The sequence below is a fragment of the Brucella sp. GW823-FHT04E01 genome (assembly GCF_058796175.1).
Genome location: NZ_JBXAIK010000007.1, coordinates 57,242 through 114,912 on the forward strand (window position 1 = coordinate 57,242; position 57,671 = coordinate 114,912).

Here is a 57,671-nt window from a genome sequence, read left to right on the forward strand (position 1 = left end):
AACTCGTCTGCGGGCCGCTCTATCTTGATACGAAAACGTCGAAGGCAAGTGTCAACGGCGTTGCGCTCAAGCTTACCTCGCACGAATATCGGCTTCTGTCCTATCTGATGCACCATATGGATGAGGTGGTCTCGCGTACTGAACTGGTCGAACATCTCTACGATCAGGATTTTGACCGCGATTCCAATACGATTGAAGTCTTTGTCGGTCGCTTGCGCAAGAAAATGGGTGTCGACCTGATCGAGACCGTGCGCGGCATGGGCTATCGCATCCGCTCTGAAGAGGGCGGGGACGAAACGAAAGGCGATGACAGCTGAAGCTTCTTAGCGTCTTTCCTCCGCTACGTTCGCTCGCAGTCCGCGTCGTTACTCTTTCGACGATCTGGGTCATCGTGGCACTTGTGGTGGTGGCGACTTTCATCGGCTCACTTTATGGCGAAGCTGCGCGCAGCAATTTTGAACGCCTGTTGACCGCCCACCTGTTCAGTCTGGTCGGTGCCGTCAGCACGTCGGGCGAGGGCTCCTTGCAGGGGCGCCCGGAACTGGGCGAATTACGCTATTCCAGCCCGCTCTCCGGTTGGTACTGGTCCGTCGATCCCGTCACGCCGAACCTGACCGGAAAATTGCAATCGCCATCGCTGATAGGGCGCATCGTACCGGAAATGCCGGTCTCGCAGGCACCCTTCGACAGTTCCTTCATGCGTAGCTACACCTTGCCCGGCCTCAACGGCGAGGAGCTCTTCATCGTTGAAACCGAAGTGGTTCTGGATACTGCCAATCGCGTTGCGCGTTTTCGTGTCATGGGCAATCTCAGCGAGGTTCTGAAGGAGATATCCGATTTCAGAACCAGCCTCGCGACCTATCTGGCGATTTTCGGCATCGGCAGTATCCTCATCAATGCCGCTGTGATCCTGTTCGGCCTGCGTCCGCTCGACAAGGTGCGTCAAGCGCTGGCCGATATTCGCGAGGGACGTTCGTCCAAGCTCGATGCGTCGCTGCCTGTCGAAATTGCGCCGCTCGCCAGTGAAATGAATGCGCTGATCGAAAACAATCGCCGTATTGTAGAACGGTCGCGAACGCAGGTCGGCAATCTCGCCCATTCTCTCAAAACCCCGCTTTCCGTGCTGGTCAATGAAGCACGGAGCATGGGTGGTGAACATGGACGCATTGTTCAGGAACAGAGCGAGGCGATGCAGGTGCAGATACAGCACTATCTGCAGCGCGCGCGCATTGCCGCGCAGCGTGACAGTGTGGTGTTCCGTACACCTGTGACGCCGGTTCTCGCACGCATGCAGCGCGTCACGGCGAAACTCAATCCGGCTTTCAGCGTTAACTTCAGGAATGACCTGCCCAATGCGGTCTTTGCTGGCGAAAGGGAAGATCTGGAAGAGATCGTCGGGAATCTGCTGGAGAATGCGGGCAAATGGGGCCGCAAACGTATCAATATCGGGCTTGCCCCTATTTCTGGGGAGCAACGGCAGTTTGAAGTCCTGATAGAAGATGACGGTCCAGGTCTGGCATCAGACAATATCGAGGCAGCGCTGAAGCGCGGCAGCCGCGTCGATGAAACAAAACCGGGAACGGGGCTTGGGCTGGCAATCGTGCAGGATACCGTTCGCGAATATGGCGGCAGCCTGCATCTGGGCAAGAGTGCGTTTGGTGGATTGGGTGTTCGGGTCGTGTTGCCGCTGACGGAAGATTGAAGGTTGTTTTTGGTCGAAAGCCAACTAGAAGATAAACTGAAAAAGTCACATGCCGATATAGTGTGCATGCTAATTGTTCATGAAGGCCGGTTGTTATGATGATGGTATCCAGGTTTTCTCACCCAGTTTCAGTCGCTTCGATGATGCTTGCCGTGGCGCTCGCATTGTCAGCCTGTGGCACGACCGGCAAGGGCACTGGTCTTGCTTCGCTGGGCGGTGGTTCTACGGCACAGAAGCCCGAAACCAGCCTGTTGACGTCTCTTGGAAACGGTCTCCTTGGCAGCGCCGCAAATCAGCTGAACGCAGCCGACCGCAAGAAGGCCCTTGAGGCTGAATATCGTGCGCTTGAATATTCACCGGCAGGCAAGGCCGTATCCTGGAGCGGGAGCGGGTCGAATTCCGGCGACGTGACGGCGGCGCAGCCTTATCAGGTCGGCTCTCAGAATTGCCGCCAGTATTCGCACAGCTTCAACATCGGCGGGTCGCAGCAGACTTCCCGTGGAACAGCATGTCGCAATCCAGACGGCAGCTGGACTCCTCTGACCTAACTCTTGCGTCCTACCTTTGCGGCGAATTGCCCTAGGTAGCAACTTACTGCAGGTAGTAGTTGGTTTTTCCCTTGGCTGCGCTTAAGTCGTAGCCATGGGATTCTGGCTTATTGCAGCATTACTGACATTGGCAGCCACTCTGGCTGTTTTGTTGCCTCTCACGCGGCGCAAGCAGGCATTCTTGGCCGCTGAAAAGAACGATCTTGAGGTCTATCGGGATCAGTTGCGCGAGGTCGAAGCCGACGCTGCACGCGGCATGATCGACCCGCAGAGCGCCGAACAGGCGCGCATCGAAATCTCGCGTCGCATTTTGAATGCTGAAAAGTCCGGCAAGGAAGCTGCGGAAGCCGCGGGCAAGGCAGTGCCGGGCCGGATGCTGGCTTTCATCGCCGTGCTTGCAGTGCCGCTGATCGCCTGGGGCATCTATCCGCTTTTCGGCAAACCGGACATGCCTTCCATGCCGCTCGCCGAACGGCTTTCGGCCAGTGCGGATCGCGGCTCTGTCGATGAACTGGTAGCGCGTGCCGAAGCGCATCTGGCGCAAAATCCGGGCGATGTGCGTGGATGGGACGTGCTGGCGCCGATCTATCTGCGGCTTGGTCGCGCCGCTGATGCCGTCAATGCCTATCGCAGCTCCATTCGCATCGCCGGTGAGAATTTCCCACGCGTTTTGGGATTGGGTGAAGCACTGGCAACCGCTTCGGGCGGCACCGTGACCGCCGAGGCTGAAGGCTTTTTCAAGAAAGCTGCCGATCTCGAACCGAATGATGTTCGCCCGCAGTTCTACCTCGCACAGGGCGAGATGCAGGACGGTCGTATGGATATAGCCGCCAATCGCCTGCAGGCGTTCCTCGACAAGGCGCCGGCCGATGCGCCGTGGCGCGGTCAGATCGAACAGGCTATCGCCCGGCTTCGTAACCCTTCTTCCAGCGGTGAACAGCAGCCGAAAGGGCCGACAGCGGATGATGTCGATGCCGCTTCGTCGCTCAGCCCGGAGGACCGGCAGGCGATGATCGAAGGCATGGTTCAACGTCTTGATGAAAGTCTTCGCCAGAATAGTGGGGATGTCGAAGGCTGGAAGCGTCTCGTGCGCTCCTATATGATCCTCAACCGTCGCGATGCAGCGCTGGACGCTCTCAATCGCGGCATGACAGCCCTTCAGGGCGAAAGCCGGACGAACTTGCAGAGTTTCGCAGCCGGTCTTGGACTGGAGACAGGGAACGCACAAAAATGAGCGCGACCGCAGAAGACAACGCACGTGGTGCCAAACCGGCGGGTAATTTTGCCCGAACCGTCAGCCAAAGAAAGCGCAAGCGCCTGTTCCTGATCGGCGGCGCACTGGCGGTTCTGGCCGTAGCGGTTGGATTGATGCTGATGGCCTTTAGTCAGGACATTCGCTTCTTCCGTACACCTGCCGACCTGACGGAACAGGATATGGCCTCCGGCTCGCGGTTCCGTCTCGGTGGCCTCGTCGAGGAAGGGTCCGTCAGCCGCGAGGGCAGCGAGCTGCGCTTTACAGTGACCGATACGATCAAGACCGTGAAGGTCGTGTTCGAGGGTATTCCGCCCGATCTCTTCCGCGAAGGGCAGGGCGTTGTCGCCGAAGGGCGCTTCGGAGACGATGGCGTGTTCCGCGCCGATAATGTGCTGGCGAAGCACGATGAGAATTACGTTCCCAAGGACCTTGCCGACAGCCTGAAGGAAAAGGGCGTCTGGGAAGGCAAATAAAAACTAGGGCATTTCGTATCGGACCGGTGGTCCGGCAGATGCTTGATGGAGACTGCAGATGAGTGTCGAGATCGGCCATTTCGCTCTGGTTCTGGCACTGGCCCTGTCGATTGTCCAATCGATCGTGCCGGTGGTTGGTGCGCATCGCCGGGATACGCAGCTCATGTCAGTCGCGGTGCCGACGGCAATTGCAGTCTTCGCGTTGATCTGCCTTGCATCGGCGGTGCTTGTCCATGCCTATGTCGTGTCGGATTTCTCGGTCCTGAACGTGGTTGAGAACTCGCATTCGCAAAAGCCGCTCCTCTACAAAATCACGGGCGTCTGGGGCAATCACGAAGGCTCAATGCTGCTGTGGGTGTTCATTCTCACCTTTTTCAGTGCGCTGGTCGCTGCATTTTCTGGCAATCTGCCTGAAACATTGCGCGCCAATGTCCTTGCCGTGCAGGGCTGGATCGGTGTCGCATTTCTGGCATTCATTGTGTTCACCTCGAACCCGTTCACCCGCATTTTTCCGGCTCCGATGGAGGGCGGCGATCTCAATCCGATCCTTCAGGATATCGGCCTCGCGATCCATCCGCCGCTGCTCTATCTCGGCTATGTCGGTTTTTCGGTATGCTTTTCCTTTGCCGTAGCGGCACTGCTCGAGGGGCGTCTCGATGCTGCATGGGCGCGCTGGGTACGTCCGTGGGCCCTCGTGGCCTGGATGTTCCTGACTGGTGGCATCGCCATGGGTTCTTACTGGGCCTATTACGAGCTTGGCTGGGGCGGCTGGTGGTTCTGGGACCCGGTCGAAAACGCTTCGTTCATGCCGTGGCTGGTCGGCACCGCATTGCTTCATTCGGCTCTCGTGATGGAAAAACGCTCGGCGCTGAAAATCTGGACCGTGCTGCTTGCGATCCTCACTTTCTCGCTGTCGCTGCTTGGTACATTCCTTGTCCGCTCCGGTGTTCTGACCTCGGTTCACAGCTTCGCCACCGATCCGGGGCGCGGTCTTTTCATTCTGGCGATCCTTGCAATTTTCATTGGCGGATCGCTGTCGCTTTTCGCATTTCGCGTGCAGAGCCTGACGGCAGGCGGCATCTTCCACCCGATTTCGCGCGAAGGCGCGCTCGTCTTCAACAATCTGTTTCTGACGACCGCTGCCGCAACTGTGCTGATCGGTACGCTCTACCCGCTGCTGCTGGAAGTGATGACCGGCGACAAGATTTCCGTCGGCGCACCGTTCTTCAACATGACGTTCGGTCCGCTGATGATCCCGCTTCTTTTTGCGGTTCCCTTCGGCCCGCTGCTCGCCTGGAAACGCGGTGATCTTTACGGCGTGTCGCAGCGGCTGATGACAGCTTTCGCGCTCTCGCTTCTGGCTGCGGCGATCGTTCTGTGGAGCACATCGGCGAAATCGGTTCTCGCTGCCTGCGGTATCGGGCTTGCCGTATGGCTGATTTTCGGCAGCCTGACGGATATTGTTCTCAAGTCTGGCATCGGCAAGGTATCCGCTGGCAAGGCAGTTGCGCGCTTCAAGGGTTTGCCACGTTCGGTCTTTGGCACGGCGCTCGCCCATATCGGGCTTGGCGTAACGCTGCTCGGCATTGTGAGCGTGACCACGTTTGGCACTGAGAATGTGTTGATCATGCGTCCGGGCGACACGGCCAAGGTGCAGAATTACACACTTCGCTTCGACGGCCTGCGCCCGCTGACCGGTTCGAATTTCACCGAAAATCGGGGCACTTTCACGCTGCTCGATTCCAGCTCGCGCAGTCTCGGGCAGATTGAGCCGTCCAAGCGCTTTTTCCCAGCACGCCAGATGCCAACAACTGAATCGGGCATCAAAACCCTGTGGTTCAGTCAGGTCTATGTCGCGCTTGGCGATGAACCGGGCGATGGATCAGCCGTCGTTCGCATCTGGTGGAAGCCTGACGTGACACTCATCTGGTATGGCGCTCTCGTAATGATGGTGGGTGCGCTGTTTTCCCTTGCAGATCGTCGCCTGCGGGTTGGCGCACCTTCGCGCAGTCGCAAGTCCGCGTCGAAAGAAGCGGAGGCCACAGCATGAGAAAGCGCTCGGCATTTGCGGCGCTCCTGCTCGGTGCTGCTCTGGCTATTCAAGGGACGGCGGCGTTCGCAGTCAATCCGGATGAAGTCCTGTCCGATCCGGCGCTTGAAAAGCGCGCCCGAACCATTTCCGGCGAACTGCGCTGCATGGTCTGCCAGAACGAATCCATCGACGATTCCAATGCCGAGCTTGCCCGCGATCTTCGCGTTCTCGTCCGTGACCGGCTGAAAGAAGGCGATAGCGACGAACAGGTCATGGATTTCATCGTCGACCGTTACGGCGAATTCGTGCTTCTGAAGCCGCGTCTCAATGCGCGCACAGTGCTTCTGTGGGGCTTTCCTGTCGCCGTGCTTCTGATCGGTGCGGTCGCGCTGGTTGTTGCCTTTCGCGGACGCATACAGGCAGGCGAAGCGCCTAAACCGCTCACCGAAAGCGAAAAGGTGGAACTCGCGCGTCTGCTGGACGGAAAATAAGCGCTGGTCGCCTGCGGTTGTTATTCGTAACCTTACGAAACTTTCATGTTGTGGAAACGGAGCGGTAAGGTAGCCCTGACTATCTTACGCTCTATAAAGGTTTCACAGGTCCACGTTTCCTGAAGGATCAGGGACGGCCGGATTGCTGCTCGTAAGGAGAAATAAATGTCCAGAGCCAGGATTTCCAACTATCGCAAAGGCGTTGCCGCGATTGCACTATCGGCTGTTCTCGCCGGTGGTTTTGTCGCGACCGGCCCGCTCGGTGCGCTCAATGACGCCCGCGCGGAAGCCGTGCAGGTAACGCCACCACCGCAGGCTGCGGGTTTTGCCGATCTTGTTGAGAAGGTTCGTCCGGCTGTCGTCAGCGTTCGTGTAAAGAAGGACGTGCAGCAAACTGCTGATCGCGGTGGCAGTGGCCAGTTCTCGGGCCCTCCAGGATTTGATCAGCTTCCGGACGATCATCCGCTTAAGCGCTTCTTCCGTGATTTCGGCATGGACCCGCGTGGCGATGCACGTCCCGACGCTCGCCCGGATCGCCGCGGCCCCGGCAAGCGTGGCCCGCGCCCCGGTCATGAACGTCCGGTCGCTCAGGGTTCCGGCTTCTTCATTTCCGAAGACGGCTATGTCGTAACCAACAATCACGTCGTTTCCGATGGCGATGCATATAGCGTTGTCATGGATGACGGCACGGAACTTGACGCGAAGCTGATCGGCACCGATCCGCGCACAGATCTGGCCGTGCTGAAGGTCAACGATCCGAAGCAGAAGTTCACCTATGTTGCATTTGGCGATGACAACAAGATTCGCGTCGGCGACTGGGTCGTGGCTGTCGGCAACCCGTTCGGCCTTGGCGGCACGGTGACGTCGGGTATTGTATCGGCTCGTGGCCGTGATATCGGCGCCGGTCCTTACGATGACTTCATCCAGATCGACGCGGCTGTGAACAAGGGTAATTCCGGTGGTCCGGCCTTCAACCTGTCTGGTCAGGTGATCGGCATCAACACCGCCATCTTCTCGCCTTCGGGCGGCAGCGTGGGCATTGCCTTCGCAATCCCAGCCTCGACCGCTAAGCAGGTTGTTGACCAGCTCATCAAGAAGGGCTCGGTGGAACGTGGCTGGATCGGTGTTCAGATTCAGCCGGTGACGAAGGATATTGCTGCTTCGCTCGGCCTTGCCGAAGAGAAGGGTGCAATCGTTGCGTCGCCGCAGAAGGACGGTCCTGCTGCCAAGGCGGGCATCCAGTCCGGTGATGTGATCACGGCTGTCAATGGCGAAACCGTGCAGGATCCGCGCGATCTGGCACGCAAGGTTGCTGGCATTGTTCCTGGCGAAAAGGCGGCACTCACCGTCTGGCGCAAGAACAAGGCCGAGGAAGTCGATATCACCATTGAAGCGATGCCGGGCGATCTCGGCAAGGCGGCCAGCGCCTTGGGCGACAATGGCGGTGGTCAGAACGAGACCCTCGACTCCTATGGCCTGACCGTGACCCCGTCCGAAGACGGTAACGGCGTAGTGGTAACCGATGTCGATCCCGACAGCGATGCCTCCGATCGCGGTATCCGTTCCGGCGATATCATCATGAGCGTCAATAACCAGACGGTGAAGAGCGCCAAGGATATCAACAACGCCATCAGCGAAGCCGCCAAGTCGGGTCGCAAGGCAGTGCTGCTGCAATTGCAGAGCAACGATCAGAGCCGCTTTGTGGCCCTGCCGATCGATCAGGGATGATGACCGGCAGCCCCTTAAGGCTCTGAGCAATTCGATGCCAGGCGGTTCTCCGCCTGGCATCGCCTTATCATCAAACGGTATTATAAGTAGCGCCATGAAGATTCTCGTTATTGAAGATGACCGCGAAGCGGCCCGCTATCTGGAGAAGGCCTTCACCGAGGCCGGACATTCCGCCGATATCGCCGGAGACGGCGAAACCGGCTATACGCTGGCCGAGAATGGAAGCTACGATGTCCTCGTAGTCGACCGTATGCTGCCAAAGCGCGATGGCTTGTCCGTCGTGGCTGGTCTGCGCGCCAGGGGTATGGAAACCCCGGTCCTGATCCTTTCCGCGCTCGGCGAAGTGGATGACCGCGTCACGGGCTTGCGCGCCGGTGGTGACGACTACCTGACCAAACCCTATGCATTTTCCGAACTGTTGGCTCGCGTCGAGGTCCTGCAGCGTCGTTCCAGCCCGCGTGAGGCGGACACGATCTACCGCGTCGGTGATCTGGAGCTTGACCGGCTTGCGCATACTGCGCGCCGTCAGGATGTAGATATCACGCTTCAGCCCCGCGAGTTTCGTCTTCTCGAATATCTGATGCGCCATGCCGGACAGGTCGTCACGCGCACGATGTTGCTTGAAAACGTCTGGGATTATCACTTCGATCCGCAGACCAATGTGATCGACGTGCATATCTCGCGGCTGCGTTCGAAAATCGAGAAGGGCTTTGACGGTCCGCTGCTTCATACTGTGCGTGGCGCCGGTTACATGTTGAAGGCAGGGCGAGCGAAACAATCTGCAGCTGCCAAGGTGGATTGATGAGCCGCTTCTCAGCGCTCATGCGCACAACCGCTGTTCGACTATCAACGCTCTATCTGCTGCTCTTCATCGTGGGTGCGATAGCGTTGGTTTTCTACATGACCAATTTATCGGCCTCCATGCTGGCAGCGCAGACCCAGCAGTCGCTGGGCGAAGAAGTCGGCAGCATCGGCAAAAGCTATGCGCGAGGCGGCATCCCGCAGCTCGTGCGCACAATCGACTATCGTTCACGCCAGCCAGGTGCTTACCTCTATCTGGTGGCCGACCCGACAGGCCGCATCCTTGCAGGCAATGTTGAAAGCGTAGAACCCGGTGTTCTGGACACCGATGGCGTTATCGAGCGCGGGTTCAAATATCGGCGCTATGGCGAGCAGGGCACGGAAACGGAACATCGCGCCATTGCAGTCGTGATTGCCTTGCCGAACGGCATGCGGCTTCTGGTCGGTCGCGATCTGGGTGAACCAGAACGGTTCCGCGATGTTATTCGCCAGTCGCTGATGCTGGCGCTGGGCATCATGGGTGTTGGCGCGCTCTTGATCTGGCTGGTAGTCGGGCGCCGTGCATTGAAGCGCATTGATGAGGTTTCGCGGGCGTCGCAGCGCATTATGGATGGCGATTTGACAGGGAGGCTTCCGGTCAATGGTTCTGGTGACGAGTTCGATCGTCTGTCAAGCAATCTCAATGTCATGCTCGGCAAAATTCTGGAACTGAACGAGGGGCTGAAACAGGTCTCCGATAATATCGCACATGATCTTAAAACGCCGCTGACGCGTCTGCGTAACCGCGCGGAAGAAGCTCTTTCCGGCAAGAAGGCGGGGCCTGAATATCGTGAAGCGCTTGAAGATATCATTGGCGAGTCGGATCAACTGATCCGGACCTTCAACGCGATCCTGATGATTTCGCGTCTTGAAGCAGGTTATTCGTCCGAAAGTCTGGAGAATATGCCGGTAGCGCCGATCCTTCGCGACGTGGCCGAAATGTATGAGCCCGTTGCCGAGGACGTGGGCGTGAACCTGACACTTGGCGATCTCGATGAAGTTGCGCTTCATATCAATCGCGAACTGGTCGGGCAGACGATTTCCAATCTCGTGGACAATGCAATTAAATATGCCGGTGGCGATGAGCGGACCGCGACCGTGAATCTTTCGATGGAACGTGATCCGAACTGGGTCCGCATCATCGTTGCCGATAACGGTCCCGGTATTCCTGAAGAAAAACGCGAACAGGCAACGGAACGTTTTGTCCGTCTTGAGGAAAGCCGCACACAGCCCGGCTCGGGACTCGGTTTAAGTCTTGCCAAGGCTGTGATGAAATTGCACGGTGGCGCACTTCGTCTTGACGGCAATGATCCGGGCCTGCGCGCCGTGCTGGAGTTCCCGTTGCCATCGGACAAGGTCGAATAATGGCGTGACTTAAGAGGGGATCATGGCGGCAGAAAACGCAACGGCACTATTCTTCGAGAGAGAGATTCGTGCTTTGACGCCGCTTGATCCCCCAAGGGCGGAAACCTTTCTGGCCGACCTTGCGGTGCGCGCCGGAGAAGAGGGACTTACAGGTGTCGTAGCCTTGTTAAAAAAGGCAGAAGCTGAAAGTTTTTTCTCCGCCGTTCTCGATCTTTCTCCATTCATTCGCGAAGCGCTGACCCGTCATCCGCGTATTCTTGATCGCATCGTCGCCAAAGCGCCGGAGGCTGCACTACAAGATATTCTGGCGGAAATCTCCGCCAGTGCTGCAAGCGCGGACGTGACGGAAGCCTCCCTCATGACCAGCCTGCGCGTTTTGAAACGCGAGGCGCATGTCCTGATCGCACTTTGTGATCTCGCTGACATTTTCAATACGGAAGCAACGACAGGCTGGCTCACCGATCTGGCCGAGGCCTGCACTGGCGCTGCCATCCGGTTTCTGCTGCTTGACGCTGATAGTGCGGGCAAGATCAAACTTCCTGACCGAAACCAGCCCGACAAGGACAGTGGCTGGATTGTTCTCGGCATGGGCAAGTTCGGCGCGCGGGAACTCAATTACTCGTCCGATATTGATCTGATCGTCTTCATCGATGAAACCAGACCGGCTATCGGTGATCCGTATGAATGCGTCGAAACTTTTTCACGGCTGACGCGCCGCCTTGTCCGCATCCTGCAGGACCGTACCGGCGATGGCTATGTCTTCCGGGTCGATCTTCGCCTGCGTCCCGACCCCGGTTCCACGCCGCTGGCCATTCCTGTCGGTGCAGCACTTCATTATTACGAAGGGCGCGGCCAGAACTGGGAACGCGCAGCCATGATCAAGGCCCGGCCCGTTGCGGGGGACCGCGAATCCGGAAAGCAGGTGCTGGCGGAGCTCTCCCCCTATGTCTGGCGCAAGTATCTCGACTATGCAGCCATTGCAGACGTGCACTCGATCAAGCGCCAGATTCACGCCCACAAGGGCCACGGCGATATTGCCGTGCGCGGGCATAATGTGAAGCTCGGACGCGGCGGCATCCGCGAAATCGAATTCTTCGTTCAGACGCAGCAGCTCATCGCTGGCGGACGATTTCCCGAATTGCGCGGCAACCAGACGGTGCCGATGCTCGCACGACTGGCGGAGCGGGGCTGGATCACCGAGAAGGCGCGCGATGCCTTGGCAAAGGAATATTATTTTCTTCGTGACGTCGAGCATCGCATCCAGATGATTGCCGATGAGCAGACGCATATTCTGCCGGAAGACGATGAAGGCTTTGCGCGTGTCGCCCATATGATGGGTTATGCTGATCCGGCGGCCTTTTCCGATGTTTTTCTCGATGCGCTCAAGGTCGTTGAAAAGCACTATGCGGCCCTGTTCGAGCAGGCTCCCGAACTTGGAAGCTCATCCGGCAATCTGGTCTTTACCGGCGATGTGGATGATCCGGGCACGCTGGAGACGCTCGCATCCATGGGCTATGAACGCCCGAGCGATATATGTCGCGTGATCCGCACGTGGCACTTCGGGCGTTATCGTGCCACACAATCGGCAGAAGCGCGCGAGCGTCTGACCGAGCTTACGCCCGCTCTACTCAAAGCCTTTGCCGAAACCAAGCGTGCGGATGAAGCACTCTTGCGTTTCGATGGTTTTCTAAAGGGCTTGCCCGCGGGCATCCAGCTGTTCAGCCTGTTGCAATCCAATCCCCGTCTCCTGAACCTCCTCGTGATGATCATGAGCGCTGCCCCTCGGCTTGCCGAAATCATCACCCGTAACCCGCATGTTTTTGACGGTTTGCTTGATCCGGCGATTTTCTCGGAAATGCCGACACGCGCCTATCTGGAAGAACGCCTTCGCGTGTTTCTGGGACCTGCGACCGATTATGAGGAAGTGCTGGACCGGCTGCGCATCTTCGCTGCCGAGCATCGCTTCCTGATCGGTATCCGCTTGCTGACGAGCGCCATTGATGGCGTGCGCGCTGGTCGCGCATTTTCCGATCTGGCTGAACTGATGATCGGTAGGGCATTCGAGGTTGTCGAAGCCGAACTGGAGCGACGCCACGGCAAGGTGAAGGGCGCCAAGGTGGCTCTCCTGGCTATGGGCAAGCTCGGCAGTCGTGAACTCACAGCTGGCTCCGATGTGGATCTGATCCTGCTTTACGATCACGACAAGGAGACGGACGAATCCGATGGCGAGAAGCCACTGGCTCCCTCGCAATATTATATCCGCCTGACCCAGCGGCTCATTGCGGCACTTTCCGCGCCAACGGCGGAAGGCGTGCTCTACGAAGTCGATATGCGGCTGCGCCCTTCCGGCAACAAGGGGCCGGTTGCGACCCATATCGAATCCTTTGGCAAATATCAGCGCAGCGAAGCATGGACATGGGAACATATGGCCCTGACACGCGCGCGCCCGATCCATGGCGACGAGGCCTTTATGGATCACATCAGAAGCGAGATTGACGAGGCTCTTGTCGCCCCTCGCGATGTGAAGAAGATTGCCAAGGATGTGCGCGAGATGCGCGACCTCATCTATCAGGAAAAGCCACCTGCCGATGATTGGGATTTCAAGTTGAAGCCCGGCGGCATTGTCGATCTGGAATTCATCGCTCAGTTTGCCGTGCTGGCCAACAAGCTCGACCGGAAGCCACGTCCCTTGGGTACTGAGGAAATCCTGTCAGCCCTCGACCCGTCCTTTGCTGATCCGGCGCTTGCCGATAATCTTGTCGGCGCCCATCGCCTTTATACCAATCTGAGCCAGACGATCCGTCTGTGTCTTGGAGGCGATGCCAAGCGTGAAGAATTCATACCTGGCATGATCGACCTGCTATGCCGTGCGGCTGACATGCCCGATATAAAACGTGTCGAGCATCACCTGGCGGAAGTCGCCGTTGAAGTGCGGACAAGTTTCGAGAAGCTTTTGAATATTTAGAGCAGTTCCAGCAAAAGTGCGAAGCGTCTGCGCGAGAAAATCAGTTCACTGGACTGATTTCTGTTCCCGCTTCAGTGCGTGGGATAATGCGACGAAGCAAAAACTTAGAGCAGTTCCGGCTACTCCGTTTTAACTGGAACCGCTCTAATCAGGCCGCGTGGATTTCCGCACCATGTCCAACGTGACCGCGCTTGCGATCAGGGATGCAGACCGAAACCACGGTGCCAACGCCTTCGGTCGAGCGAATGCGAAGCCAGCCGCCGTGAAGCTCAGCCAGTGAACGGGTGATGGCAAGTCCGAGACCGGAACCGGTATGGGTCTTGGTGAACTGGTTTTCCACCTGCTCGAAGGGCTGGCCGATCTTCTTGATTGCCGATTTCGGGATGCCGACGCCGGTATCCTGAATCGTCATGAAAAGAGCCGAGCCGGTCTTGCGTGCCCGCACCGTGATCTGTCCGCCATAGGATGTGAACTTCACCGCATTGGAGAGAAGGTTGATCAGCACCTGCTTGATCGCGCGCCGGTCGGCATAGAGCTGCATTGCTTCTTCAATGCGCGTATTGACCGCAATATTCTTCTCATCCGCCTGCAGCGAAATCATACGTACTGTTTCATTGATGAGCGGGCAGAGATCGATCTGCTCACGGTCCAGCGAGAAATGGCCGGCCTCGATCTTCGACATGTCGAGAATATCATTGATGACGTTGAGCAGGAAGTTGCCGCTCGTATGGATGTCGTTGATATACTCCTCATAGCGGTCGGAACCGAGCGGACCGAATGTGCCTGCCTGAATCATTTCCGAGAAACCGATGATCGCGTTGAGCGGCGTACGCAGCTCATGGGACATATTGGCGAGGAATTCTGACTTGGCACGGTTCGCAGCCTCGGCGCGTTCCTTTTCCTGACCGTATTTGCGGGCAAGTTCGGACAGCTCACGCACGCGGTCCCGTTCGCCTTTGCGCGCAATCGACAGGTCGTGAATAGTCGCCATCAGGCGGCGTTCGCTGTCGACCAGACGTTCCTGATGCAGCTTGAGCTGGGTAATGTCGGTGCCGATGGAAACAAGCCCGCCATCTTGCGTGCGGCGTTCATTGACCTGAAGCCAGCGTCCGTCGCTGAGCTGACGTTCGAAGGTCTGGCCACCGGCGCGATTGTGTTCATTGGCCATGCGGCGCTCGAAGGTGAACGGGCGCGTATGGGCATCGACCTCGTTGCGCGGCACGCCGGGTTTCAGCGTCCAGACGGGAAGGCCAGCATATTCACTGAACTTGGAATTCGCCATGACGAGGCGATTGTTGGAATCCCACAGGATGAAGGCCTCAGAAATGTTCTCGATGGCTTCGCGGATGCGCATGTCGGCTTCGGCCGTCTGCTGCGCAAAGCGGTGCTGTTCGCTGACATCGAAAGCAATGCCGACCAGATGAAGATCGCCTTCGCTGGCGATTTCGGCGCGAACGCGCATCCACACCCATGAACCATCGGCATGGCGCATGCGGAAGACGCGGTCAACGTGCGAGATATCGCCCGCGGCGGCCTGTTCGGCGATGGAATAGAGGTCGCCATCTTCCGTGTTGATGATTGCAGCCACATCGCCGAAAGGCAGCACTGCATCCTGCGCTTCGTAGCCCAGCATCTCATACATGGAGCGCGACCAGTAAATGCGACCGCGTGCCATGTCCCAATCCCACAGGCCGCAGCGACCGCGCCCCAGTGCCAGATCGATACGGCGCTGGATCTGGCCGGAAAGATCGTCGGCCTCGCGAGCTCGCGCCGCTTGGCTGAAATAGGCGTAAAGGATGGCGAACATCACGCCGGTCGTGCCTGCGAAGAGTGTCACATTGAGCGACACTGCCCGGCGCCATTCCGCAAAGATCGTGCTTTCCGGTTCGACGGCGATAACGGAATAGGGCAGGGTCATCGGCTTGGACAAGGCGCCGAAAGCCGGTTCACCTTGCAGCATGACTTTCAGCACGCCTGCACGTTCTGCAAACAGGAATAACGGCTGCGCTTCGGTAAGGATCGTATCGACCGGCTTGCCGGACAGATCGGATATCGGGCCGGATATTGCGACCACGGAGGATTGCGGGTCGATGACGGCAAGCGTCATGCCGGACGAGGACAGCCCACGCGAGCGAAACTCCGCCATTGTGTCCTGAATATCCTTCGCGGCGATCTGTGCGCCCGCGTCGGTGCCGTTGGCAACACGTTCGATCATCTGTGCAAGATTGGCGGTTGCAGCCGACAGAAATGCCTTATGCTGCTGCTCGATATCTTCCCGCCACGCCAGCATCGAAAAGACGCGCGCTACGCCGAGAATAATCAGAAAGATAATGATGAGCGCCGGAACGAGGCGTCGCAGGATAGGCTCGATTGAGATGAACTTGCCATAGGCCGGACCAGCAAGAAGACTGACATGGCCCGAGAGCTTGCCTTTCCTTCTTTTCCGACCGGATTCGCAATGCGTCCCCGCCGGCGCGCCATACGCGTCGGTGCTCGCCATATAATGGTCCCTCGTGAATTCCCTGCGAGTGAAGTGATTCGGAATACGCCACCTCCGAATGTCATCAATGAATCAAAAGTGATTCGCGCTGTCCAGCGAATTCGTTAACGAGGCGTAAAAATCGGGGTTTTATCAGCCGATTTATTCATGAATCTCAAGCTCTTAAGTGCAATCGATATTGCATCTGATTCGCCTAAAGGCATGAAAAGACTCATGAAAGCTGACCGTCCACTGCCTCTGCGTTCATCAGCATGAAAAGGCTCGTTCCGATTGCCGGTAAAGCATCCAGAACGAGCAAATCATCACAACGATCAGGATAGGTCGCGAATCAGGCGAGAGTGCGGTCCACGATATCGCGCAGGTCGGTAGACAGTTTGCCCGCGCCCGAAATACGCGCCAGCGCTGCCCTTGCATGTTCGCGGCGGGTATCTTCAAGCGAACGCCAGGAGCGAAGCGCCGTCAGAAGCCGTGCGGCAAGCTGTGGATTTTCCGGATCGATGGACAGGATCGTATCTGCAAAGAACTCGTAGGCCGCACCATCCTTGCGGTTGAAGCCGGTTGGATTGGATGCCGAGAACGAACCAATCACCGAGCGGACGCGGTTTGGATTGTCGAGCGAGAAGAGGGCGTGTTTCGTAAGATCGCGCACGGCCTGCAAGGCTTCGTCGCCGGGACGGCTCGCCTGCACGCTGAACCACTTGTCCATCACAAGACCATCCTTGCCGAACTGGCGTTCGAAACTTGCCAGTGCGTCCTTTGCCTCGTTCGTATCACCAAAGCGGTGTACCAGCACGGCCAGGGCCGCGAAGCGGTCGGTCATATTATCCGCATTGGCGAACTGGCTGGTGGCCCGTTTCTGGCTTTTCTCGTGACGGCTCAGATAATCGAGCAGCACGTTCCGCAAGGCACGTTTGCCTGCCGCGCCTGCATCTGGCGAGAAGGCGCCGTCCTGTTTCAGGGCATCGTAGAGCTTGGTGAAATCGCCAGCATAACGGGCGGCAATGGCGTCCACGAAGTGGTTTCGGCTGGCGAGAATCGCATCGGGATCGACATTGCTGCCCATTTCGCGCGCGATGTCGCTTTCGCTCGGCAGCGTGAGGCAGAGCGCGCGGAAGGCTGGATCAAGCGTTTCGTCGGAAGCAACGTTTCCGGCAAGTTCGATGATTTTATCGTCAACTGCCGGTGCATGACCGCCGCGGATACGCTTGGCGCCTTCAAGCAGAGCCTGGTTGAAAATTCCGGTCAATGCCTGCCAGCGGGCGACCGGATCGCTGTCGTTCAGGGCCAGGAATGCACGATCATCGTCCGATAGGGGCGCCGACAGGTTTACGGGAGCCGAGAACCCGCGCAACAGCGACGGAACAGGGCGTTCCTTGATGCCATGAAAGACGATCGTTTCGGACGGACGATGCAGATGAATAACGTCGCCGCGCACGTCCCCACCTTCGACGGATGTTGGAACCATATCCTCGCCGTCAGTTCCGATAAGGCCGAAAGCTATCGGGATATGCATCGGCTTCTTGACTGTTTGTCCGGGCGTTGCCCCCAGCGACTGTGCCAGTTCAATCGAGAAGGTTTCCTTCGCAGCATCGTAGGAGAAAGCAGCTTCCACCTTCGGCGTTCCGGCCTGATCGTACCAGAGCGCAAACTGTGAAAAGTCCTGACCGGAAACATCGGCGAAGACCTTGATGAAATCCTCGATAGTTGCGGCTTCCCCGTCATGGCGCTCGAAATAGAGGTCCATACCCTTGCGGAACAGCTCAGGCCCAATGATCGTGCGGATCATGCGCACGACTTCCGAACCTTTTTCATAGACGGTCGCCGTATAGAAATTGTTGATCTCGCGATATTCGCGCGGGCGCACGGGATGAGCGAGTGGTCCGGCATCTTCCGGGAATTGCTGCGCCTTGAGAATTTTCACTTCGGCGATGCGCTTAACCGGGCGCGAGCGCTCATCGGCGGAGAATTCGTGATCGCGATAGACTGTCAGGCCTTCCTTGAGGCAGAGCTGGAACCAGTCGCGGCAGGTGATGCGGTTGCCGGTCCAGTTGTGGAAGTATTCATGTGCAATCACCGCCTCGATGCCCGCATAGTCAACGTCGGTAGCGGTTTCAGGGTCGGCCAGCACATATTTGTCGTTGAAGACGTTAAGCCCCTTGTTCTCCATGGCGCCCATGTTGAAATCGGAAACGGCAACGATGTTGAAGACGTCGAGATCATATTCGCGACCAAACTTCTCCTCATCCCAGCGCATGGAGCGTTTCAATGCATCCATCGCGTAGAGTGCGCGGCCTTCCTTGCCATGCTCGACATAGATCGCCAGATCGACCGGTTGTCCTGACTTCGTGGTGAAGTGATCCTTCACGACGCCGAGCGATCCGGCAACGAGCGCGAAGAGATAGGATGGTTTTGGGTGCGGATCATGCCAGATGGCGAAATGCCGGTCCGGCTTGCCTTCGACCGACCCGCTCTCGACCGGATTGCCGTTGGACAGAAGAATAGGAGCGGCTTGTTCGTTGGCGTCAACCCGCACGGTATAGACTGACAGAACATCCGGGCGATCATAATAATAGGTAATGCGGCGGAAGCCTTCTGCCTCGCACTGCGTGCAATAGACTCCGCTTGAACGATAGAGGCCGGATAGCTGGCGGTTGGTGGTTGGATTGATTTCCGTCACGACTTCAAGCGTGAAGCGCTTGCCTTCCGGCAGGTCGCTGATTTCGAGCTGATCGGGCGTTGCGATATAGCTGTTGTCGGCGAGTTGCTTGCCGTCGATGGCGATGCTGACGAGTTTCAGTTCGTCACCATCGAGAATCAATGGCGTACCAGCTGCAGTGCCATCGCGACGCTCAATCGTGAGGGTCGCACGGACGATGGTTTTTTCCGGTTCCAGGGAGAAGTCCAGTTTCGTCTCGGGTATGGCGTAAGGGGTCGGACGGTAATCTTCGAGACGAAATGTCTGGCCGGTTTCAGTACGCATAGCGAAACTCTCTCCCTGAACTCTCATTGAACTCACGATGCTAGATTCGTACCTAAAATTGCCGCCAAGGGAAACTCAATTCCAGTACAACCAACTGGCCTTTTGTGGCCGGAGCATTTCCAGCAAAACTGCGAAGCGTCTGCGCGGGGAAATCAGTTTACTGGATTGATTTCCATTCCCGCTTCGATGCTTCGGATAATGCGACAAAACAAACAACACGCGCTTTGCCAAATAATTTTCAGCTTGAACCTTGTGCTACTGGTGCTGTGTCACAAACAGGAATAAGAAAACAGGCGCTCGAATACTTTGGGCGAACCTGCGTTTCATGTTTTAAGGAATTGCGTTGTGAACGCTCATGCGAGCGCGCCTGTCGAGGCTGCCCATATTGAAACGAACCCGATGCTCGGCATCGGTCTCAAAATCGCTTCCGTTGCTGTTTTTGTCGCCATGTCCACCTTGCTGAAAGCAGCTGAAGGCGTGCCTGTCGGACAGTTGATCTTCTTCCGGTCGTTCTTCGCAATCTTCGCTATATTGCTCTATCTGGGGTGGCGCGGGCAGCTTTCTGGCGTGTTCCGCACCCAGAACGGTTTCAGCCATTTCTGGCGCGGACTGGTGGGTGTCTGTTCCATGTCGATGAGCTTTTTCGCTCTCACCAAGCTGCCGCTGCCCGAAGCAATCGCGATCAACTACGCTTCACCACTGATTACCGTCATTCTTGGCGCGGTCATCCTGCATGAAGTCGTGCGGCTTTATCGCTGGAGCGCAGTGCTCATCGGGCTTGGTGGGGTGATGGTCATCATCTGGCCGCGGCTGACGGTTTTTTCCGGCGGTAGCATGGGGCATGACGAGGCCATGGGTGCGTTCGCCGCTCTTGGTGCGGCTATCTTGTCTGCGGTGGCGATGATGCTTGTACGTCGCCTCGTGCAGACGGAACGCACCTCGACCATCGTGATCTACTTTTCCATATCCGCGAGCGTCATCTCCTTGGTGAGCTTTCCTTTTGGCTGGATCGTGCCGAACTGGTCGCAGCTTGCCATGCTGGTCGGTGCTGGTTTTGCCGGGGGCGTCGGCCAGATTCTTCTGACCGAGTGCTATCGCCATGCGCCGATGTCGACGATTGCTCCATTCGAATACACGTCGATGCTGCTGGGACTAGCCATCGGCTTTCTGCTGTTCGGCGATATTCCGACCTTCGAAATGCTGGCCGGTAGCGCCATCGTCATGGCGGCAGGCGGTTTCATCATTTACCGCGAGCACAAGCTTTCGATTGCGCCCCACAAGGTTAACGCACCGCAGACGCAATGAATTCAGCTTTGACCGGGTGTGCCTTCTGCACGGGGATCGAGCTGCATGGTCTCCGGCGTGGACTGGCCGTCCGGCGTATGGAATTTGTACTCGGTCTTCTGGTCGCTGATCGCCGGGCGCTCGAAGCGACGGATGCGCCAAAAGGCATGCAGGCCGTATAAGCCGTAGGCGATGGCCATGGTTACGAAGAAGCCCGATGCGCCAATCAGATCCATCAACGGGCCGGAAAGGGCAGGCCCGATGACACTGCCCACGCCGTAAATAATCAGCAACCCGCCGGAGACCTTCACGAATTCGCTGGCATCTGCGTAGTCATTGGCGTGAGCGACGTTGAGGCTGTAGATCGGATAAATCACCGAACCGAACAGAAACATCATCGCGTAAAGCGCATAGGGCGAGGTAGGATGGAACAGCACCATCACCATCGACAAAGCAAAGCCGATGATACCGGCGATCACCATGACATAGCGACGATCGACAAAGTCCGATCCTCGTCCGAGCGGGTACTGGAAGATAGCGCCACCGATCATGGCGCAGGCAAGCATTGTGGCGATGCCGAAGGTGGAGAGGCCATTCATCTCACCGTAAATCGCGGCGAGGAAGTTCCAGGTACCTGCAACAATACCTGCAATTAGCGAGCCAACAGCCGCAGCAGGTGACCGTCGATAAAGTCCCTTCAAATCGAGCGAAACCTGCGTCAGCGGATTGGGTGACTGCGCGCTTGAAAGGGCGGTTGGAAGCAGTGCGCTTGCATAGATGATGGCACAAATGATGAAGAGCGTCTGCGTTCCCGCATCGCCGAACGGCAGGATGTACTGCCCGCAGAGCAGGCCGAGCATGGTGATGATCATATAGATCGAAAAGATGCGACCGCGCGATTCATTGGTTACGCGCTCGTTCAGCCAGCTTTCAATAATCATGTAGCTGCCTGCGAGCGAAAAGCCCGCAACGCCACGGAAGATCATCCATGCGACAGGATTGACGACCAGTGCGTGGAAAAGCAGCGCCATCGAAAGCAACGTCGCAAGCGAAGAGAAGACGCGCACATGCCCAACGCGCCGCACCAGATGCGGCACCACAATGCAGCCGATCGTGAAGGCGAGGGAATAGCTCGTACCCATCCAGCCGATGGTCGTGGTCGACCAGCCTTCCATGCCGCCCCGCAGGGGCAGAAGAATACCCGCAAGGCCACCGGCGAGCAGCATCAGAAAGGTGCTTGCAAGCAAAGCGGCTATGGGCAGGAGCTGGCCAGCCATGAAAAACTCCACAGTGAAATCCCATGGGGAAACTGAATTTAGGGCTACTTGTCGCCGAAAGGCGGTTTGGCAAGCGGCGAAATAGAACAAGTTTGCGGCATGTTGGTGACAGTGCCGCCTGCGTCGCCTGCCGATGCCACTGAACTAAAAAGATTTCAACTCATCAATTCGGCCAATTTCAGCTTCACAGCCAGAAAATCGCGCCATGCAAAACGCTTTTGTGCCGGTGTCCTGAGAAGATATGCGGGATGCAGGGTCGGCATGACGGGAATTTCGAGGCCGTTGGGCGTACGATGAATTTTCCAGTTGCCGCGCAGGCGCAGGATGCCTTCCGTCGCGCCGGTTAGGGCCTTGCCCGCAGGACCGCCCAGAGCAACCAGAACTTTTGGTGAGGCAAGCTCGATCTGTCGTTCGATGAATGGCCGACAAAGTTCCGTCTCAAGCGGTGTCGGCGTACGGTTGCCGGGCGGACGCCACGGGATAGTGTTGGCGATGTAGACGCTTTCTCGCTTCAGGCCGATGGATTCGATCATGCGATTGAGAAGCTGTCCGGATTTTCCGACAAACGGCAATCCTTCCATATCCTCATCTCGTCCGGGCGCTTCACCGATGAACATGATGTCGGATGACGGATCACCATCGGCGAAACAAAGGTTCTTCGCCGTGAATTTCAGGTTGCAGCCGTCGAATGCCGCAAGCTTCTCCCGCAATTCTTCCAGCGTTGAAGCCTGTGCCGCCGCTTCGCGTGCGAGCGCAATCTGCGCCGTATCGGGAAGGTCGGCTGCGGCTTGCACAGGCTTGCTGGTGGGGGCGGGTGCCGGCGCTGGGCGCGGTTGTTGCTGCCGGGCGCGCTCAGGTGAATTCGGCATCTGCGCGGTTGGCTGCGAAGAGGCAGGGCGTTGAGGCTCTGCAAACCGGTCTATCGGCGTTTCGGAAAGCGGCATGTCAATGCCTGCCTCCGCATAGAAGCGGAGCAAACCTTCAATATCCAGCGTTTCGCGATTATCAGCCATTATCTACCTCACCTCTGAGGTGGCGAATTTTGCAGGTGAATGCAAGAGCCCGGTTTGGATTTAGGGTTCGTTTGGCCTGTTAGTGACAGTTCATACCCTGTTTGATGCGCATATAGCCAGGCAAGGTGCGAACATGGTCCTGACATGACATGAGGACATGCTTCTTCTACCATCACAAACAAATCTTCATCGCGGCTTCTTGAATGGAATGAATTTGACGTTTACGTTAAGGTAAATCAATTTGAGGACGTAGGATGCCTGTTTTGGACAATTGGACGCATTTGCGACAGTCTCCAACTCTGCGACAGGGTAAGGCAGAATACGGGGAAACGGCGATCTTTTCGTACCGCCAGTGCTGACGGGCAGTCGGTTCATGGGTATTCGCGATTAGATCATGCACAAAAACAATTGGATGCGTCGTCTGGGCTACCTTAGTGAGAAGACGATGTTACACCGGACGGAGGGATGAATGTCTGAAGCCCCAGAATATGCGAACCAGGAGCTTCCCGAACGCGAGAGCATGGAATTCGACGTTGTGATCGTCGGCGCAGGCCCTGCGGGCCTTGCTGCGGCAATCCGTTTGAAGCAGGCGAATCCCGAGCTGTCCGTCGTCGTCCTCGAAAAGGGCGGGGAAGTCGGCGCGCATATTCTTTCCGGCGCTGTCGTTGATCCGGTGGGTATCGACCAGCTCCTGCCGGGCTGGCGCGAAGAAGAGGGGCACCCTTTCAAGACGCCGGTTACTGCCGATCATTTCCTCGTGCTGGGGCCCGCAGGTTCAGTGCGCCTGCCGAATTTCGCGATGCCGCCTCTGATGAGCAATCATGGCAATTACATTGTGTCTCTGGGCAATGTCTGCCGCTGGCTCGGCACCAAAGCCGAAGAACTTGGCGTAGAAATCTATCCGGGCTTTGCAGCAACCGAAGTGCTCTACAATGACGAGGGCGCGGTCATCGGTGTCGCCACTGGCGATATGGGCGTCGAGCGCGACGGAACGCATGGTCCGAACTACACGCGCGGCATGGCGCTGCTCGGCAAATATACGCTGGTCGGCGAAGGCGCGCGCGGTTCGCTTGCCAAGCAGCTGATCACCAAGTTCAAGCTCGACGAAGGCCGTGAACCGGCGAAATACGGTATTGGCCTCAAGGAACTATGGCAGGTTGATCCTTCCAGGCACAAGCCGGGTTTGGTCCAGCACTCCTTCGGCTGGCCGCTCGACATGAAGACGGGCGGCGGCTCGTTCCTTTATCATCTGGAAGACAATATGGTTGCGGTCGGCTTCGTGTTGCATCTCAACTACAAGAACCCGTACCTGTCGCCGTTTGAAGAGTTCCAGCGTTTCAAGACGCATCCGGCCATCAAGGACGTCTTCGAGGGTGGCAAGCGTCTTTCCTATGGCGCACGTGCGATTACCGAAGGTGGCTTCCAGTCGGTGCCAAAGCTGTCGTTCCCCGGTGGAGCGCTCATCGGCTGCTCGGCTGGTCTGGTCAACGTGCCGCGCATCAAGGGCAGCCACAATGCGGTTCTTTCTGGCATTCTCGCTGCCGACAAGATCGCCGAGGCAATTGCCGCAGGCCGCGCCAATGACGAGCCGGTCGAGATCGAGAGCAATTGGCGTTCAAGCCTGATCGGCACGGATTTGAAGCGGGTGCGCAACGTCAAGCCGCTGTGGTCGAAGTTCGGCACGATTGCCGGCGTGGCGCTCGGTGGTCTCGATATGTGGACCAACCAGCTTTTCGGTTTCTCCATCTTTGGAACGCTGAAGCATGGCAAGACCGATGCGCAGTCGCTTGAGCCGGCTGCAAAACACGCGAAGATCGATTATCCGAAGCCGGATGGCGTTCTGACCTTTGATCGTCTGTCGTCGGTGTTCCTGTCGAACACGAACCATGACGAGAACGAGCCTGTGCATCTTCAGGTTCGCGACATGAAATTGCAGCAGACTTCCGAACACGACGTCTTCGCTGGTCCGTCGACGCGTTACTGCCCTGCGGGTGTTTATGAATGGGTGGATGCCGACGGCAACTCCGCAGCTGATCCACAGGCAAAGGATGTGCGGTTTGTCATCAACGCGCAGAACTGCGTGCACTGCAAGACTTGCGACATCAAGGACCCGAACCAGAATATCAACTGGGTGCCGCCACAAGGCGGCGAGGGACCTGTTTACGTAAACATGTAAAAGAAAAAGGCGGTCTGGGACCGCCTTTTTTATTGCAGCATGACGGACTGGGTTTCCGGTTCTTCTTCATCTGGCCGAACGGGTGGTGGAACGGAAAAATCGAGCCGCACCGGCAGATGATCGGAGCCAGCATCTTCGCGAGCCGAAACCTTCGCCCCTCCGATTTCAGGGCTTACGAGTATCTGATCAATCGGCAGGCCGATGTAAGGAGCGAGCTTAACAGGCAGTAGGTGCGTCATCCACGTGCCGCCAATACCGGTCATATGGCGGGTGCCGGAGGCACGTTCGACGCGGCGAACGGCATTGCTCCACGGCGCTGCATTGAAGTCACCGGCGACAACCAGAGGGCCTTTCAGCTTCTGCAGTTCCGGTTCGATGTAGCGGAGTTGATAAGGCTGCCAACGCGGCCATGGCCATGAAAAGTGCAGTGCTGCGACATGCACGGTCGTTCCGCCGAAATTGATCGGCGCAATTGCGAGCAAACCATCGCCGACACAGGCCGTCTGTGCATCTTCGCTGAAAGGCCGCTTCGACAGGATGCCCACGCCCCATGTGTTGGGATCGTCAGCACAATTGAGATGGTAGGGATAGGAGCCCTGGAGAATGGTGAGCCACTTGGTCCATTGGTCGCTAGCCTCCTCATAGGTGATGACGTCCGGCTTCTCCCGCGCGATCATCTGGAGAATGCGTTTCGGTTCGGGATTGTCTTCGCGCAAATTGATCTGGACGAGACGGTAGCGTGCGCCGCCTTGTTCCTGCGCATGGGCGCCCGTGGAGCCGCTCAGGAAATCGCGTGCAGCACCAACAGTCGTGCCTAGAGCCATGACGGCAAAGAGTAGCAGCATCGCCGCCTCACGCCGCATCTTGGTGAAAAGCAAGGGAATGGTCAGCACTGCCAGCAGGACGGACAGGTGAGCTCGAAAATGCGAAAAGGAATCGAGAGCCGGGTGCACCGCTCCAAGAAATCCCAGCACGAGCGGAACCGACAGCGCGACAGCAGCCAGCAGCAACAGGAATGAAAGGTTTTCACGGCTTTTCGACATGAAATGCCTCTAGCTATCGAATACGGCGCGATGATGGAGGTGAAGGCAATAGGGCGTTAGGGGAGTAAGGCAGTATGTTAAGAGCATCATCTGTTGCTAACCAACATATTGCTCTACTGCCTTACCACCCTATTCCCCTAGCGTCACTGGAAAGCCGTCTCGTAGAAGCTGCGAAGCTTGCGGGAATGCAGCCGCTCATCCGGCATGGCCGCAATTTTTTCCATCGCGCGGATGCCGATGCGCAGATGCTGCGCCACCTGCCGCTTGTAAAATTCGGTCGCCATGCCCGGCAGTTTCAGTTCGCCGTGCAGCGGCTTGTCGGAAACACAGAGCAGGGTGCCGTAAGGCACACGGAAACGGAAACCATTGGCCGCAATTGTGGCTGATTCCATATCAAGTGCGACAGCACGCGCCTGTGAAAGGCGCTGCACCGGGCCGCGCTGGTCGCGCAGTTCCCAGTTGCGATTATCAATGGTCGCGACCGTACCGGTACGCATGATCTGTTTCAAATCATAACCTTCCAGACCGGTGATTTCCTCGACGGCTTCTTCCAGCGCAACCTGAATTTCCGCAAGTGCCGGCAATGGCACCCAGACGGGCAGATCGTCATCGAGAACATGGTCCTCACGCATATAGGCGTGTGCCAAAACGTAATCGCCAAGCTGTTGGCTGTTGCGAAGGCCAGCGCAATGACCGAGCATAAGCCATGCGTGAGGGCGAAGCACTGCAATATGGTCGGTTATGGTCTTGGCATTGGACGGTCCCACGCCAATATTGACCATCGTGATGCCCGAATGGTCGCCCCGTTGCAGGTGATAAGCTGGCATCTGCGGCAGGCGGGGCAGAGGGCTGCCACTGCTTGGTTCGGTCTCGCCCGCGCGCGTAATCAGATTGCCCGGTTCAACGAACTGTTCATAACCGCCGCCGCCTTCTGCCATCAAGTCGCGGGCATAGGCGCAGAACTCGTCCATATAAAACTGGTAGTTTGTGAACAGCACGAAGTTCTGGAAATGCGCCGGGCTTGTCGCCGTGTAGTGCGCCAGCCGATGCAGTGAATAATCGACGCGCTGGGCAGTGAATGGTGCAAGCGGCATCGGTTCGCCGGGGGCGGGCTCGAAATCGGCATTGACGATCTTGTCGTCGGTCGCCGCCAGATCGGGTACATCGAACAGATCACGCAGCGGATGCGTGAAGGCGTTGGCGACGGAAGCCTCGACATAGGTGCCTTCCTTGAAGGCAAAATGGATCGGGATCGGCGTCGACGATTCCTTCACGGTCACGGTCACACCGTGATTGCGCATCAGGAGGCGAATCTGCTCGTTCAGATAATGATCGAACAAGTCGGGCCGCGTGATGTTTGCGGAATAATCACCTGGCGTCGAGACATGGCCATAGGCCAGCCGTGAATCCACATGAGCGAAGCTGGATGTGGATAGACAGATCTCGGGATAATAAGCGCGGTAACGCTGCGGTGGAATTTCGCCACGGGCAACCTTCTCGAACGCATCGCGCAGGAAAGCCGTGTTGCGATCATAGAGCTTTTGCAGGGCGGCAACCGCCGCACCGGCATCGGTGAAAACCTCCGGATCAACGGTCGAAGGCGTTTTGATCTCGGTCAAAAAAGGATGTTCGATTCGCTGTGTCATGGCCTAGTATAGCAGAGTCCATGACTGGTATATGACCCAGTTTATGCGACGCGTTGCAGGCTTACATAAAGCACGAGGCCGATGCCGCTCATCTGGGAATGCTGGCCAATCTGCGTGTAGGCGAAGGTGGCTGCCGGACCGGTGAAAATGGCGGTGAAAAAGAAAACCCGAAGGGCGATTGCGGCGATGGTCCGGGTTTTTTTCATGGCCGCTCTCCGACAGGCTTCTGGGTGAACGCGGCGACAGGTCCGATTACCGGTTGATCCCGGTAGAGGTTGTACCTCTGGTCAGCGAAAATGCTGGCAACAGCGGCAAAGCCAGCGATCATCAGGCAGACAATTGTTAAACGTCGAAGCATACCGGTTGGCCCCCAAAGCCGTAATGATTTCTGTTCTCCCTCATCAATTTAGCCATTGCGCCTGAACCCTCCCTGAGAGGGTCGTTCATGCGGCGTTCAAAAATATTGATGTTCCGTTTATTGCGGTGTGTGGCTCTTGTGCCTGCTGGAAAGGGACTTATGTTTTCCATCATTGGAATGCGGGAACATAAGTCCCGCTCAACGTCAGGATCAGCGGGAGAGAGCCCATGGCCGAACAGACCAAGCCCATCGAGTTGTATTATTGGCCGACGCCGAACGGCTTCAAGATCAGCATTATGCTGGAAGAGCTGGGCGTTCCCTACGAGGTCAAGTATGTCAATATCGGCAAGGGCGATCAGTTTCAGCCGGACTTTTTGAAGATTGCTCCTAACAACCGTATGCCCGCCATCATCGATCCGGAAGGGCCGGGCGGCCAGCCGATCTCGGTGTTCGAGTCTGGAGCTATACTGCAGTATCTCGGGCGGAAGTTCGGTAAGTTCTATCCGACCGACGAACGCAAGCGCGTCGCAGTTGACGAATGGCTGATGTGGCAGATGGGTGGCCTCGGCCCGATGTCCGGGCAGGCCGGGCATTTCCGTGTCTATGCGCCGGAAAAGGTTCAGTACGGCATCGACCGCTATACCAACGAGGTTAACCGTCTCTATGGTGTGTTGAACACGCAGCTTGAAGGCAAGGAATACATTGCAGGCGAATATTCAATTGCCGACATGGCTTCGATCGGCTGGATCAATGCCCATAAGAACTACGACCAGAACCTGGATGATTTCCCGAATCTGAAGCGCTGGCATGAGACAATGAATGCGCGCCCTGCGGTTCAGCGTGGTCTGCTTGTCGGGAAAGAAGAGCGAGAAAAATCCAATCTGGCGACGGACAAGGAAGCCCAGAAAATTCTCTTTGGCCAAAAGGCACGCTGAATAAGCGATCAAAAGAAAGGGCAGCTTCGAGGCTGCCCTTTCTTATTCTGGATGCCACTGAATATTACTGGCGCGTGAGGCTCTCGCTCTTGCAGATCAGGCCGCCCATCACGCAGCCGGAAAGTGAAAGCGTGTTGCCCTTGACGCTGGCTTTGCCGGTATAGGTTTTGCCCTCGTCGAGCTTGTTGACCTCCCCCTTGTAGCTGCCGCCCGTGCCTGACATCGTGCCGATGGACTTGCCCTTGTACTCGCCGGTCTGCACCGTACCGCAGAACTTGTTGGCGCCGCAGGACGCATAGCTGATGATCGTGCCGTTCGGGCGCTTCCACGTGCCGACGATCCCTTCGTCGGCAAGAGCAGGGGCGGCAAAAGTGGCTGCAAGCGTCATTCCAAGAATAAGTGTGCGGATCATTCTTTCCTCCCAAATCGCCGCCAGTCCCGGCTTTGCCGGTCGCAACGATGAAACCGCTGTGATGCGTTTTGAAGTTTGAGACAGAAGCCCTCCTCGAACATCCGTCAAGCTTACGCAAACGTAAACGTAAACCAGTTTTTGGCGAAGCGGAAGAGGGATATTTGTGTCTCGCTTGGCACCTGAAATACTGCCCTTTTTCCACACACAGCCGCATTCGAATGTTGTCTATAGTTAGCAACTGGTTTCGTTCGACCGTGCGGATTTGAATCGAATTTTTGCAAAAATCCAGCAATCGGCGACACTTGCATGTTTAACAGAATCCCAAGTTTACCCCTTGTTCGGATTTTGTTGGTTGCTCGTTAAGCATCTGGTTTAACGCGCATTTCAACCCTTTCCCGTAGATTTGAGAGCATGAACGGAACGACAGAGACGGCAGTTTCAAAGCAATGAAATCAGGCTTTGAAAATAAAGACTGGACGGTTCTCGGGATTTAACAGGGACAGAGAAAAATGGCACAGTTTCAGAGCTTCTCGAATACGCACAACGCAGTCGCACAGGATCGCATTCTTCTCGAAATGGGCATGAAATTTGCCATCGGCCGTGATTGCGAGATCGACGTGGTGGAAGCCCACAAGTGGCTGAACATTGCCGCCATCCGCGGCAGCGAGAAGGCCGCCCGTATGCGCAATCAGGTGGCAGCGACGATGAGCAAGGGCGAACTGGCAGCAGCGCTGCGCGGTGCGCGTGAGTGGATGACCGCCCACTGACTGGCAAGATAGTCGTTATGAAAAAAGCCGCCTTCAAGGCGGCTTTTTTGTTGACTCAGCTTATACCGAGATACCGGCCCGGTTTGTGGTTGATTGCGATGATGAGGTTCATGGCAATCGCTCCGATCAGGGAAAGCACCATGTTTTCCCACGGGATAAAGAACAGCGAGATCAGCATGATAAGGACATCGAGGCCGAGCTGAAACCAGCCGGCTCTTATCCCATAAGCGTCCTGTAGATAGAGCGCCAATATATTGACGCCGCCGACGCCGGAGCGGTGCCGGAAAAGTGCCAGCACCCCCATACCCATCAGGGTGCCGCCCATGAGTGCTGCGAAGAGCGGATTGACGCTTGAGAAATCGACACTCATGGGCATCAGTCGAGCAAAGCCCGACATCATGGCCACTGCGACAAAGGTTCTGATGGTGAACGCCCAACCCATTCGACGCACGGCGAAATAATAGAATGGCAGATTGATCAGGAAATAGAGCAATCCGAATTCCGTGCCTGTTGCATACTGGATGAGAAGGGCGATACCAGCCGTGCTGCCGGTCATCAGCATAGCCTGACTATAAAGCGTAATGCCGAGCGCAATGAAGGACGTGCCGATCAGCATAGCCATCGCATCTTCATAGAGGCGGTGACGGTCTGATGCGGCGGCTTTCGACGCATCGATGAGCGGGGCGGCGTTATCAGCGATATCGGCCACGTGGAAACTCCAGAACAGCGAGAAGCCGGTAATCCGGCAAATAGATTACGGTGCCGGAATGAATTCCGGCTTGTCATGCATTCGCGCTGTGCAGAGGGTTGGGTCAAAGCACGCGGCGTCAAGTCTTGGGAGACGGTTAAATATAACAGCCGTTTCGACGCTTCGCACGGCTTGAAATATTGTTATTTCACGGTCGTGTTTGTAGATTTATCGCAATTGCGACGGCTGTTTGTTTTGATTTATTTCGTGCGTCATCTGCGCGAGGAAGCGTTTGACGTCAAGCGGGCTGCGCAAATGACGCTTGGCGAGATGCTGAGGCGCACCTTCCAGAAAGGCCAGTGCGCGAATGCGACCGTTCTTGCGATAGCCTGCCACCCATTTCAGGAAGCCCCAGTCGAAACGCTCCACACAACCTTCCGCCATATCCGGGCGTGAGCGTCCGTAATGGATTATGGTTCTTTTGAATACACGCCACAGGCGACGCACGGTCGATATATCGAGAAAAACGAGTATCGGCTCGCGATGCACGATAAATCATAGTTTCGCTATGATTGCCCTCGAATATCCATGTGTCCTGATCTGCTGCTTCGTTGGTAAGACGGCCGATCTCGTCACGCGGGCGCATTATCCAGCCCGGTTGCCAGTAGAGGGTATCGATATGAATGACCGGTAAGCCGGTAATCTCGCCTAGCCTACGCGCAAGGCTTGATTTTCCCGAACCGGCGCCGCCTATGATCATGATCCGCTCTATCACCTGCATCGTCTCCGGATTTTAACTCTGTTCGAATAAAAATCGGAAATGAGGTAGGAAGTACTATAATTTTACTTCATGGCACCTGCATGACCATAACGAGCAAAGAAAGCCCGTTAGAAAATTTGTATTGAGCTGAAGGTAATATTCACCGAATGATTGACAGTCAACTTTGTGGAGCGCAATGTTGGCGTATAAACGGAACGGGTCAGAGCAACAATGACATCTACCGTTCCTCTATATTAGTAAGATCGCAAGGCGTAAAAGGTACCGAGTGATCGAAAGAGCTGCATTCGATAGGGAGTGACAAGATGTCAATTCGAACCATCACCGCCATGGCCGGCACCGCCATCATCATGAGTGCTGCTGCATTTGCCTTTTCATCGCCCGCCAACGCCCTGACGATGAAAGAATGTAGCGCAAAATATCAGTCTGCCAAAGATGCTGGCACGCTTGGCGACATGAAATGGAACGATTTCCGCAAGGCGCAATGTGGAGACGACGCAGATGCTGCCGCAGTACCGTCAGCTCCAGCCAAAAAGGCAACCAAGAGTGCAGCCGCCCCTGCCGCAGACGACAGTGCCAAGGGCCTGACAATGAAGGAATGTAGCGCGAAATATCAAGCTGCCAAAGATGCTGGCACGCTTGGCGGCATGAAATGGAACGATTTCCGCAAGGCGCAATGCGATGCAAATGCCGCCGCAGCTCCTGCACCTGCTTCTCCAGCTAAGAAAACGGCAAAAAGCACTGCTGCTGATGACAGCGCCAAGGGCTTAACGATGAAGCAGTGCAGCGCCAAGTATCAGGCGGCAAAAGACGCTGGTGTTGACAATGTTGCAAAATGGAACGATTTCCGCAAGGCTGAATGCGGACCTGGTGCAGATCCAGTTGCCTTCAGCACCGACGGTACCAGTGAACCAACTGCCCCAACGGTTGCGGCGCCCAGAGGCGTCAAATTTCCAACGGCAGTTTCTGCAAAGTTTTCGAACGAATCAGCTGGCAAGGCTCGTATGCACACCTGCCTCGAGCAGTATTATAGGCTGAAAGATGCCAATGCATTGGGTGGTTTGAAGTGGATTCAAAAAGGTGGCGGTTACTACAGCCTCTGCAATGCACGCCTGAAAGGCAATTCCTGATTTGATCAGGATTATTCGAATAAGAAGGGGCCTATTTTCCCCTTCTTATTTGGTTCGTGAGAACCAGCCCGCGACCGCGACTGCGAGCCAGCCAAGTATCATCAACGATCCACCTATCGGCGCGGCCATTGGAAATAGCCGGTCGCTTGTCATGTCACGCATGAAGAGGTCGCCGCAGAACAGGGCGAGACCGATCACAAGTAATGCGCCGCCCAGATAAGCGGTACGGCTGAACGGTACAATGAGAGATAGCACCAGAAATGCGGGCGCATGGCCGAGGAGCAGGGGAGCGATGTTGCCCAGATGGTTCTCTCCACCATGGGCGGCTCCCGCATAAGCGGCAATTGCAAGGGCACCGCACAGCCCGGCAAGCGTGCTGAAAAGAATGTTCTGAGACCGACTGTCGGATCGAATCTTCATATGGGTCTCCACCGTTCAGGCAGTTTCGCGAGAATCCGCGTGTTTCCGGGCTTCCTCCAAGGCGGCAGGAAGGGCTGCTTCGAAGAGATCGAGTTGCTGCTCGATGCCAACACTTACGCGAATGCAACGATCCAGAACCTGGGCGCCCGGTTTGCGTACGAAAATATCACGCGCTATCAGTCCATTCAGAACCGCAGTGGCAAATGCTCCGCCCCTGCCGCAATCGATAGCGACAAAATTTGTAGCGGATGGGATGGCCGAAAGGCCGTTTGCCTCAGCGATTGCAGCGATGCGATCGCGCCCTGCCTGTATTTTCGCGACTACGTCACGCAGATAAGCCTGATCCTTGAGGGCGGCGATAGCTGCTGCCTGCGCAAGGCGATTCACTGCGAAATGATCGCGAATCTTGTCGAAAGACTTGATGGTTTCGGCGCTGCCGACAACATATCCACATCGGATTCCCGCTAGACCATAGGCCTTGGAGAAGGTGCGCATCCGAAGAATGTTGGGTCGGTCGGTTTCAAAAGGCGGGAAGGCGGACGCTGGCCCTGTTTCGCAATAAGCTTCATCCAGAATGAGGAGGGTGGTTTCAGGAACGCGCTCGATGAAGGATTGAATGTCCGAACCCATATGCCAGGTTCCCATCGGATTGTCCGGATTGGCGAGGTACAGAATTGCAGCATCTTGCTTGCGGGCCGCATCGAGCAGGCCGTCGAGGTCCGATTTGTCGTTGATATAAGGAACAGTAACCAGGTTTCCGCCATAACCCGCAACGTGGTAGTTGAAGGTTGGGTAGCCGCCCAGCGAGTTGATGACCCTGTCACCTTCCTGAACATATTGTCTGACTACCAGCCCGAGCAAGGCGTCGACACCTGCTCCCGGCATAATGTGTTGCGGCTTTACGCCGTGATGTGCGGCAATGGCATGGCGCAGTTCATAGTTTTCAGGATCGCCATACTTCCAGATTTCGCTCGCTTCGGTCCTAATTGCATCAAGGACAGACGGCGCTGGACCAAAACTGCTTTCATTCGCGCCGACCCGTGCCTTGAAAGGCTTTCCGCGCTGTAGCTCCAGCGTTTCGGGGCCGGTAAAAGGAACAGTAGAAGGCAAGCTTGCGACGAGTGGTGTAAGGCGAGGCGATCCCATGGCGATTTCCAGTCGATTCTCAGTCCATCAACGTGTGAGGAGGGCAGTCGAAGAGCTGGAGAAAATCTTATCCACCTACGCCTGTCCAGCTCGGAAGGCATAGCAACTTGTAGTGACTGGTGCCATCACAATGATTCTAGTCGATTGAATAATCCAAGCGAACGATCAGGCTTGCTGCCCGCCGATCGAGTTAAACGATAAGGATCTGCAGAGTGAAACGGGTCGGAACCCGAACATCTGCACGCCTCAGGCGCGCGTGCGCACCGTCGGTGTCTCACAACCACAAGCCCAACGCGCAGTGCCGGAGCCATCAAAAACGCCTGTCGATCTGATTGAATCAGATCGACGTTCCAAGCATTCAACCATATCGCACCTTGTCCGAAACCGGTTTACCCATTTCGAGATGCGTTTTAGTGGACCTCGAGCACTTTCACGCATGAATCGAGATCATGTGTCGCCAAATGGGCGTAACGCATGGTCATCTGGAGTGTCTGGTGCCCCAGCCACATCTGAACACGACGGATATCGATCCCGCCCCGGACGAGACGGGATGCGCAGGTATGACGTAGAATATGCGGAACGACCTGATCGTCCGTACCAAGACCGACTTCCATCTTCGCTTCATTCCAGATTTGGCGGAACCGGACCTGATTGAGCATGGAGAAGGGGCCTTTGAGCTTCTCATGCGGGATATGTGCAGCCTTGCGGGCACGGCGGGTGAGTGGAACAGTGCGGCTGCGATTTGATTTGGTGAGCCAGAACGTAACCCGCTGATCCTGAACATCGTTCCAGGTGACACCGATTGCTTCTCCAAGGCGGCAGCCAGTGTCGACAAGGAAAAGGGAAAGCCGATAACTGTCTTCACAGCGCGACTTGATCGCGGCGAACAGGCGCTTTTCTTCCTCATATTCGAGGAATCGAATACGTCCCACACGCTCCTTCTGCCGGACGAATTCCGGTAGATTAAAGATATCTCCCATCTTGTGCGCCTTTCGCAGCAGCTTGCTCAGCGCAGCCATCTTTCGATTGATGGTTGCATTGCTGTTGCCACGCTCACGAAGCGAACCGATGACGGAATCAAGCATTTGCTGATCGAAACCTGAAAAGCGTTCACCCTTCAAAATCTCATCAATCTCGCCTAGAAACGACTTCACATTATACTTGTGTGATCCATCATCCCACAGGATGTTTACATATTTCCCCGTCAGTTCCGCCACCGAAAATTGCTCGACAAGCCGGTGGTTCGGACTTTTGCTGGATGTATACTTTAAGTTGTAGTCGACTATCGGCGCAAACTTGTCGCCCGTGTCGATCTTCGTTTCCCCAACGACGATCATTGCACGCCCCCCTTCTTCTTGTAGGACGTACAACTAATGAAATAATTCCCGGAGCACAAGATAAGTGAGCTAACTTTATGCGGAGACATGATTAGACCTTTCTAAAAGACCATGTTTGCCCCCAGCTTTGTGTCGTCCCCGAATTCCCCTCGTTTATCGATCCTTTTCGAAATTCCCTGTTCGAAAGGATCGTGTCACTTAATCGTAAGCGGTGTTTCAAATGGATGAGCGCCAACGGTTTCCCGTTGGCGCATTTTGCTTAAGCGTCGGTCTGATTAGAACGAGCGCTGGAAGCGGATCATGCCCTGGAAAGCATCTTTCCCGGCAAAACCAGCTTCACGTACCGGATGATCGTCATCCCACTTGGTGTAGGAAACTTCTGGCGTGATCGTGAAGCCGGGCACCAGTTCGTAGGCCACGTTTGCTGTAAGTGCAGTCTTGCCCCAGTCTTCATAGGCTGCCTGCACGTTGAACGTCGCCTTTTCGGTTGCCTTATACTTCAGACCACCCCAAACGGCCCAATCGCCACCCCAGGAACCGTAGTTCTGGTCGGTCGTTTCAGCGGAGGCATAACCACCCTGTACCCAAACCGAGAAACGATCCGTGATGTTGACGTCACCGCGAACCTTGGCTGCCCACTCTTCAATAACTGAATCGTAAGCTGCAACAGCTGCGATCGAACCCCAGCCACCAGCATACTTCAGGCCGCCAACAATGTGTGGAACATAGTCGGTGATCAGATGATCGTCGCCACCCTGCTCGAGGGCGATTACAGCCGAGAAGCCGTTACCACCAGCAAAGGTATACGAGATCTTGCCCGTGCGGTATGCGCCAACGTCGACCACGTCATCGTTGATCACATCACCAAGGTAACCGGTGAAGGTCTGGAATTCCGACTCATCGATACCAACCTTCAGGCCACCAAGCTGGATGTAGGCGAACTGAACATAGCTGCTGTCGCTTGCCAGGCCATAGGTCTCATCGGCACCGTCATCGGGATTGGAGAGGCCGAGATAGTTGAAGCGAAGCTCGGTGTAGGTCTTCAGAGTACCGAGTTCAGTTTCCGAGCCCGTGCTGAAACGCAGAGCGAAACGAGCAGACTTATCCCAACCACCGCGTTCAAAACCGGTGTAGGCGTCGTCGCCACCCTTTACGTCGTAACGAACATAACCATGGATACGCAGGCAGGTTTCGGTGCCTGGGATGTAGAAGTAGCCAGCGCCGTAAGCATCGCAGACGCGGACATATTCAACGGCTTCTGGCTCTGGCGCGACGATTGCGTCGGCAGCCTGAGCGCCGGAAGCTGCAACCAGAGCTGCAGCGGAGCCAAGGAGAAGGCTCTTGATGTTCATTTCTGACCTCCAGTCAAGAATCGGAGGCTTCTGAAATAAACAATTATTTTCAATGTGTTATAGAGTTTGCAGATTCGGAACTCAAAAAGTCAGCAAATCGGAAGTGATCCGACATGCGTCGAATACGGGGCGTAAAAGCACGGAATCGCACATCGCGTGGCAATCTGGATCTGATTTTTATGAAGAGATTTGCTTGAGGCAGCTGGCGGAGAGGATGGGATTCGAACCCACGAGACCCTTATGAGGTCTACTCCCTTAGCAGGGGAGCGCCTTCGACCACTCGGCCACCTCTCCGGTAAGGGCGAGATAGCTGGTACGCTTTGTCATTTCAAGCGAATTGCGCGCCAACTGGTAAAATTTCCTGCGAATTATCGCACTTTATATATACGCAATCAGGAATATGCGTGGAATCGGCCGCTTTCACCAGGCGTCGGCAGCCTCATTTCGAGCTGTATAACAAGAAAGATTCGCACCCAAATCAGCTAATGTGGCAATACGCGACGGTGCTTTGACATATTCTCCACTCGGAGCACGGGAAGTCATGGATTCGCGGGCTGAAAACCGCCACGATGCCAAATATCGCGTGTTTTCAAGCGTTAAGACCCGTTAATTCGCGTTCACTCATGTTAATAAACTCTAAATAGCCCACCCTGAAACGGGCAATTTCGTGTCTTTTCTGCAACAACCCTCCCTCATAGAAGCACCAGAAAGGTTGGGAGAGTGTATTCGATGTTGAAACGAAGGAACGGGCGAGTATCTTCACATCCAGAAGAAGGAGCGCTTCGGGGCGACTTTTTCAAAAGGGGATGGGGACAGGTTGTCCTTCAGCCAAATCAGAATGCCCAGACCCATTTTTAACTTTGACTGGAGGTCAGAAATGAACATCAAGAGCCTTCTCCTTGGCTCCGCTGCAGCTCTGGTTGCAGCTTCCGGCGCTCAGGCTGCCGACGCAATCGTCGCGCCAGAGCCAGAAGCCGTTGAATATGTCCGCGTCTGCGATGCTTACGGCGCTGGCTACTTCTACATCCCAGGCACCGAAACCTGCCTGCGTATCCATGGTTATGTTCGTTACGACGCTTCGGGCGGTGATCGCGTTTACGCTCGTACGCCTGGCGATCTGGACCGTGACACCTGGGGCAAGAACGCCCGTGCAACGCTCCGCTTCTCGACCGCTTCGGAAACCGAGCTCGGCACTCTGAAGACCTTCACCGAACTGCGTTACAACTGGAACGGCGGCGGCGACGGCGAAGAAGACGCATACGGCTCGAGCGAAAACAGCTCGCTGCGTTATGCTTACATCCAGCTCGGCGGCCTGCGCGTTGGTCTCGATGAATCGGCCTTCGTAACCTTCCCTGGTTACCTCGGCAACGTCATCAACGACGACGTGATCCTCGCTGGCGGCTACCGCACCAACCTCATCAGCTACACCTTCACCGGCGGCAACGGCTTCTCGGCTATCCTGTCGCTCGAAGAAGGCGGCAACGGCGACTCCGACGTTGACGTAACGCTGAACGACTACACGCCGCACATCGTTGGCGGTCTGAAGTACGCTGGTGGCTGGGGCTCTATCGCAGCTGTTGCAGCTTACGACGCTCGTAACGAAGAGTGGGCTGGTAAGGTTCGCGGCGACGTTAACATCACGGACCGTTTCTCGGTTTGGGTACAGGGCGGCTACAAGTCCAACGACGACACCTATGCAGTTGACGGCGCTGGTTATTCCTACCGCGTAATCGACTCGTTCTACGGCACGTGGGGCGGCGACTGGGCTGTCTGGGGTGGCGCTGCATTCAAGGCAACCGAAAAGGCTACCTTCAACCTGCAGCTCGCTTACGACGACACCAAGACCTTCGCAGCAACCGCAAACGTTGCTTACGAACTGGTTCCTGGCTTCACGATCACCCCGGAAGTTTCCTACACCAAGTGGGATGACGAAAACATCAGCCTCGACGGCGAAGATGCTTTCCAGGGCATGATCCGCTTCCAGCGCTCGTTCTAATCCCTCTGGGATTGTTCAAAAAGAACCCGGCAGCATCGCTGCCGGGTTTTTTGTTTGCCGATTTTTACGTTTGTGATCTTGCCTTTGCGGGAAACTCGGTCTTTGTACGAATAGAAAGCGGGACGTGTTCGCCGCTTTGCATCCGATGATTTCCAGCGTGGAGACGCCACGATATGTTCAAATGGTTTTGGCCCGGTGTAACGTGGACCGCAGCGCTAACAGCGCTGGCGCTCTGGTTTGGTGCAGACCGGGTCGAGACGGACATCGCAACACGTACTGGCGAAGCACTCACTCCTTTTATATGGACCGGTTTCGACGTCGATGGTCGCGACGTCACGCTGAAAGGCATAGCGCCCGATCCAGATACGCAATCCGCTGCGCGGGATGCGCTTGAAAAGGTAAGAGGGATTCGGGAGATCACCGACTTGACGAGTGTTCTGCCGCTCGTTTCACCCTACCAGCTACAGATAAAGAAGAGTGCCGACGGCATAGTCCTGTCTGGTTCAGTACCGGACAACGATGTTAGAGACCGTATCATGACGATCGCCGAAAGCGCGGCTCCTGGCATTCCGCTCGATGACGAGATGGCTGTAGGGCGAGGCAGTCCCGCAAACTTTGTTGATTCGGTGGAGTTTGCTTTGCAACTCGTTTCTGACCTGACGAAAGGGGAGATCGAGATGTCCGATCTCAATATCTCGATCAAGGGCGAGACTGCAGACAATGCCGGCTATCGAAAGATACAAGCCCAATTGGACCAGCCGCTGCCCTTTGGCCTGAAATTGGAACGAGCCGAAATTCGCGAACCTTGATTAAATCGCAGGGAGGGCTGAGCAGATTTGGATCCTCGTCCCCCGTTAGTTTTCTGTTCGGAATTGACAGTCCGCCTGTTCGGGCCTTTCCTTTCTCTTTATGAATAGGCATAGCGGATCATATCTTCCGTTTCCGGAACAGAAGGCGGGCCTGACAATGCTTTATCTAGCCGTATCGTTTTGGCCGGTTCTCGTTGCGGCGGTTCTTATCGGTGCGGGCGTGGGCTGGTTGACCGGTCCGAAGTAGTGGCGGCAAATTGGAGCGGGGAAAATTGACGGCGAATATGTTCGTCGGATTTGAGTAATTTGGAGTACGAGGAAACCATATGCCGTTGCTGATTGTTCAACTGGCTGTTCTTGTCGCCATCGCTTTCGTTATAGGCTGTCTTTTGGGCCGGTTCGTGCGGCGCAGAGGTGCGTCGATACCAGACCGTGAGCGCACGATCATTGCAGCGGCGCATGCTACATTGCCTGTCGATCAAAAGCCGGAAGCGGTGACGCAGACCAAAATACCGGAGAAGGTTGCAGAACCCAAGGCTTCGCCCCAGCCGAGCGAACCAGAGAAGCCTCAAATGAAAGCCGTGCCGGACGCAGAAGTCGTCGGAAATTGGCCTTCGCAAACGGAAAAGCCGGATGTGAATACGGAACCGGATCAGGATCCGGGGCGTCCAGAGCTTCTGGATGCTGCACGCCTTGGAAAGCCTGATGATCTGACAGTCGTTAAGGGTATTGGTGGGGCAGTTCAGGGGCTGCTCAACGGGATCGGCGTGTTTCACTACGACCAGATTGCCAGCTGGAACGATGACGAATCACGCTGGATCGAACGGAGTATAGGTTTTCCACGCCGCGTGGAGCGCGAGGATTGGATCGCACAAGCCACGAAACTGGCGAATGCAGCAAATAAAGCCAGCGCAAGGAAATCGGAAAAGCCCGGCAAAACAGCCGCTAAACCAAAATCGCGACGGACAAAAAAAGCAGGCGAATAGCCTGCTTTTTCATTTCAGAGCATTTCTACCATCTCAATATAGGCGCGAGATGTTTTAGAGCATGTCTCCCAAAAGTGGGAGCCGGTTTTGGGATAAAGACATGCGTGAAAACAAAGAGATAGAGCGGTTCTAGCGACTTCGTTTTAACCGGAACCGCTCTAGCGGCGACCGTAAATCAGATCGGTCTGTATATCCGCACTTCCGGTCAGGCGGGCCTTATAGACTTCGTAGTTTTCCATCACGCGCTGAACATAGTTGCGTGTCTCGGAGTAGGGGATACGTTCGATCCAGTCGACGACCTGATCGATAGGCTTGCCACGTGGATCGCCATATTTCTCGACCCATTCGGATGCGCGGCGAGGGCCTGCATTGTAACCGGCGAAGGTAAGAACGTAAGACCCATTGAAACGGTCAAGCTGCTCGCCGAGGAAATGGGCGCCAAGCGTCGCATTATACCCTGCATCCGTCGTGAGGCGTGGCGCGGAGAAGCTCATGCCGTTGCGGGTCGCCACGCTTTTGGCCGTTGCTGGCATAAGTTGCAGCAGACCGCGTGCGCCAGCTTTTGAAACCGCGCCGACGTTGAATTCACTTTCCTGCCGGGCAATAGCATAGGCTAGAGCCTTACCTGATCCGCTTATATTGGCATTGGCGGGAATTGCGCCAAGCGGATGCGAGAGAGCACCAACATCAAGACCTCGCAATGCAGCATTTTTGCCGACGCGCAGCGCCAGATAGTGGTTCTCGTTGCGCTCGGCCATGACCGCCAGCAGAGCCAGTTCGCCGACACTGTCGAGTTCCTGCGAAAGCTGATTGTAGAGCGTCGTTGCGCGACTGCTATAGCCGACCTGTTCCAGCCGCTTGATTGCCTGCACGGCGGGACGGCCCGCAAACCGCGCGCGATCCGCTTCCGTTGGTCTTGGATAGATAAGCTCAGGTGCTTTTTCGCTCAGTTTGGCTGCCGAAAGCTGTCCGTAAAATGTTGTGCCGAAATGGGCGGAGCGGCGATAATAGTCGCGCGCATCGCCACCGCTACCTGCTTCGGCCGACCGTCCGAGCCAATAGAAAGCACGAGACGCCGAAATCGGACGCGAGGAGATTTCTGCGATCTTGGCAAAATGTGGCGCAGCCGTCTTCGGCTGGTTCAGGGCGCGCAGTGCATACCATCCGGCATGGAATTCCGCTTCTGCGGCCATTGTGGGCGATTCGGCGGCGTGGGCCGAAACCAGCTTGTAGGCGAGCTGCGGTTTGCCAAGGTCGAGCAGTTCCCGTGACAGGATGCGGCGTTCGACCCACCAGGCATCCGGATCGACAAGCGCCGACGCCTGACGTGGTGCCTTGAGCATGAGGTCTGTCGCCTCGTTATAGCGTTCGGCGCGACGCAGATAGCGAATCTTCAGGAACTGATAGGCGGCGTTTCCCTGCCACGTGCGGTCGACGTCCGCTATCGCCTTGGTGGCATTCGGAGACTTCTGTGCTACTGCCGCAAAAGCGTTGTAAAGCGATTGGGCCTGTGCCGGACCTGCAAGCAGTTTTGCGGACTGCATACGGTCATTATAAAGAGAACGCAGAATACGGCGCTGATGATCTTCGCGCGTCAGAACGTCAGAGAACTCTTTCAGGATCTTTTGCTCGTCATCGGCTGATAAGCGCTGTGTAGCCCACCATGGTGAAAGCAGTTCGCGCGCTTTGCCCGCATTTCCAGTGCTGACATAGGAGCGGGCAAGAAGAATCATGCCTTCTGTAGTCTGCGGGCGCGTATTGCCGAATGTTGCGATTACGGTCGCAGGAGCTGGATTTTCCTTGAACAAGGCCCGTTCAGAGTTACGGCGCAGAACCGATGTCCCCGGCCAGCCGCGCAAATCTGTTGCCGCCGCTGCAATTTCAGCGCTCGGCACACCATCAAGACCGGATGTCGCGATAGCCCACGTCAGAATCTGGCGGTCAAGCGAACCACGAGGAATCCCGTTGCGGAATGCGATAGCACTTGCCGTGTCACGGGAGGAAAGGGCATCAAGCCCGCTTTTCAGCGTTCCACCAATCGCTGCCGGGTTTTCCATGCGGCTGACTGCTGACGTCACGACCGGATCAGGCGTGGCCGGACGCGGTTTCGGTGTCACCAGATTCATCGGCGACTGGTGTGTCGTCGTCGGTGCAAAGGGACGCGCAAGCGGGGTGGGAACGCCGGACGGCAGCGAGGATTGGGCGAGCGAAATCACCGGCTGCAGAGCAACCGCAACAAAGCAACTCGCGAGGAGAGCTTTTCTTTTCAGGGATATCGCTGCGACTTGTTTTGACATTGGCTAACTAGAACAAAGACTTGGTTGATGTGCAATATGTTGTTGAAATCCGGCTTTTCTTAGCCCGGTTTTTGACTGGCTATTTCAATGATGAGGATAGGCTCAAGGAATGAATCTATCCTTAATAAAGCGTTATCGCTTCGGTGTTGCCGCATCTTGGTTGTTTCGGGCCGCCGATGTTTCTAAAGGCAATCGAGCGAATAGCCGGTGGAGCTTGGGGATCGCTTTAAATTTTGTCGCAAAACTGCCGTATTGCCCTTGTTTTGCCTGTATACCCCGCTTGCTCCACTCGTGTGGCAAGACTATTGTGCAACGCCTCAACCCGGTCAGAAGCCCCAGGGTGATCCCAAGCTGATCGGTGGAATGAGGTCCAGTCTTTCTTTTTTCAGGAGTTCACTAATGCTGAAGGGCTCAATTACCGCGCTTGTCACGCCATTCGATTCCGAAGGAGCGTTCGACGAGAAAGCCTTTCGCGCATTTGTAAACTGGCAGATCGAAGAAGGCACCAAAGGGCTCGTCCCAGTCGGCACGACTGGTGAAACACCGACCCTGTCGCATGACGAGCACAAGCGCGTCATTGAGGTTTGCATTGAGGTTGCAGCTGGTCGCGTTCCCGTGATCGCCGGTGCAGGTTCCAACAATACTGTGGAAGCGATCGAACTGGCGCAACATGCCGAAAAGGCTGGCGCTGATGCCGTTCTCGTCGTCACGCCTTACTACAACAAGCCGAACCAGCGTGGTCTTTACGAACATTTTTCGCGTGTGGCCCGCTCCATTTCGATCCCGCTCATCATCTACAATATTCCCGGTCGTTCGATCGTCGACATGACACCGGAAACGATGGGCGCACTCGTTCGCGATCACAAGAACATCGTGGGCGTCAAGGATGCGACTGGCAAGATCGAGCGCGTATCCGAACAACGCGCAACCTGCGGCAAGGATTTCATCCAGCTTTCCGGTGAAGACGCAACGGCTCTTGGTTTCAACGCCCATGGCGGGGTAGGGTGCATTTCGGTGACGTCCAACATTGCGCCGCGTCTTTGCGCCGAATTCCAGGATGCATGTCAGGCCGGCGATTTCTCCAAGGCACTCGAATTGCAGGATCGCCTCATGCCGCTGCACAAGGCACTCTTCATCGAGCCAAACCCGTCAGGCCCGAAATATGCGCTGTCGCGCCTCGGCCGCGTGGAAAATGCCTTGCGCTCGCCGATGGTGACTGTGGAAGCCGCGACGGCAGAGAAGATCGATCAGGCCATGAAGCATGCGGGTCTGGTCAACTGACCCGTCAAGTTTACCGCTTTCGCTGATTTTTACGCTCCCGTAGCTTCGGGAGCGTTTTCATTTCAGGCATTGCACATTATATGGTGCCATCATGAACAAGCCCAAGAATTCTCCTGTGCGCAAAATCATCGCGGAAAACCGCAAGGCGCGCTTCAATTTTGAAATTCTAGATACGCTCGAAGCCGGTCTCGTCCTGACCGGCACCGAGGTCAAGTCGCTGCGCGCCAATCAGTCCAACATAGCGGAGAGCTATGCGAGCTTTGAGAATGGCGAGTTCTGGCTTATCAATTCCTATATTCCGGAATATACGCAGGGCAATCGTTTCAACCACGAGCCGCGGCGCTTGCGCAAACTGCTCATCAGCAAACGCGAAATGTCCCGCCTGTTCAACTCGGTATCACGCGACGGGATGACCGTGGTGCCATTGAAGCTTTACTTCAATGATCGGGGTCGCGCGAAGCTGGAACTGGCGCTGGCGCGAGGCAAGAAGACTCACGACAAGCGCGAGACGGAAAAGAAGCGCGACTGGAATCGTGAAAAGGCTCGCTTGATGCGGGATAAGGGATAAAGATCAGCAAAGTATGAGAGCGCCTCAGGCGCTCTTTTGATTCAGATAGTCGCGTACATTCCGGAATACGGTTCGGAACATGGTATCCGTCAACCGCCCGGTATTGGTGTTATAGCGCGAGCAGTGATAGCTGGAAAAAATGCGCAGGCTGCCAATGTCGCTTGCCCGGTCGTGACCGAAGGGATGTCGCGCAACCGGCGCACCAAGTGCACGAACCGTCGATTGATGCGCAATCGTTCCCAGTGTGACGATTGCCTGCAGATTCCGAAATCGGGTCAGCATCGGCAACAGGAATTGTCGGCAATTGTTGATCTCGGCGCCGATGGGCTTGTTTTCCGGCGGCACGCAGCGCACCGCATTGACGATGCTGGCATCCAGCAGGCGCAAACTGTCGTCAGGACGAGCCTCGAACTTGCCAGTGGCAAAACCGAATTCACACAGTGTGCTGTAGAGCAGATCACCGGCATAGTCGCCGGTGAAGGGGCGTCCGGTTCTATTGGCGCCGCGCAAACCTGGCGCCAGCCCCACAATCAGGAGCCGAACATCGTCATCATGCGCTGGCAGAAACGGTGGAACCGGTGAATTATGCCACGAAGGCTCCTTGAGGCGCCATTCCTGCAGGAATGCGTGCAGCCTGGGGCAGATATCACAGTTGGGAGATGGTTCGGAAATCATGCCCCTGCATGAACCGGCTCGACGACGGCGTCAATAGCTGTCGTCGAGATCGTCATCCTGGCGGCGCGGTGCGCGTTCCGACGGATCGCGGCCAATCTCAGCCTTGAGCGAGACCAGATCGATGAAATGATCGGCCTGGCGGCGTAGCTCATCGGAAATCATGGCCGGCTGGGTGGTGAGGGTCGAGACAACCGAAACCTTGCGGCCCTTGCGCTGAAGTGCTTCGGCAAGTGAGCGGAAATCGCCGTCGCCTGAGAAAATCACAAAATGGTCGACTGTATCGGTGAGCTGCATGGCATCGACTGTCAGTTCGATGTCCATATTACCCTTCACCTTGCGACGCCCGGTGGAATCCGTGAATTCCTTGGCAGCCTTAGTGACGACCTTGTAGCCGTTATAATCCAGCCAGTCGATCAGCGGGCGGATCGAGGAATATTCCTGATCTTCAACCAATGCCGTATAGTAATATGCACGAAGCAGATAGCCACGCTTCTGAAATGCCTTCAAAAGCTTCCGATAATCAATATCGAACCCCAGAGTTTTCGAGGCGGCGTATAAATTGGCGCCATCAATAAAAAGGGCAATTTTTTCACGAGAATCGAACATCGTGCAATATATCCACTCTACGGCCGGACGGGAGTGGACCGACGACCGCTTATCAGTTTGTTTTCTAAACGGCGGGTGGTATCAAATTTTACCAATGCGTTTATTGCCTTCTAAGGATATATCACAGAAAAACAAGCAACCATGGGTTGTTATTTACCTGCACAAAATTACCTATAAGGGAGTCTTGTCTCAGTAATCCCGTTCTGGCTTACAAAATATTGTGCCGTTTTGACGCGCCGCCGTGTTTTATCGGGTGAATCCATGAAATTGACGTTCTTTTGGCAGATTTCATGAGGTGAGGCACGAGCAATTCCGCTTTTGCTTGTAATTTGGCTCCACAAGCGTTATGTGGGGAAAAATCCAATAAAGTTCGAGAAATGAAAGGGACCGCGCATGGCCCGCGTCACTGTTGAGGACTGCGTAGATAAGGTCGAGAACCGTTTTGAACTGGTTCTGCTGGCTGGTCACCGTGCTCGCCAAATTTCCCAGGGTGCACAGATCACCATCGACCGCGACAACGACAAGAATCCTGTTGTTGCGCTGCGCGAAATCGCTGATGAAACCCTGTCGCCAGATGATCTGAAGGAAGATCTCATCCACTCTCTGCAGAAGCATGTGGAAGTCGACGAGCCAGAAGCCGCTGCGCCTGCACAGATTGCTTCTTCTTCGGAAGAAGTTGCAGAAGGCATTGCAGACGCTGCCGAGGAAGATGTGGTTGCTTTCGACCGTATGTCGGAAGAAGAGCTGCTCGCCGGTATCGAAGGCCTCGTCGCACCAGAGAAGAACGACGACTTCTAATCGTCGTTCGAATTATTTCTCTTTAGTGCATGCGTCGCGACTTTCCAGTCGCGGCGCATGTTTTTATGCGCCGACGGTCTACACACTGACTGGTCGAGAAGTTTCTGAATGCTTGTTGCCGGTTAGAATGACCAGATGACGAGCGATTTCTGCCGGAAATTAATATTGTCGGCAGAAAATTAAGCCTAAACGTCGAGAACTATTCGATTTTCGGCGATTTTGGGTCACAATGCCCGGTATGTGTGCAGGTACAAGTACCGGTTTCGAAAGGGAGTTCTCGTAGATGATGCGCCAATATGAGCTTGTGGAGCGTGTTCAGCGATACAAGCCTGACGTGAACGAGGCGCTTCTCAACAAGGCATATGTCTATGCCATGCAAAAGCATGGCAGTCAGAAACGTGCTTCCGGCGATCCCTATTTCTCCCATCCGCTCGAAGTCGCTGCGATCCTCACCGATATGCATCTGGATGAAGCGACGATTGCAATCGCGCTCCTGCACGACACGATCGAAGATACGACGGCCACTCGGCAGGAAATCGATCAGCTCTTCGGCCCTGAAATCGGCAAGCTCGTCGAGGGACTGACCAAGCTCAAAAAGCTCGACCTCGTTTCGAAAAAAGCAGTGCAGGCGGAAAACCTTCGCAAGCTGCTTTTGGCGATTTCAGAAGATGTCCGCGTGCTTCTGGTGAAGCTTGCGGATCGTCTGCACAATATGCGCACGCTGGGCGTGATGCGGGAAGACAAGCGCCTGCGTATTGCCGAGGAAACGATGGATATCTATGCGCCACTCGCTGGCCGCATGGGTATGCAGGATATGCGGGAAGAGCTCGAAGAGTTGGCCTTCCGCTATATTAATCCGGATGCATGGCGCGCCGTGACGGATCGCCTGGCCGAGCTTCTGGAAAAGAACCGCGGCCTGCTGCAGAAGATCGAAAAGGACCTGTCCGAGATTTTCGAGAAGCATGGCATCAAGGCCAGTGTGAAGAGCCGCCAAAAGAAAGCGTGGTCGGTTTTCCGCAAGATGGAAACCAAGGGTCTCTCATTCGAGCAGCTTTCCGACATTTTTGGTTTCCGCGTGATGGTCGACACCACGCAGGATTGCTATCGGGCGCTCGGTCTCATTCATACGACGTGGTCGATGGTTCCGGGCCGGTTCAAGGATTATATCTCAACGCCTAAACAGAACGATTACCGGTCGATCCACACCACCATCATCGGTCCGTCGCGCCAGCGTATCGAGCTGCAGATTCGCACACGCGAAATGGATGAGATTGCGGAGTTTGGTGTCGCAGCCCACTCGATCTACAAGGATCGTGGCAGCGCCAATAATCCGCACAAAATGTCGACCGAGACCAATGCTTATGCATGGCTGCGCCAGACAATCGAGCAGCTTTCAGAAGGCGATAATCCGGAAGAGTTCCTTGAACACACTAAGCTAGAGCTCTTTCAGGATCAGGTCTTCTGCTTCACGCCCAAGGGCCGCCTCATTGCTCTGCCGCGTGGTGCGACGCCGATCGATTTCGCCTATGCCGTTCACACCGATATCGGTGACAGCTGCGTCGGTGCGAAGGTCAATGGTCGCATCATGCCGTTGATGACCGAACTGAAGAACGGCGATGAGGTCGATATCATCCGTTCCAAGGCGCAGGTTCCCCCTGCGGCATGGGAGTCGCTTGTTGCAACCGGTAAGGCGCGCGCAGCCATTCGCCGCGCGACCCGCTCGGCTGTCCGCAAACAGTATTCGGGGCTTGGCATGCGCATTCTGGAACGCGCATTCGAACGTGCCGGTAAGCCGTTCAGCAAGGATATTCTGAAGCCAGGACTTCCGCGTTTGGCACGCAAGGATGTAGAGGATGTGTTGGCCGCAGTCGGACGCGGAGAGCTGCCGTCCACCGATGTGGTCAAGGCGGTCTATCCGGACTATCAGGACACACGCGTCACATCGCAGAATAGTCCGGCGAAGACTGGCGAAAAGGGCTGGTTCAACATCCAGAACGCTGCCGGCATGATCTTCAAGGTGCCTGAGGGCAGTGAGGATGCAGCGAAGACCGATGCGGATGCCGTGGCGAAGCCCGGGAAAAAGGCGCTGCCGATACGCGGCACCAACTCGGATTTGCCGGTGCGCTTTGCCCCGGAGGGGGCCGTGCCAGGAGATCGCATCGTCGGTATCCTGCAGCCCGGCGCCGGTATAACGATCTATCCGATCCAGTCGCCTGCGTTGACAGCCTATGACGATCAGCCGGAACGTTGGATCGACGTGCGCTGGGACATCGATGATCAGATGAGTGAGCGTTTCCCGGCTCGCGTCAGCGTATCGGCCATCAATTCGCCCGGCTCTCTGGCGGAGATCGCGCAGATCGTGGCTGCTAACGACGCGAATATTCACAATCTCTCCATGGTACGCACCGCACCGGATTTCACCGAGATGATTATCGATGTCGAGGTTTGGGACCTCAAGCATCTCAACCGTATCATTTCCCAATTGAAAGAAAGCGCGAGCGTCAGCGGCGCGAAACGCGTGAACGGATAGGACTAAGATGAACACCGAAGATGTGCTTGCCGTCTTCCGCGAAGCGGGAGCGATCCTTGAAGGCCACTTTATTCTTACGTCAGGCCTGCGCAGTCCTGTTTTCCTTCAGAAGGCGCGTGTTTTCATGCATGCCGACAAGACGGAAAAGCTATGCAAAGCGCTTGCAGAGAAAATCCAGGCGGCAGATCTTGGACCTATCGATTATGTGGTTGGTCCGGCAATTGGTGGCTTGATTCCCTCCTACGAAACTTCACGCCATCTGCGTGTTCCGTCGGTCTGGGTAGAGCGCGAGAACGGTGTGTTCCGCCTGCGTCGTTTCGATGTGCCGAAGGGCGCGCGAGTCGTTATCGTGGAAGATATCGTCACGACCGGACTTTCCATCCGCGAAACGATCGACTGCATGAAGGACCTCGGCATTGAAGTTGTGGCTGCGGCCTGCATCGTCGACCGCTCGGCGGGCAAGGCGGATGTTGGCACGAGGCTGATTGCTCTCGCCGAATATGAAGTTCCGGCCTATCCTGCGGATAAATTGCCGCCGGAGCTTGCTGCAATTCCGGCTGTGAAGCCCGGTAGCCGCAACATTTAAACAAGTACACCGACGGCTTTTGAAACGCTGCGGGGGACGATACACCCCTGCGGCGAAATTCCGCTTTGCGGGACGCGTTCTAGTTACCTATTTAAGGGGTAACTGCAAAAACGTTCTTCCAGCTTCCACAAACAGGGTTCCATCGTGAGTGTAGCGCCTATCAGATTCGACCCCAGATCGCCTTACCGTGCGCCATGTGGGGTATGCGTGGATTGCGATGTCCGACGAACGGCGGTTTGTGCGGCACTTGACGACGGCGATCTCGGTGCTCTCGAAGCAATCATGACGTCTAAGCGTCTCGATGCCAATGAGCAGTTGGTGGAAGAGGGGGAGCCGAAGCGCCGTGTCTTCAGCCTGACCTCCGGCATGCTGCGAATCTACACGTCGCTTCCGGATGGACGTCGGCAGATTGCAGGTTTCCTGTTCCCTGGCGACTATCTCGGTCTGGCTGACGACGAGACGTACTCCCAGTCTGCTGAAGCGGTCGTACCGTCGGTTTTGTGCGCCTTCTCCACCAGAGAGATGGATGATCTGATGGAGCGTTTCCCGAAATTGAAGGAGCGTCTGCACCAGATGACGCGGGCAGCTCTTCGCACGGCGCGCGACAATCAGCTGGTTCTCGGGCGCCTTGCACCGGTGGAAAAGCTTGCGAGCTTTCTTCTGGTGCTGTCCGCGCGGGCTAAAAAGCGCGGCGAGAAGCCGAACCCGGTGCATCTCTCGATGAACCGTACCGATATTGCCGATTATCTCGGCCTGACCATTGAAACTGTCAGCCGGAGCTTCACAAAGCTGAAGACTCAGGGGCTGATCCAGTTGCTTGACGCCAATACGGTTGAGATCCTGTCCCGCCGGTCTTTGGCGGCCGTTGCCGGAATGGACCCGGAAAACCTCTGAATTCAAGCTGCCATCCCTAAAAGCCGGGTGTATTTCCGTTGATTCAAATCAATGCAGCACCCGGCAGAACAGCCTATTCCTGATCATAGAGATTGATGCGATCCGTTGCAGGATTGCACGTTCAAAATGGGGAAAACAGGTGCTGTTGTGGCTGGGAATTGCAATATCGGCTGTCATGCATGCGGGCTTCCTTGCCGCATCATGCCGTCTTGCCCCGCGGAATGTCGCCCCGGTTCTGGTGCGCGCATATCCGGCAGGGCCTCGCCGGAGCGCCCGACGCTTAAGGTGGACGCGCTATGCATGAAGAAGCGATAAGACGCTACGCCGCGTTGGCGGTTCCCAGATACACGTCCTTTCCGACAGCTGCTGATTTCATGCCTGTGGGGGTCGATACGACTCATCGTTGGTTGCGCCAGATCGGGCCGGAAGAAAGCGTCTCCCTTTACATCCATGTGCCTTATTGCCGGCAGCTCTGCCATTATTGCGGTTGTCATGCCAAGATGGCGGTCCGCAACGACGTGGTCGAAAACTTCTGCACTTCTTTGCTCAGCGAAATCGAAACTGTCAGCAAGAGCCTGACAGCACGGCCCAGTGTCGTCCATCTTCATTGGGGCGGTGGTACGCCCTCAATTTTGAACCCGCGTCAGTTTACGAGCATTCTGGCCGCTCTGCGCGTTGCGTTCGATTTTGCGCCTGAGATGGAACACGCCATCGAGCTTGACCCGCGCACGGTTACCCCACAGCTGGTGCAAACGCTTGCGCTCATGGGAGTCAACCGCGCGAGCCTCGGCGTACAGGATGTCGATGCCGAGGTTCAGAAAGCCATCGGTCGCATTCAGCCGATAGAAACGGTTGCTAAGGCTGCAACTCTGCTGCGGGAAGTCGGCATTGATCGCCTCAACTTCGATCTTATCTACGGCCTGCCGTTGCAGACCGTCGAGACATTGCGTGAGACTTGTGAAAAGGTTGCGGTGCTCAAGCCTGACCGTGTTGCCTGCTATGGCTATGCGCATCTTCCGCAGCGGCGCGCCAATCAGCGCCTGATCGATGCAAGCCTTCTGCCCGATGCTGACGAGCGCTTCGCTCAGGCACGTGTGGTGGCGGACAGCTTCATCGGTTTCGGCTACGAGCCGGTGGGGATCGATCACTACGCATTGCCGGATGACAATCTGGCCGTCGCTGCGCGCAATGGAACGCTGCACCGGAATTTCCAGGGCTATACGGATGATCGCTGCCAGACATTGATCGGTCTCGGACCGTCATCGATTTCGCAATTCCCCGGTGGTTATGCCCAGAATATCTCGGACGTGAAGCAATATTCCAAGCGGGTTGAAGCGGGCGACCTTGCAACGGTTCGCGGTTATGCCATGCGCGAAAGTGACCGTATCCGTGCCGGAATCATCACAGCCCTGATGTGCAATTTCCGGGTCGATCTGAATACCACGGCGCCGGGCGTGGAGTTTTCCGACGAGCTGGCCTTGTTGCGGCCTCTGGTGGCTGATGGTCTGGTGGAAGTCCGCAGTGGTGTCATCAGCGCAACAAGCGACGGCAAGCCGCTGATCCGTCTGGTTGCGGCTGCTTTCGATGAATTTCGCAGGGAGACGATGCACGGCTTCAGTTTCGCCGTCTGAACTTGCGTTGGAACAAAGAGATAGAGCGGAAGATGCTCTATCAAGAGAATGCTGCTGCACCGGGCCGTCAAAAGGTCAGTAGCATGGGAGCACCGCCGTTGGGGGACGTGCGGTGCTCCACTATTTTGAGCACAGCCCGAGGAGCGTGAATTGCTTCTCGGGCTGTGCGTTTTCATATGGGTCAGGCCTTGCGGTTCTTTTCCAGCTTGGGCAGGAAAATCGTCAGCAAGCCGAGCAGCGGCAGATACGAGCAGATGGTGTAAACATACTCGATGCCCTTGTGATCGGCCACGATACCGAGGACGGCGGCTGCGATACCGGCCATGCCGAAAGCAAAGCCGAAGAACAGGCCCGACACCATGCCGACGCGTCCTGGCAGCAATTCCTGTGCGAACACCACGATTGCCGGGAAGGCCGAGGCGAGGATCAGGCCGATGATAACCGTCAGGATCGCCGTCATTTCCAGGTTCGCATAGGGCAGGGCCAGCGTGAACGGCAGGACGCCGAGGATCGATGCCCAGATCACCTTGCGCGCACCGATCTTGTCGCCGATCGGGCCACCTATGATCGTTCCCGCAGCTACCGCACCGAGGAACAGGAACAAGAGCAGCTGCGATGCCTGCACCGTCACGCCGAAATGGCTAATGGTGTAGAAGGTGTAGTAGCTCGTCAGGCTGGCCATGTAGATGTACTTGGTGAAGACCAGCATTGCCAGAACGCCAACGGACACCAGAACCTTGTTGCGTGGAAGCGGAAGGGTCTTGTCGGGCTTCGCCTTGCTGGCATTGGCAATCCGGTAGCGATTATACCAGTTGCTGACATACCAGAGCAGCATCATGCCGATCAGTGCGGCGACGGAGAACCACGACACGCTGATCTGGCCGAAAGGCAGAACGATGAACGCTGCCAGAAGCGGGCCAATCGACGAGCCGAAATTGCCGCCCACCTGAAACAGGGATTGCGCAAAGCCATGACGCCCGCCCGAGGCCAGACGCGCCACGCGAGCTGCTTCCGGATGGAAGACGGACGAGCCGAAACCAACAAAAGCCGCCCCCAGAAGCAAGATCGAATAGTGATGTGCCGTTGCCAGAAAGATCAGCCCGACAAGCGTACAGCCCATTCCGAAAGGCAGGGAATAAGGCATCGGCTTGCGGTCGGTATAGATACCCACGAGCGGCTGCAGGATCGATGCCGTCATCTGGAAAGTGAATGTCAGGAGGCCGATCTGCCAGAATGACAGGCTGTAGTTATCCTTCAGCATCGGATAGATGGCAGGAAGGAGCGACTGCATCATGTCGTTCAGGAAATGGCCCATGCTTGTGGCCAGAATAATAGCGAGGACAGTATTATCCGCGCCGCTGTTTGATGGCTGCTGTGCAGCACTCATGCTCATACTACTTCTCCGAAGATGAAAGCCGGTCTTCAGAGCCTGTTCCGAAAGTCGCCCTGTGTGGCTGCAAATGGCAATTTGTCTGCGTTCCGGTGCTCATGTAGCTTTCTCTGGTGCGTAGTCTTACCCGAAAAGTCTGCAACTTTTCGGGACCATGCTTAGAAGTACATTGCGCTCCGGTACTCGAAAATCACCATTTTCGCACACACATGACGCTTTTTGATCCAGGCTCTCAGGCATATTTCCTGCAGATACCATCCGAAAACAGGAAACAAGACCCTCAAGAAAATTACGGGGTGTTGATGAGGAACCAACGAAAATTCACGAATTTGACGTCTGAACCGGTACTTGTCCGATTCAAACGTCAAATTCATTCCGCCAGCGAATGTCGCGACCCATTCTCAGCAAGCCATTAATAGGACTATTGCCTCTCGCCCGCTTTCGTGATTTGGTCCAGTAGTTTCGAGAGTGGGCCAAACGCAGGGCAGAACTGCAATGAAACCAAAGTCTCCGCCGGGGCTTTTACTGCCGGGAAGCGAGGAGCTGCAGAAGTTCCACGAGCAGCGTATTGCCATGCTGGAGGGCATGAGCGGGCCAGTGATTGCCTTGCCGACACGCTATCCCGACGGCTATTTTGTGCCGCGCCACCGCCATAGCCGGGCACAACTTCTCTGCGCCTCACAAGGAGTGGTGCTGGTGACGACGGATGCTGGACGCTGGATGATTCCCAGTGACCACGCCATGTGGATACCGGCAGGTGTGGAGCACTCGGTTGAAATCCTCGGCGAAGTCTTTATGCGATCGATTTACATCTGCGTCGATGCCGTCTCGGGCGTACCGGATTATCTCCACGTGGTCGGGCTTACCGATCTCATGCGGTGCCTCATAACGGATGCAACGACGCAGGACAGCACGCCGGAACCGGATAGTCGCGATGCTCTGGTAATCGAACTGATCCTGCGGGACCTTCACACATTGCCGCAACGCTCGCTGGGCCTGCCTTTTCCATCGGATCCGCGCTTGCAGAAACTGTGTCGTGAATTCGTGAAAAAGCCTTCTTCGCGCGCCACAATTGATGACTGGGCGGACAGGATGGCGATGAGCCGGCGCTCGTTCACCCGGCATTTCCAACGGGAGACTGGCGTAAGCCTTTCAGTCTGGCGCCAGCAGGCCTGTCTTTTTGCGGCAGTTCCCCGCCTGGCAGAAGGGGAGGCGGTGACGAGCGTGGCACTGGATCTGGGTTATGACAGCGTTTCCGCTTTCACGACGATGTTCCGCAGGATGCTCGGTGTTTCGCCGCGGTTTTATTTGCCTCGACTGGACACTGTTCCGTTTGAGCGCAGCGACAACGCCGCAGTTTTGGCCGAATAATAACAATTGTCTCCGCGATGGGAGAGCATTAATAGAAGCGCATGCTGTTTCAACGCCGTAATCCTCCGACCAGAAAAGAGCGCTTAAGGCTTCTGGTCTGGCCGCGCCGCTCCTTCTCCCGTTCCTTCCGGTACGGTGGAAAGCGGATTCTGCGCATCACTGCCTCGCCTCATGCTGTCGCAGCCGGTCTGGCCGTGGGCGTGTTTTCGGCGTTCACGCCTTTCTTTGGCTTCCATCTCATCATCGCAATCGTGCTGGCCTATTTCCTTGCCGGAAATATTGCCGCCGCGGCACTTGGCACGACGCTTGCCAATCCGCTGACCTTGCCATTCATCTGGGGCAGCACATTCGAGCTGGGCCGCTTCATCATGAATGGAAGCATCGACGATGCTCCGCCAGTTCATCTCGGGCGGGCACTGGAAACCATGCATTTCGATGAAATCTGGACGCCGCTTTTGAAGCCGATGCTATTCGGCTCAACGATTCTGGGCGCAGCATTCGCTGTCGTGGTCTATTTCGTTACCCGGTTTGCCGTTTCGGCCTTCCGCCGTCGCCGTATCGAACGCCTTGCCGAAAAACATCGCCTGCACCGCGAACAGGAGCTTCAGAAAGTATGATCGTCGGTATAGGCAGCGATCTCATCGATATTCGTCGTGTCGAAAGCGCGCTGGAACGACACGGCGATCGCTTTCGCAACAGGGTTTTTACCGAGGTCGAGCAGAAAAAATCGGACGGGCGCAAGCAGCGTGCTGCATCTTATGCAAAGCGCTTTGCGGCGAAGGAAGCCTGTGCGAAGGCGCTTGGAACTGGCATAGCTCAGGGCGTTTTCTGGCGGGACATGGGCGTGGTCAATGCCCCTTCCGGAAAGCCCACCATGCATTTGACCGGTGGTGCCGCAAAGCAGCTGCAGAAACTCTTGCCCGCCGGAACACGCGCCGCCATACATCTGACAATTACCGATGATTTTCCTCTCGCGCAGGCGTTCGTGATCATCGAAGCCCTGCCTGAGTGTCTGAATCAAAATGCGTCAGGCCGCAGCGAGAATGGTGATTTTCGAGAACCGGAGCGCAGTGTACTTAAAGGTACATGAGCACCGGAAGCGCAGAAAAATGCCATTTGCAGCAAGGCATAGCGACTTTTGGATCAGGCACAGAGACGAAATAGTTGTGGTTGTGACAGGTAAACTCCTGCTCATAATCGTGCGATAAACCGGCGTTCTGCCGGTGGCCTGATTGCGTCATGCATTCATAGTCGTTATTAGATCGCGTTATCGGAAGCGGAGATACAATGAGCGTGTCCAGCAAGAGTGAGACAAAAAAATCCGGCGGCCTTGGCGAAACCATCAGCGTTATCGTGCAGGCGCTGCTGCTGGCACTGGTCATCCGCACCCTTCTTTTCCAGCCTTTCAGCATACCGTCGGGCTCCATGCGCCCCACGCTTCTCGAAGGCGATTATCTGTTTGTTTCGAAATATGCCTATGGCTATTCGCGCTATTCACTGCCGTTCGGACTGGATTTGTTTTCAGGTCGCATCTGGAGTGCCGAACCGAAGCGTGGTGACGTGGTGGTGTTCAAGCTGCCGAGCGATCCTTCCGTCGACTACATCAAGCGCGTGATCGGCCTGCCGGGTGATCGTGTGCAGATGCGCGGTGGTGTGCTCTATATCAATGATCAGGCGGTCAAGCGCGATCGCATCGGCACGATCAACAATCCCGATGTCACCGAACAGAACCGCCCCGTCGAAGTCTATCGTGAAACCTTGCCGGACGGCGTGACCTACGACACGCTTGATCTGTCGCCAAACTCCATCGGTGACGATACGCGTGTTTTCGAGGTTCCGGCCGGTCATTACTTCATGATGGGCGACAATCGTGACAACTCGCTCGATAGCCGTTTCGGCGTTGGCTATGTTCCGTTTGAGAATCTTGTCGGGCGCGCAAACATCATCTTCTTCTCCATTGCCGACAAGGCGAGCCCGCTGGAAATCTGGAAATGGCCGACTGATGTGCGCTTTGGCCGACTGTTCAGTTCAGTCAATGCCGCGCCGCATACAGCTGTAACCGGAAACTGAAATGGCTTCGGCAAATCAGGCAGCAGCAATCCTGGAGGAGCGCACCGGACACCGTTTTCTCAATTTGAAACGGCTGGATCGTGCGCTCACCCACTCAAGTGTGCAGGCGCCATCGCGCGCAAATTATGAACGTCTCGAATTTCTCGGTGACCGCGTTCTGGGACTGACCGTCGCGGAAATGCTGTTCGATGAGTTTCCGGACGCATCCGAAGGTGAACTGTCGGTTCGCCTCAATGCGCTGGTGAACGCAGAAACCTGTGCGGCGATTGCCGATGAGATCGGTCTCGCTAACCTCATCCATACCGGTTCCGATATCAAGTCGCTGAATGACAAGCGTCTTTTGAATGTCCGCGCCGATGTTGTCGAAGCACTGATCGCCACGATCTATCTCGATGGCGGACTGGAGGCCGTGCGGCCTTTCGTCAAGCGCTACTGGGAGAAGCGGTCTCTGCAAACGGGCGCTGCCCGCCGTGACGCCAAGACGGAATTGCAGGAATGGGCACACCAGCAGGGCAACGTCCATCCTTCATACGCCATCATAA

At 56.2% G+C, this 57,671-nt stretch carries 48 protein-coding genes, 1 tRNA gene and 1 pseudogene (2 of these 50 running past the window's edge); 31 read left to right on the forward strand and 19 right to left on the reverse strand.

Features of this window, described 5'->3' with window-relative positions:
* From AC1RHM_RS22095 to AC1RHM_RS22145, 11 genes are all read left to right on the forward strand, one after another.
* On the forward strand, window positions 1-317 hold the end of the coding sequence (locus AC1RHM_RS22095; protein ID WP_010661593.1) for a response regulator transcription factor. 376 nt of this gene lie to the left of the window's left edge; only the last 317 of its 693 coding nucleotides appear in the window; the start codon falls outside the window, past its left edge; it ends in the stop codon at window positions 315-317.
* A gap of 74 nt (window positions 318-391) precedes the next feature.
* Window positions 392-1,702: an ATP-binding protein gene (locus tag AC1RHM_RS22100; RefSeq protein WP_036585825.1), complete on the forward strand. Its 1,311-nt coding sequence runs from the start codon at window positions 392-394 to the stop codon at window positions 1,700-1,702.
* 95 nt (window positions 1,703-1,797) lie between these two features.
* Window positions 1,798-2,250, forward strand: a complete 453-nt coding sequence (locus tag AC1RHM_RS22105) for an RT0821/Lpp0805 family surface protein (protein ID WP_029376304.1) — start codon at window positions 1,798-1,800, stop codon at window positions 2,248-2,250.
* A gap of 94 nt (window positions 2,251-2,344) precedes the next feature.
* Entirely contained in the window at window positions 2,345-3,484 is a 1,140-nt protein-coding gene (gene ccmI / locus AC1RHM_RS22110; protein WP_036585824.1) for a c-type cytochrome biogenesis protein CcmI, read from the forward strand.
* Window positions 3,481-3,978, forward strand: a complete 498-nt coding sequence (ccmE, locus tag AC1RHM_RS22115; protein ID WP_010661597.1) for a cytochrome c maturation protein CcmE — start codon at window positions 3,481-3,483, stop codon at window positions 3,976-3,978. Before ccmI ends, ccmE begins: the two co-directional genes overlap by 4 nt.
* Before the next feature lie 58 nt (window positions 3,979-4,036).
* Complete coding sequence (locus AC1RHM_RS22120; RefSeq protein WP_036585823.1) at window positions 4,037-6,028, forward strand: heme lyase CcmF/NrfE family subunit; 1,992 nt, start codon at window positions 4,037-4,039, stop codon at window positions 6,026-6,028.
* On the forward strand, window positions 6,025-6,501 hold the full coding sequence (locus AC1RHM_RS22125) for a cytochrome c-type biogenesis protein (protein WP_029925305.1): 477 nt from the start codon (window positions 6,025-6,027) through the stop codon (window positions 6,499-6,501). Before AC1RHM_RS22120 ends, AC1RHM_RS22125 begins: the two co-directional genes overlap by 4 nt.
* Window positions 6,502-6,666: 165 nt before the next feature.
* Entirely contained in the window at window positions 6,667-8,229 is a 1,563-nt protein-coding gene (locus tag AC1RHM_RS22130) for a Do family serine endopeptidase (RefSeq protein ID WP_029925303.1), read from the forward strand.
* 94 nt (window positions 8,230-8,323) lie between these two features.
* Window positions 8,324-9,031, forward strand: a complete 708-nt coding sequence (locus tag AC1RHM_RS22135; RefSeq protein WP_010661601.1) for a response regulator transcription factor — start codon at window positions 8,324-8,326, stop codon at window positions 9,029-9,031.
* Complete coding sequence (locus AC1RHM_RS22140; RefSeq protein WP_182506011.1) at window positions 9,028-10,434, forward strand: sensor histidine kinase; 1,407 nt, start codon at window positions 9,028-9,030, stop codon at window positions 10,432-10,434. Before AC1RHM_RS22135 ends, AC1RHM_RS22140 begins: the two co-directional genes overlap by 4 nt.
* 22 nt (window positions 10,435-10,456) lie before the next feature.
* Window positions 10,457-13,399 (forward strand): bifunctional [glutamine synthetase] adenylyltransferase/[glutamine synthetase]-adenylyl-L-tyrosine phosphorylase, encoded by a 2,943-nt coding sequence (locus AC1RHM_RS22145; protein ID WP_492332628.1) that lies wholly within the window; start codon window positions 10,457-10,459, stop codon window positions 13,397-13,399.
* Between the two features lie 148 nt (window positions 13,400-13,547).
* Here AC1RHM_RS22145 and AC1RHM_RS22150 read toward each other — a convergent pair whose 3' ends face one another.
* The gene (locus AC1RHM_RS22150; RefSeq protein ID WP_036585818.1) at window positions 13,548-15,899 is read right to left on the reverse strand and encodes a PAS domain-containing sensor histidine kinase; all 2,352 of its coding nucleotides are present in this window, start codon (window positions 15,897-15,899) and stop codon (window positions 13,548-13,550) included.
* 328 nt (window positions 15,900-16,227) lie between these two features.
* The gene (pepN, locus tag AC1RHM_RS22155) at window positions 16,228-18,879 is read right to left on the reverse strand and encodes an aminopeptidase N (RefSeq protein WP_036585816.1); all 2,652 of its coding nucleotides are present in this window, start codon (window positions 18,877-18,879) and stop codon (window positions 16,228-16,230) included.
* 399 nt (window positions 18,880-19,278) lie between these two features.
* Here pepN and AC1RHM_RS22160 point away from each other — a divergent pair, with 399 nt between their 5' ends.
* A complete protein-coding gene (locus AC1RHM_RS22160; RefSeq protein WP_208398230.1) occupies window positions 19,279-20,184 on the forward strand; it encodes a DMT family transporter in 906 nt (301 codons plus the stop codon).
* A gap of 2 nt (window positions 20,185-20,186) precedes the next feature.
* Here the strand turns inward: AC1RHM_RS22160 and AC1RHM_RS22165 are convergent, their stop codons facing one another.
* Complete coding sequence (locus tag AC1RHM_RS22165; RefSeq protein ID WP_036585812.1) at window positions 20,187-21,440, reverse strand: MFS transporter; 1,254 nt, start codon at window positions 21,438-21,440, stop codon at window positions 20,187-20,189.
* A 155-nt stretch (window positions 21,441-21,595) separates the two neighbouring features.
* Entirely contained in the window at window positions 21,596-22,453 is an 858-nt protein-coding gene (locus AC1RHM_RS22170) for a uracil-DNA glycosylase (protein WP_029925289.1), read from the reverse strand.
* 469 nt (window positions 22,454-22,922) lie between these two features.
* Between AC1RHM_RS22170 and AC1RHM_RS22175 the strand changes: the two genes are divergently transcribed.
* On the forward strand, window positions 22,923-24,629 hold the full coding sequence (locus AC1RHM_RS22175; RefSeq protein ID WP_036585810.1) for an electron transfer flavoprotein-ubiquinone oxidoreductase: 1,707 nt from the start codon (window positions 22,923-22,925) through the stop codon (window positions 24,627-24,629).
* Window positions 24,630-24,658: 29 nt separating this feature from the next.
* Here the strand turns inward: AC1RHM_RS22175 and AC1RHM_RS22180 are convergent, their stop codons facing one another.
* The 3 genes from AC1RHM_RS22180 to AC1RHM_RS22190 all read right to left on the reverse strand — a co-directional run bounded on the left by AC1RHM_RS22180 (window position 24,659) and on the right by AC1RHM_RS22190 (window position 27,524).
* Window positions 24,659-25,672 (reverse strand): endonuclease/exonuclease/phosphatase family protein, encoded by a 1,014-nt coding sequence (locus AC1RHM_RS22180; RefSeq protein ID WP_122241952.1) that lies wholly within the window; start codon window positions 25,670-25,672, stop codon window positions 24,659-24,661.
* Window positions 25,673-25,815: 143 nt separating this feature from the next.
* Window positions 25,816-27,318 (reverse strand): AMP nucleosidase, encoded by a 1,503-nt coding sequence (locus tag AC1RHM_RS22185; RefSeq protein ID WP_151576888.1) that lies wholly within the window; start codon window positions 27,316-27,318, stop codon window positions 25,816-25,818.
* 41 nt (window positions 27,319-27,359) lie between these two features.
* Window positions 27,360-27,524: a hypothetical protein gene (locus AC1RHM_RS22190; protein ID WP_162998228.1), complete on the reverse strand. Its 165-nt coding sequence runs from the start codon at window positions 27,522-27,524 to the stop codon at window positions 27,360-27,362.
* A 379-nt stretch (window positions 27,525-27,903) separates the two neighbouring features.
* Between AC1RHM_RS22190 and AC1RHM_RS22195 the strand changes: the two genes are divergently transcribed.
* Window positions 27,904-28,611 (forward strand): glutathione binding-like protein, encoded by a 708-nt coding sequence (locus AC1RHM_RS22195; RefSeq protein WP_012092429.1) that lies wholly within the window; start codon window positions 27,904-27,906, stop codon window positions 28,609-28,611.
* Between the two features lie 64 nt (window positions 28,612-28,675).
* Here AC1RHM_RS22195 and AC1RHM_RS22200 read toward each other — a convergent pair whose 3' ends face one another.
* Window positions 28,676-29,023, reverse strand: a complete 348-nt coding sequence (locus AC1RHM_RS22200) for a DUF2147 domain-containing protein (RefSeq protein WP_010661613.1) — start codon at window positions 29,021-29,023, stop codon at window positions 28,676-28,678.
* 509 nt (window positions 29,024-29,532) lie between these two features.
* Here AC1RHM_RS22200 and AC1RHM_RS22205 point away from each other — a divergent pair.
* Window positions 29,533-29,790, forward strand: coding sequence for a hypothetical protein (locus AC1RHM_RS22205; RefSeq protein WP_010661614.1), 258 nt, complete (start codon window positions 29,533-29,535; stop codon window positions 29,788-29,790).
* A gap of 55 nt (window positions 29,791-29,845) precedes the next feature.
* Here AC1RHM_RS22205 and AC1RHM_RS22210 read toward each other — a convergent pair whose 3' ends face one another.
* Both AC1RHM_RS22210 and AC1RHM_RS22215 read right to left on the reverse strand, forming a co-directional pair.
* Window positions 29,846-30,499: a YitT family protein gene (locus AC1RHM_RS22210; protein ID WP_012092428.1), complete on the reverse strand. Its 654-nt coding sequence runs from the start codon at window positions 30,497-30,499 to the stop codon at window positions 29,846-29,848.
* Between the two features lie 207 nt (window positions 30,500-30,706).
* Window positions 30,707-31,027 (reverse strand): P-loop NTPase family protein, encoded by a 321-nt coding sequence (locus tag AC1RHM_RS22215; protein ID WP_235823002.1) that lies wholly within the window; start codon window positions 31,025-31,027, stop codon window positions 30,707-30,709.
* A 534-nt stretch (window positions 31,028-31,561) separates the two neighbouring features.
* On the opposite strand from AC1RHM_RS22215, the gene AC1RHM_RS22220 reads away from it, so the two are divergent.
* Window positions 31,562-32,386 (forward strand): hypothetical protein, encoded by an 825-nt coding sequence (locus tag AC1RHM_RS22220; protein ID WP_036585805.1) that lies wholly within the window; start codon window positions 31,562-31,564, stop codon window positions 32,384-32,386.
* A gap of 45 nt (window positions 32,387-32,431) precedes the next feature.
* Here the strand turns inward: AC1RHM_RS22220 and AC1RHM_RS22225 are convergent, their stop codons facing one another.
* From AC1RHM_RS22225 to AC1RHM_RS22245, 5 genes are all read right to left on the reverse strand, one after another.
* Window positions 32,432-32,806, reverse strand: a complete 375-nt coding sequence (locus AC1RHM_RS22225; protein ID WP_029925281.1) for a DUF423 domain-containing protein — start codon at window positions 32,804-32,806, stop codon at window positions 32,432-32,434.
* Between the two features lie 15 nt (window positions 32,807-32,821).
* Entirely contained in the window at window positions 32,822-33,952 is a 1,131-nt protein-coding gene (locus AC1RHM_RS22230) for a pyridoxal phosphate-dependent aminotransferase (RefSeq protein ID WP_029925279.1), read from the reverse strand.
* A 410-nt stretch (window positions 33,953-34,362) separates the two neighbouring features.
* Window positions 34,363-35,289: a tyrosine-type recombinase/integrase gene (locus AC1RHM_RS22235; RefSeq protein WP_029925277.1), complete on the reverse strand. Its 927-nt coding sequence runs from the start codon at window positions 35,287-35,289 to the stop codon at window positions 34,363-34,365.
* A 275-nt stretch (window positions 35,290-35,564) separates the two neighbouring features.
* Window positions 35,565-36,641, reverse strand: a complete 1,077-nt coding sequence (locus AC1RHM_RS22240; RefSeq protein ID WP_029925275.1) for a porin — start codon at window positions 36,639-36,641, stop codon at window positions 35,565-35,567.
* 203 nt (window positions 36,642-36,844) lie between these two features.
* Window positions 36,845-36,935, reverse strand: a tRNA-Ser gene (locus tag AC1RHM_RS22245).
* Window positions 36,936-37,518: 583 nt separating this feature from the next.
* Here AC1RHM_RS22245 and AC1RHM_RS22250 point away from each other — a divergent pair.
* From AC1RHM_RS22250 to AC1RHM_RS22260, 3 genes are all read left to right on the forward strand, one after another.
* Window positions 37,519-38,637, forward strand: a complete 1,119-nt coding sequence (locus tag AC1RHM_RS22250; RefSeq protein WP_029925272.1) for a porin — start codon at window positions 37,519-37,521, stop codon at window positions 38,635-38,637.
* A 173-nt stretch (window positions 38,638-38,810) separates the two neighbouring features.
* Window positions 38,811-39,446, forward strand: coding sequence for a BON domain-containing protein (locus tag AC1RHM_RS22255; RefSeq protein WP_012092422.1), 636 nt, complete (start codon window positions 38,811-38,813; stop codon window positions 39,444-39,446).
* Window positions 39,447-39,772: 326 nt separating this feature from the next.
* A complete protein-coding gene (locus AC1RHM_RS22260) occupies window positions 39,773-40,432 on the forward strand; it encodes a helix-hairpin-helix domain-containing protein (RefSeq protein ID WP_012092421.1) in 660 nt (219 codons plus the stop codon).
* 158 nt (window positions 40,433-40,590) lie between these two features.
* On the opposite strand, the gene AC1RHM_RS22265 is transcribed toward AC1RHM_RS22260, so the two are convergent.
* The gene (locus AC1RHM_RS22265) at window positions 40,591-42,729 is read right to left on the reverse strand and encodes a lytic transglycosylase domain-containing protein (RefSeq protein ID WP_182506010.1); all 2,139 of its coding nucleotides are present in this window, start codon (window positions 42,727-42,729) and stop codon (window positions 40,591-40,593) included.
* 399 nt (window positions 42,730-43,128) lie between these two features.
* Between AC1RHM_RS22265 and dapA the strand changes: the two genes are divergently transcribed.
* Window positions 43,129-44,010 (forward strand): 4-hydroxy-tetrahydrodipicolinate synthase, encoded by an 882-nt coding sequence (dapA, locus tag AC1RHM_RS22270; RefSeq protein WP_010661626.1) that lies wholly within the window; start codon window positions 43,129-43,131, stop codon window positions 44,008-44,010.
* Between the two features lie 91 nt (window positions 44,011-44,101).
* Complete coding sequence (smpB, locus tag AC1RHM_RS22275) at window positions 44,102-44,578, forward strand: SsrA-binding protein SmpB (protein ID WP_010661627.1); 477 nt, start codon at window positions 44,102-44,104, stop codon at window positions 44,576-44,578.
* A gap of 24 nt (window positions 44,579-44,602) precedes the next feature.
* On the opposite strand, the gene AC1RHM_RS22280 is transcribed toward smpB, so the two are convergent.
* Window positions 44,603-45,253, reverse strand: coding sequence for a uracil-DNA glycosylase (locus AC1RHM_RS22280; protein ID WP_492332629.1), 651 nt, complete (start codon window positions 45,251-45,253; stop codon window positions 44,603-44,605).
* A gap of 30 nt (window positions 45,254-45,283) precedes the next feature.
* Window positions 45,284-45,859: a LabA-like NYN domain-containing protein gene (locus AC1RHM_RS22285; RefSeq protein ID WP_012092419.1), complete on the reverse strand. Its 576-nt coding sequence runs from the start codon at window positions 45,857-45,859 to the stop codon at window positions 45,284-45,286.
* 393 nt (window positions 45,860-46,252) lie between these two features.
* On the opposite strand from AC1RHM_RS22285, the gene rpoZ reads away from it, so the two are divergent.
* The 5 genes from rpoZ (at window position 46,253) to hemN (ending at window position 52,298) form a co-directional block, all read left to right on the forward strand.
* Window positions 46,253-46,657 (forward strand): DNA-directed RNA polymerase subunit omega, encoded by a 405-nt coding sequence (rpoZ, locus tag AC1RHM_RS22290; protein ID WP_010661630.1) that lies wholly within the window; start codon window positions 46,253-46,255, stop codon window positions 46,655-46,657.
* A 283-nt stretch (window positions 46,658-46,940) separates the two neighbouring features.
* A complete protein-coding gene (locus AC1RHM_RS22295) occupies window positions 46,941-49,187 on the forward strand; it encodes a RelA/SpoT family protein (RefSeq protein WP_010661631.1) in 2,247 nt (748 codons plus the stop codon).
* A 7-nt stretch (window positions 49,188-49,194) separates the two neighbouring features.
* Complete coding sequence (pyrE, locus tag AC1RHM_RS22300; protein ID WP_036585798.1) at window positions 49,195-49,773, forward strand: orotate phosphoribosyltransferase; 579 nt, start codon at window positions 49,195-49,197, stop codon at window positions 49,771-49,773.
* A 144-nt stretch (window positions 49,774-49,917) separates the two neighbouring features.
* Window positions 49,918-50,667 (forward strand): helix-turn-helix domain-containing protein, encoded by a 750-nt coding sequence (locus AC1RHM_RS22305; RefSeq protein WP_492332630.1) that lies wholly within the window; start codon window positions 49,918-49,920, stop codon window positions 50,665-50,667.
* 296 nt (window positions 50,668-50,963) lie between these two features.
* Window positions 50,964-52,298 carry an oxygen-independent coproporphyrinogen III oxidase gene (gene hemN, locus AC1RHM_RS22310; protein WP_036585796.1) on the forward strand — a complete coding sequence of 445 codons (1,335 nt, stop codon included), beginning with the start codon at window positions 50,964-50,966 and terminating at the stop codon, window positions 52,296-52,298.
* Window positions 52,299-52,479: 181 nt separating this feature from the next.
* On the opposite strand, the gene AC1RHM_RS22315 is transcribed toward hemN, so the two are convergent.
* Window positions 52,480-53,691, reverse strand: coding sequence for an MFS transporter (locus tag AC1RHM_RS22315; protein ID WP_010661635.1), 1,212 nt, complete (start codon window positions 53,689-53,691; stop codon window positions 52,480-52,482).
* 522 nt (window positions 53,692-54,213) lie between these two features.
* Here AC1RHM_RS22315 and AC1RHM_RS22320 point away from each other — a divergent pair.
* The 5 genes and pseudogenes from AC1RHM_RS22320 to rnc form a co-directional block, all read left to right on the forward strand.
* Window positions 54,214-55,059, forward strand: a complete 846-nt coding sequence (locus AC1RHM_RS22320) for an AraC family transcriptional regulator (RefSeq protein WP_029376309.1) — start codon at window positions 54,214-54,216, stop codon at window positions 55,057-55,059.
* Window positions 55,060-55,100: 41 nt separating this feature from the next.
* On the forward strand, window positions 55,101-55,676 hold the full coding sequence (gene bspA / locus AC1RHM_RS22325; protein WP_029925252.1) for a type IV secretion system effector BspA: 576 nt from the start codon (window positions 55,101-55,103) through the stop codon (window positions 55,674-55,676).
* Window positions 55,673-56,065 (forward strand): annotated as a pseudogene (gene acpS, locus AC1RHM_RS22330) (holo-ACP synthase); the annotation flags it as partial. The gene bspA and the pseudogene acpS, both read left to right, overlap by 4 nt.
* Window positions 56,066-56,346: 281 nt before the next feature.
* Window positions 56,347-57,129 carry a signal peptidase I gene (gene lepB / locus AC1RHM_RS22335; RefSeq protein ID WP_010661640.1) on the forward strand — a complete coding sequence of 261 codons (783 nt, stop codon included), beginning with the start codon at window positions 56,347-56,349 and terminating at the stop codon, window positions 57,127-57,129.
* 1 nt (window position 57,130) lies between these two features.
* Window positions 57,131-57,671: the 5' portion of a ribonuclease III gene (gene rnc, locus AC1RHM_RS22340; RefSeq protein WP_010661641.1), read on the forward strand. It continues 164 nt past the right edge of the window; only the first 541 of its 705 coding nucleotides appear in the window; it begins with the start codon at window positions 57,131-57,133; the stop codon falls past the right edge of the window.

Bases quoted from the DNA above. Each gene is read 5' to 3' on its own strand.
- AC1RHM_RS22175 (WP_036585810.1), top strand. From the start codon at position 22,923: ATGTCTGAAGCCCCAGAATATGCGAACCAGGAGCTTCCCGAACGCGAG.
- AC1RHM_RS22145 (WP_492332628.1), top strand. From the start codon at position 10,457: ATGGCGGCAGAAAACGCAACGGCACTATTCTTCGAGAGAGAGATTCGT.
- AC1RHM_RS22235 (WP_029925277.1), bottom strand. From the start codon at position 35,289: ATGATCGTCGTTGGGGAAACGAAGATCGACACGGGCGACAAGTTTGCG.
- AC1RHM_RS22205 (WP_010661614.1), top strand. From the start codon at position 29,533: ATGGCACAGTTTCAGAGCTTCTCGAATACGCACAACGCAGTCGCACAG.
- AC1RHM_RS22170 (WP_029925289.1), bottom strand. From the start codon at position 22,453: ATGGCTGATAATCGCGAAACGCTGGATATTGAAGGTTTGCTCCGCTTC.
- AC1RHM_RS22265 (WP_182506010.1), bottom strand. From the start codon at position 42,729: ATGTCAAAACAAGTCGCAGCGATATCCCTGAAAAGAAAAGCTCTCCTC.
- lepB (WP_010661640.1), top strand. From the start codon at position 56,347: ATGAGCGTGTCCAGCAAGAGTGAGACAAAAAAATCCGGCGGCCTTGGC.
- AC1RHM_RS22315 (WP_010661635.1), bottom strand. From the start codon at position 53,691: ATGAGCATGAGTGCTGCACAGCAGCCATCAAACAGCGGCGCGGATAAT.
- AC1RHM_RS22195 (WP_012092429.1), top strand. From the start codon at position 27,904: ATGGCCGAACAGACCAAGCCCATCGAGTTGTATTATTGGCCGACGCCG.
- pepN (WP_036585816.1), bottom strand. From the start codon at position 18,879: ATGCGTACTGAAACCGGCCAGACATTTCGTCTCGAAGATTACCGTCCG.
- AC1RHM_RS22255 (WP_012092422.1), top strand. From the start codon at position 38,811: ATGTTCAAATGGTTTTGGCCCGGTGTAACGTGGACCGCAGCGCTAACA.
- AC1RHM_RS22105 (WP_029376304.1), top strand. From the start codon at position 1,798: ATGATGATGGTATCCAGGTTTTCTCACCCAGTTTCAGTCGCTTCGATG.
- AC1RHM_RS22190 (WP_162998228.1), bottom strand. From the start codon at position 27,524: ATGAAAAAAACCCGGACCATCGCCGCAATCGCCCTTCGGGTTTTCTTT.
- ccmE (WP_010661597.1), top strand. From the start codon at position 3,481: ATGAGCGCGACCGCAGAAGACAACGCACGTGGTGCCAAACCGGCGGGT.
- hemN (WP_036585796.1), top strand. From the start codon at position 50,964: ATGCATGAAGAAGCGATAAGACGCTACGCCGCGTTGGCGGTTCCCAGA.
- AC1RHM_RS22295 (WP_010661631.1), top strand. From the start codon at position 46,941: ATGATGCGCCAATATGAGCTTGTGGAGCGTGTTCAGCGATACAAGCCT.
- AC1RHM_RS22180 (WP_122241952.1), bottom strand. From the start codon at position 25,672: ATGTCGAAAAGCCGTGAAAACCTTTCATTCCTGTTGCTGCTGGCTGCT.
- AC1RHM_RS22125 (WP_029925305.1), top strand. From the start codon at position 6,025: ATGAGAAAGCGCTCGGCATTTGCGGCGCTCCTGCTCGGTGCTGCTCTG.
- ccmI (WP_036585824.1), top strand. From the start codon at position 2,345: ATGGGATTCTGGCTTATTGCAGCATTACTGACATTGGCAGCCACTCTG.
- AC1RHM_RS22220 (WP_036585805.1), top strand. From the start codon at position 31,562: ATGTCAATTCGAACCATCACCGCCATGGCCGGCACCGCCATCATCATG.
- AC1RHM_RS22185 (WP_151576888.1), bottom strand. From the start codon at position 27,318: ATGACACAGCGAATCGAACATCCTTTTTTGACCGAGATCAAAACGCCT.
- AC1RHM_RS22285 (WP_012092419.1), bottom strand. From the start codon at position 45,859: ATGTTCGATTCTCGTGAAAAAATTGCCCTTTTTATTGATGGCGCCAAT.
- AC1RHM_RS22225 (WP_029925281.1), bottom strand. From the start codon at position 32,806: ATGAAGATTCGATCCGACAGTCGGTCTCAGAACATTCTTTTCAGCACG.
- AC1RHM_RS22160 (WP_208398230.1), top strand. From the start codon at position 19,279: ATGCTCGGCATCGGTCTCAAAATCGCTTCCGTTGCTGTTTTTGTCGCC.
- AC1RHM_RS22120 (WP_036585823.1), top strand. From the start codon at position 4,037: ATGAGTGTCGAGATCGGCCATTTCGCTCTGGTTCTGGCACTGGCCCTG.
- AC1RHM_RS22280 (WP_492332629.1), bottom strand. From the start codon at position 45,253: ATGATTTCCGAACCATCTCCCAACTGTGATATCTGCCCCAGGCTGCAC.
- AC1RHM_RS22150 (WP_036585818.1), bottom strand. From the start codon at position 15,899: ATGGCGAGCACCGACGCGTATGGCGCGCCGGCGGGGACGCATTGCGAA.
- AC1RHM_RS22135 (WP_010661601.1), top strand. From the start codon at position 8,324: ATGAAGATTCTCGTTATTGAAGATGACCGCGAAGCGGCCCGCTATCTG.
- pyrE (WP_036585798.1), top strand. From the start codon at position 49,195: ATGAACACCGAAGATGTGCTTGCCGTCTTCCGCGAAGCGGGAGCGATC.
- AC1RHM_RS22200 (WP_010661613.1), bottom strand. From the start codon at position 29,023: ATGATCCGCACACTTATTCTTGGAATGACGCTTGCAGCCACTTTTGCC.
- rpoZ (WP_010661630.1), top strand. From the start codon at position 46,253: ATGGCCCGCGTCACTGTTGAGGACTGCGTAGATAAGGTCGAGAACCGT.
- AC1RHM_RS22260 (WP_012092421.1), top strand. From the start codon at position 39,773: ATGCCGTTGCTGATTGTTCAACTGGCTGTTCTTGTCGCCATCGCTTTC.
- AC1RHM_RS22230 (WP_029925279.1), bottom strand. From the start codon at position 33,952: ATGGGATCGCCTCGCCTTACACCACTCGTCGCAAGCTTGCCTTCTACT.
- AC1RHM_RS22240 (WP_029925275.1), bottom strand. From the start codon at position 36,641: ATGAACATCAAGAGCCTTCTCCTTGGCTCCGCTGCAGCTCTGGTTGCA.
- AC1RHM_RS22130 (WP_029925303.1), top strand. From the start codon at position 6,667: ATGTCCAGAGCCAGGATTTCCAACTATCGCAAAGGCGTTGCCGCGATT.
- AC1RHM_RS22165 (WP_036585812.1), bottom strand. From the start codon at position 21,440: ATGGCTGGCCAGCTCCTGCCCATAGCCGCTTTGCTTGCAAGCACCTTT.
- AC1RHM_RS22250 (WP_029925272.1), top strand. From the start codon at position 37,519: ATGAACATCAAGAGCCTTCTCCTTGGCTCCGCTGCAGCTCTGGTTGCA.
- dapA (WP_010661626.1), top strand. From the start codon at position 43,129: ATGCTGAAGGGCTCAATTACCGCGCTTGTCACGCCATTCGATTCCGAA.
- smpB (WP_010661627.1), top strand. From the start codon at position 44,102: ATGAACAAGCCCAAGAATTCTCCTGTGCGCAAAATCATCGCGGAAAAC.
- bspA (WP_029925252.1), top strand. From the start codon at position 55,101: ATGCTGTTTCAACGCCGTAATCCTCCGACCAGAAAAGAGCGCTTAAGG.